This window comes from Megasphaera sp. AM44-1BH, from assembly GCF_003467125.1.
Taxonomy (GTDB): Bacteria; Bacillota; Negativicutes; order Veillonellales; family Megasphaeraceae; genus Megasphaera.
In genome coordinates this window covers 57,672-115,342 of record NZ_QSFA01000001.1, presented here as the reverse complement: position 1 = coordinate 115,342, position 57,671 = coordinate 57,672, and the positions used below count along the sequence as shown (strand labels likewise).

The 57,671-nt window shown below is 50.6% G+C and carries 54 protein-coding genes (2 of these 54 cut by a window edge); 46 read left to right on the top strand and 8 right to left on the bottom strand.

Features of this window, described 5'->3' with window-relative positions:
- From fabZ to DW949_RS00320, 41 genes are all read left to right on the top strand, one after another.
- Positions 1-240, top strand: partial view of a 3-hydroxyacyl-ACP dehydratase FabZ gene (gene fabZ, locus DW949_RS00520; RefSeq protein ID WP_118021333.1) — the 3' portion only. The gene continues 219 nt to the left of window position 1, outside the view; the window shows 240 of its 459 coding nt (coding positions 220-459); the start codon falls outside the window, past its left edge; the stop codon is at positions 238-240.
- 175 nt (positions 241-415) lie between these two features.
- Positions 416-1,228, top strand: coding sequence for an acyl-ACP--UDP-N-acetylglucosamine O-acyltransferase (gene lpxA, locus DW949_RS00515; RefSeq protein WP_118021332.1), 813 nt, complete (start codon positions 416-418; stop codon positions 1,226-1,228).
- A 138-nt stretch (positions 1,229-1,366) separates the two neighbouring features.
- Positions 1,367-2,182: an LpxI family protein gene (locus DW949_RS00510; RefSeq protein ID WP_118021331.1), complete on the top strand. Its 816-nt coding sequence runs from the start codon at positions 1,367-1,369 to the stop codon at positions 2,180-2,182.
- Positions 2,183-2,193: 11 nt separating this feature from the next.
- On the top strand, positions 2,194-3,336 hold the full coding sequence (gene lpxB / locus DW949_RS00505; protein ID WP_118021330.1) for a lipid-A-disaccharide synthase: 1,143 nt from the start codon (positions 2,194-2,196) through the stop codon (positions 3,334-3,336).
- Positions 3,333-5,084: a lipid A export permease/ATP-binding protein MsbA gene (msbA, locus tag DW949_RS00500; protein WP_118021329.1), complete on the top strand. Its 1,752-nt coding sequence runs from the start codon at positions 3,333-3,335 to the stop codon at positions 5,082-5,084. Before lpxB ends, msbA begins: the two co-directional genes overlap by 4 nt.
- Before the next feature lie 32 nt (positions 5,085-5,116).
- Positions 5,117-6,430 carry a 3-deoxy-D-manno-octulosonic acid transferase gene (locus DW949_RS00495; RefSeq protein ID WP_199595683.1) on the top strand — a complete coding sequence of 438 codons (1,314 nt, stop codon included), beginning with the start codon at positions 5,117-5,119 and terminating at the stop codon, positions 6,428-6,430.
- 4 nt (positions 6,431-6,434) lie between these two features.
- The gene (gene lpxK / locus DW949_RS00490; protein ID WP_118021629.1) at positions 6,435-7,580 is read left to right on the top strand and encodes a tetraacyldisaccharide 4'-kinase; all 1,146 of its coding nucleotides are present in this window, start codon (positions 6,435-6,437) and stop codon (positions 7,578-7,580) included.
- On the top strand, positions 7,577-8,317 hold the full coding sequence (gene kdsB / locus DW949_RS00485) for a 3-deoxy-manno-octulosonate cytidylyltransferase (protein WP_118021327.1): 741 nt from the start codon (positions 7,577-7,579) through the stop codon (positions 8,315-8,317). Before lpxK ends, kdsB begins: the two co-directional genes overlap by 4 nt.
- On the top strand, positions 8,314-9,150 hold the full coding sequence (kdsA, locus tag DW949_RS00480; protein ID WP_118021326.1) for a 3-deoxy-8-phosphooctulonate synthase: 837 nt from the start codon (positions 8,314-8,316) through the stop codon (positions 9,148-9,150). The genes kdsB and kdsA overlap by 4 nt, the downstream gene beginning before the upstream one ends.
- Before the next feature lie 16 nt (positions 9,151-9,166).
- Positions 9,167-10,138 (top strand): SIS domain-containing protein, encoded by a 972-nt coding sequence (locus tag DW949_RS00475; protein WP_118021325.1) that lies wholly within the window; start codon positions 9,167-9,169, stop codon positions 10,136-10,138.
- Positions 10,138-10,671, top strand: a complete 534-nt coding sequence (locus DW949_RS00470; protein WP_118021324.1) for an HAD family hydrolase — start codon at positions 10,138-10,140, stop codon at positions 10,669-10,671. Before DW949_RS00475 ends, DW949_RS00470 begins: the two co-directional genes overlap by 1 nt.
- A 19-nt stretch (positions 10,672-10,690) precedes the next feature.
- Positions 10,691-11,632 carry a lysophospholipid acyltransferase family protein gene (locus DW949_RS00465; protein ID WP_118021323.1) on the top strand — a complete coding sequence of 314 codons (942 nt, stop codon included), beginning with the start codon at positions 10,691-10,693 and terminating at the stop codon, positions 11,630-11,632.
- On the top strand, positions 11,601-12,161 hold the full coding sequence (gene lptC, locus DW949_RS00460; RefSeq protein WP_233539442.1) for an LPS export ABC transporter periplasmic protein LptC: 561 nt from the start codon (positions 11,601-11,603) through the stop codon (positions 12,159-12,161). The genes DW949_RS00465 and lptC overlap by 32 nt, the downstream gene beginning before the upstream one ends.
- Positions 12,162-12,164: 3 nt before the next feature.
- On the top strand, positions 12,165-12,899 hold the full coding sequence (locus tag DW949_RS00455; protein WP_233539441.1) for an LptA/OstA family protein: 735 nt from the start codon (positions 12,165-12,167) through the stop codon (positions 12,897-12,899).
- A gap of 8 nt (positions 12,900-12,907) precedes the next feature.
- Positions 12,908-13,627 carry an LPS export ABC transporter ATP-binding protein gene (lptB, locus tag DW949_RS00450; protein WP_118021322.1) on the top strand — a complete coding sequence of 240 codons (720 nt, stop codon included), beginning with the start codon at positions 12,908-12,910 and terminating at the stop codon, positions 13,625-13,627.
- Between the two features lie 12 nt (positions 13,628-13,639).
- Positions 13,640-14,728: an LPS export ABC transporter permease LptG gene (gene lptG, locus DW949_RS00445; RefSeq protein ID WP_118021321.1), complete on the top strand. Its 1,089-nt coding sequence runs from the start codon at positions 13,640-13,642 to the stop codon at positions 14,726-14,728.
- Between the two features lie 137 nt (positions 14,729-14,865).
- The gene (locus DW949_RS00440) at positions 14,866-16,107 is read left to right on the top strand and encodes a DUF3084 domain-containing protein (protein ID WP_118021320.1); all 1,242 of its coding nucleotides are present in this window, start codon (positions 14,866-14,868) and stop codon (positions 16,105-16,107) included.
- A gap of 14 nt (positions 16,108-16,121) precedes the next feature.
- Complete coding sequence (locus DW949_RS00435) at positions 16,122-16,538, top strand: Holliday junction resolvase RuvX (RefSeq protein WP_118021319.1); 417 nt, start codon at positions 16,122-16,124, stop codon at positions 16,536-16,538.
- Complete coding sequence (locus tag DW949_RS00430; protein WP_118021318.1) at positions 16,535-17,374, top strand: YitT family protein; 840 nt, start codon at positions 16,535-16,537, stop codon at positions 17,372-17,374. The genes DW949_RS00435 and DW949_RS00430 overlap by 4 nt, the downstream gene beginning before the upstream one ends.
- A 127-nt stretch (positions 17,375-17,501) precedes the next feature.
- On the top strand, positions 17,502-17,732 hold the full coding sequence (locus DW949_RS00425) for a YdbC family protein (protein ID WP_118021317.1): 231 nt from the start codon (positions 17,502-17,504) through the stop codon (positions 17,730-17,732).
- Positions 17,733-17,881: 149 nt separating this feature from the next.
- Positions 17,882-18,424, top strand: coding sequence for a transcription factor FapR (fapR, locus tag DW949_RS00420; protein ID WP_118021316.1), 543 nt, complete (start codon positions 17,882-17,884; stop codon positions 18,422-18,424).
- 13 nt (positions 18,425-18,437) lie between these two features.
- The gene (gene plsX / locus DW949_RS00415) at positions 18,438-19,463 is read left to right on the top strand and encodes a phosphate acyltransferase PlsX (RefSeq protein WP_118021315.1); all 1,026 of its coding nucleotides are present in this window, start codon (positions 18,438-18,440) and stop codon (positions 19,461-19,463) included.
- Positions 19,447-20,439, top strand: coding sequence for a beta-ketoacyl-ACP synthase III (locus tag DW949_RS00410; protein ID WP_118021314.1), 993 nt, complete (start codon positions 19,447-19,449; stop codon positions 20,437-20,439). The genes plsX and DW949_RS00410 overlap by 17 nt, the downstream gene beginning before the upstream one ends.
- Before the next feature lie 21 nt (positions 20,440-20,460).
- Positions 20,461-21,402 (top strand): ACP S-malonyltransferase, encoded by a 942-nt coding sequence (gene fabD / locus DW949_RS00405; protein WP_118021313.1) that lies wholly within the window; start codon positions 20,461-20,463, stop codon positions 21,400-21,402.
- Between the two features lies 1 nt (position 21,403).
- Entirely contained in the window at positions 21,404-22,147 is a 744-nt protein-coding gene (gene fabG, locus DW949_RS00400; protein ID WP_118021312.1) for a 3-oxoacyl-[acyl-carrier-protein] reductase, read from the top strand.
- A 39-nt stretch (positions 22,148-22,186) separates the two neighbouring features.
- Positions 22,187-22,432 (top strand): acyl carrier protein, encoded by a 246-nt coding sequence (locus DW949_RS00395; protein ID WP_059076793.1) that lies wholly within the window; start codon positions 22,187-22,189, stop codon positions 22,430-22,432.
- Positions 22,433-22,505: 73 nt separating this feature from the next.
- Positions 22,506-23,462, top strand: coding sequence for a nitronate monooxygenase family protein (locus tag DW949_RS00390; protein WP_199595657.1), 957 nt, complete (start codon positions 22,506-22,508; stop codon positions 23,460-23,462).
- Between the two features lie 31 nt (positions 23,463-23,493).
- Positions 23,494-24,747: a beta-ketoacyl-ACP synthase II gene (fabF, locus tag DW949_RS00385; protein ID WP_118021310.1), complete on the top strand. Its 1,254-nt coding sequence runs from the start codon at positions 23,494-23,496 to the stop codon at positions 24,745-24,747.
- Between the two features lie 14 nt (positions 24,748-24,761).
- Positions 24,762-25,475 carry a ribonuclease III gene (gene rnc, locus DW949_RS00380; protein WP_118021309.1) on the top strand — a complete coding sequence of 238 codons (714 nt, stop codon included), beginning with the start codon at positions 24,762-24,764 and terminating at the stop codon, positions 25,473-25,475.
- Positions 25,476-25,518: 43 nt separating this feature from the next.
- Positions 25,519-26,613 (top strand): elongator complex protein 3, encoded by a 1,095-nt coding sequence (locus DW949_RS00375; RefSeq protein ID WP_233539440.1) that lies wholly within the window; start codon positions 25,519-25,521, stop codon positions 26,611-26,613.
- A gap of 277 nt (positions 26,614-26,890) precedes the next feature.
- On the top strand, positions 26,891-28,228 hold the full coding sequence (locus DW949_RS00370) for an MFS transporter (protein ID WP_118021308.1): 1,338 nt from the start codon (positions 26,891-26,893) through the stop codon (positions 28,226-28,228).
- A gap of 506 nt (positions 28,229-28,734) precedes the next feature.
- Positions 28,735-30,069, top strand: coding sequence for an MFS transporter (locus DW949_RS00365; protein ID WP_118021625.1), 1,335 nt, complete (start codon positions 28,735-28,737; stop codon positions 30,067-30,069).
- Positions 30,070-30,174: 105 nt separating this feature from the next.
- Positions 30,175-31,581, top strand: a complete 1,407-nt coding sequence (locus DW949_RS00360; protein ID WP_118021307.1) for an FAD-binding oxidoreductase — start codon at positions 30,175-30,177, stop codon at positions 31,579-31,581.
- A 152-nt stretch (positions 31,582-31,733) separates the two neighbouring features.
- Entirely contained in the window at positions 31,734-32,507 is a 774-nt protein-coding gene (locus DW949_RS00355; RefSeq protein WP_118021306.1) for an IclR family transcriptional regulator, read from the top strand.
- Between the two features lie 188 nt (positions 32,508-32,695).
- Positions 32,696-34,147 (top strand): 4-hydroxyphenylacetate 3-hydroxylase family protein, encoded by a 1,452-nt coding sequence (locus tag DW949_RS00350; protein ID WP_118021305.1) that lies wholly within the window; start codon positions 32,696-32,698, stop codon positions 34,145-34,147.
- Between the two features lie 234 nt (positions 34,148-34,381).
- Positions 34,382-35,683, top strand: coding sequence for an MFS transporter (locus DW949_RS00345; RefSeq protein ID WP_118021304.1), 1,302 nt, complete (start codon positions 34,382-34,384; stop codon positions 35,681-35,683).
- A 222-nt stretch (positions 35,684-35,905) separates the two neighbouring features.
- Positions 35,906-37,582: a glycosyltransferase family 39 protein gene (locus tag DW949_RS00340; protein ID WP_118021303.1), complete on the top strand. Its 1,677-nt coding sequence runs from the start codon at positions 35,906-35,908 to the stop codon at positions 37,580-37,582.
- Complete coding sequence (locus tag DW949_RS00335) at positions 37,579-38,523, top strand: glycosyltransferase family 2 protein (protein ID WP_118021302.1); 945 nt, start codon at positions 37,579-37,581, stop codon at positions 38,521-38,523. Before DW949_RS00340 ends, DW949_RS00335 begins: the two co-directional genes overlap by 4 nt.
- Before the next feature lie 113 nt (positions 38,524-38,636).
- Positions 38,637-41,030 carry an AAA family ATPase gene (locus DW949_RS00330; RefSeq protein ID WP_118021301.1) on the top strand — a complete coding sequence of 798 codons (2,394 nt, stop codon included), beginning with the start codon at positions 38,637-38,639 and terminating at the stop codon, positions 41,028-41,030.
- An 11-nt stretch (positions 41,031-41,041) separates the two neighbouring features.
- Positions 41,042-42,217 (top strand): MFS transporter, encoded by a 1,176-nt coding sequence (locus DW949_RS00325; protein WP_199595655.1) that lies wholly within the window; start codon positions 41,042-41,044, stop codon positions 42,215-42,217.
- 273 nt (positions 42,218-42,490) lie between these two features.
- A complete protein-coding gene (locus DW949_RS00320) occupies positions 42,491-43,975 on the top strand; it encodes an amino acid permease (RefSeq protein ID WP_118021300.1) in 1,485 nt (494 codons plus the stop codon).
- A gap of 102 nt (positions 43,976-44,077) precedes the next feature.
- Here DW949_RS00320 and DW949_RS00315 read toward each other — a convergent pair whose 3' ends face one another.
- Positions 44,078-44,473 (bottom strand): VOC family protein, encoded by a 396-nt coding sequence (locus DW949_RS00315; protein WP_118021299.1) that lies wholly within the window; start codon positions 44,471-44,473, stop codon positions 44,078-44,080.
- Between the two features lie 185 nt (positions 44,474-44,658).
- Here DW949_RS00315 and DW949_RS00310 point away from each other — a divergent pair, with 185 nt between their 5' ends.
- Positions 44,659-45,090, top strand: a complete 432-nt coding sequence (locus DW949_RS00310) for a SoxR reducing system RseC family protein (protein WP_118021298.1) — start codon at positions 44,659-44,661, stop codon at positions 45,088-45,090.
- 77 nt (positions 45,091-45,167) lie between these two features.
- Here the strand turns inward: DW949_RS00310 and DW949_RS00305 are convergent, their stop codons facing one another.
- Positions 45,168-46,022: a fumarylacetoacetate hydrolase family protein gene (locus tag DW949_RS00305; protein WP_118021297.1), complete on the bottom strand. Its 855-nt coding sequence runs from the start codon at positions 46,020-46,022 to the stop codon at positions 45,168-45,170.
- Between the two features lie 89 nt (positions 46,023-46,111).
- Positions 46,112-46,579, bottom strand: coding sequence for a GAF domain-containing protein (locus tag DW949_RS00300; RefSeq protein WP_118021296.1), 468 nt, complete (start codon positions 46,577-46,579; stop codon positions 46,112-46,114).
- A 218-nt stretch (positions 46,580-46,797) separates the two neighbouring features.
- Here DW949_RS00300 and DW949_RS00295 point away from each other — a divergent pair, with 218 nt between their 5' ends.
- From DW949_RS00295 to nrdG, 4 genes are all read left to right on the top strand, one after another.
- Positions 46,798-48,195, top strand: a complete 1,398-nt coding sequence (locus DW949_RS00295) for a metallophosphoesterase family protein (protein WP_118021295.1) — start codon at positions 46,798-46,800, stop codon at positions 48,193-48,195.
- Positions 48,196-48,320: 125 nt separating this feature from the next.
- Positions 48,321-49,154: a hypothetical protein gene (locus DW949_RS00290; protein ID WP_118021294.1), complete on the top strand. Its 834-nt coding sequence runs from the start codon at positions 48,321-48,323 to the stop codon at positions 49,152-49,154.
- A gap of 345 nt (positions 49,155-49,499) precedes the next feature.
- Positions 49,500-51,710, top strand: a complete 2,211-nt coding sequence (gene nrdD, locus DW949_RS00285) for an anaerobic ribonucleoside-triphosphate reductase (RefSeq protein ID WP_118021293.1) — start codon at positions 49,500-49,502, stop codon at positions 51,708-51,710.
- A 74-nt stretch (positions 51,711-51,784) separates the two neighbouring features.
- Positions 51,785-52,339: an anaerobic ribonucleoside-triphosphate reductase activating protein gene (nrdG, locus tag DW949_RS00280; RefSeq protein ID WP_118021292.1), complete on the top strand. Its 555-nt coding sequence runs from the start codon at positions 51,785-51,787 to the stop codon at positions 52,337-52,339.
- Between the two features lie 68 nt (positions 52,340-52,407).
- Here the strand turns inward: nrdG and DW949_RS00275 are convergent, their stop codons facing one another.
- The 5 genes from DW949_RS00275 to DW949_RS00255 form a co-directional block, all read right to left on the bottom strand.
- The gene (locus DW949_RS00275; RefSeq protein WP_118021291.1) at positions 52,408-53,577 is read right to left on the bottom strand and encodes an amidohydrolase; all 1,170 of its coding nucleotides are present in this window, start codon (positions 53,575-53,577) and stop codon (positions 52,408-52,410) included.
- A 150-nt stretch (positions 53,578-53,727) separates the two neighbouring features.
- Positions 53,728-54,936, bottom strand: a complete 1,209-nt coding sequence (locus tag DW949_RS00270; protein WP_118021290.1) for a hypothetical protein — start codon at positions 54,934-54,936, stop codon at positions 53,728-53,730.
- A gap of 308 nt (positions 54,937-55,244) precedes the next feature.
- Positions 55,245-56,453 (bottom strand): hypothetical protein, encoded by a 1,209-nt coding sequence (locus DW949_RS00265; RefSeq protein WP_118021289.1) that lies wholly within the window; start codon positions 56,451-56,453, stop codon positions 55,245-55,247.
- 293 nt (positions 56,454-56,746) lie between these two features.
- Positions 56,747-57,310, bottom strand: coding sequence for a manganese efflux pump MntP family protein (locus DW949_RS00260; protein ID WP_118021288.1), 564 nt, complete (start codon positions 57,308-57,310; stop codon positions 56,747-56,749).
- Positions 57,311-57,532: 222 nt separating this feature from the next.
- On the bottom strand, positions 57,533-57,671 hold the final stretch of the coding sequence (locus tag DW949_RS00255) for a DMT family transporter (RefSeq protein WP_158570609.1). It continues 758 nt past the right edge of the window; only the last 139 of its 897 coding nucleotides appear in the window; the start codon falls outside the window, past its right edge — the gene reads right to left on this strand; its stop codon occupies positions 57,533-57,535.

Genomic DNA, 57,671 nt, shown 5'->3' with positions numbered 1-57,671 from the left:
GGCGTAGCCCTTTTGTATCCGGAAGAAAACCGCGGGCTCATTCCGTTCTTTACGGGAATCGATAAACTCCGCTTCCGTCATCCTGTCCGTCCCGGCGACCAAATCGTCATGCGGGCTGACATCGTGAAAATCAAGGGCCGCATGGGAAAAGTCAAAGCCCAGTCCCACGTAGGGGATATCCTGTGCGCTGAAGGTGAATATCTCTTTGCCCTGATGCCGGGACAGGAACCCAGAAAGTAAGAAATAAGCCGTATTTATGCAAAATAGGGAGAAAAAAAGTGGATATAAGAGATAATATAATGTAATTTCCTCTTTTTCACGGGTATATTTTGCTATATTTTTTCAGACTTTATATTATATTACTATAATAATTTATGCACCTGTCGGTCTGACAGGGTAGCAAGGAGTGACTCTAATGACCGAGGAAAAAGAAAACATGCCGCAGAGCATGATCCATCCAACGGCTATTATAGATCCACAAGCAGAAATCGGTCCTGGTGTAAAAATAGGCCCATACGCTGTTATCGGTCCCCATGTAAAGGTCGGGGCAGGCACAGAAATTATGGCTCATGTCACCATTGACGGCTGGACGACTATCGGCGAGAACTGCCGGTTCTTTCCCAGCTGTTCTATTGGATCAGAACCACAGGATTTGAAATATCATGGTGAAAAGAGCTATCTGATCATCGGAGACCGGTCTGTTTTCCGTGAATTTGTAACGGTCAGCACTGCAACTGGTGAAGGGGAAGAAACGCGCATCGGCAGTGACTGCCTTTTCCAGGCATGTACCCATGTAGCTCATAACTGTGTCGTGGGTAATCACGTCATCATGAGCAACTGTGCCGGTCTGGCCGGTCATGTCACTGTAGAAGACCGGGTCGTCATCGGCGGCATCGCCGGTGTTCACCAGTTTGTCAAAGTGGGGCGCAACAGCATGATCGGCGGCCTGGCGAAAGTCGTGCAGGATATTCCGCCTTTTGTCATTGCCGACGGCCAGCCTGCACGCGTCATCGGGCTCAACAGCGTCGGTCTTTCCCGGGCGGGCATGTCCGACGATGTACGGCGCGAATTAAAAAAAGCTTTCCGCATTCTCTATCGTTCTGGCCTGAATCTGAGACAGGCTATTGCTGAGATGGAACAAGAGCTGGATAGCTGCGAAGAAGTGGAACATCTGCTGCGCTTCCTGCGCAATGCCGAACGGGGCATTATGCGGGGAACCAAGGATTGAACATGTATGAGGGCAGGTAAGGCTCGGCCTTGCCGCCCTTTTTTTATGGTATTTCGGCATCGTGATGACAGGATACGTGGTTTTTTGGTATAATATACTGATGAGTTTTTGATTATACAGAATAAGGATGAGATATACATGGAAAAAGTAGGGTTGCTGGCCGGAATTGGCAATCTGCCTGTAGCTTTTATGCGGGCTGCACAGCAGAGCGGCCATGCCGTAGTCGTCATTGCCGTCGTGCCCGATGTGGCACCGGAACTGGCAGAAGAAGCCGATGTGTACTACGAAATCAATGTAGCCAAACTCAATAAAATCATAAAGACACTGCGCAGTCATGATGTAGATAAAGTAACCATGATAGGCAAAGTAACAAAGGAAATCCTTTTCAAAGGCCTGAAAATGCCCGACCTGCGGGCACTGAAATTACTGGGCCGTCTGCGCAACCGCAAAGATGACACCATTATGCTGGCCATCGTCGATGAACTGGCCAGAGATGGCATTGAAGTCGTCGATCAGACGCAGTACCTGAAGCCCCTCATGCCCGGTACGGGCGTATTGTCCCGGCGGCAGCCGACAGAAGAAGAAGCAGCTGATATCCGCTTTGGCTTCGTTACGGCTAAAGCCATCGGCGGCATGGATATCGGTCAGACGGTGGTGGTAAAGCACAAAGCCGTCATGGCTGTGGAAGCCATCGAAGGGACCGATGCCTGTATACGCCGCGGAGGCGCGCTGGGCAGGGGCAATGCAGTCGTCGTCAAGGTAGCCAAGCCCAATCAGGACCTGCGCTTCGACGTACCGGCCGTTGGCATGACGACACTTAAGAGCATGATAGAAAGTGGCTGTACGGTTCTGGCTATTGAAGCAGGCCGTACACTGTTTGTCGAACAGGAACAAGTCCTGGCAGAAGCAGACCGGCGTGGTATCTGCATCTGTGCTGTTGATAAAACGTATTGACAGGAGTCTCTATGAAGATTATGTTTTCAGCCGGTGAAGCATCGGGCGATATGCATGGTGCCAATCTGGCCCGGGCGCTGAAAGAACTGGATCCGGAAGTGGAACTTCTGGGTATGGGCGGCTCCCGCATGGCCGATGCCGGTGTACGCATTATATATGATATCAAAAACCTGGGATTTATTGGCGTCGGGGAAATCATCCGCAAGATTCCTTTTTTCTTTCGTCTTCGGGATTTTCTCCTCGATACGATGAAAAAAGAAAAGCCTGACGTGCTGGTCTGCATCGATTATCCCGGATTTAACATGCGCCTCATCAAAAAAGCCCGGAAGGCCGGCATCCGCGTCGTCTATTATATCCTGCCGACAATCTGGGCCTGGCACAGGAGCCGGGGAAAAGTCATAGCGGAAAATACGGATCTGGCTATTTCCTTATTTCCTTTTGAAGCGCGGCTGTATGAACAGATCGGTACCCATGTGGCCTATGCCGGTCACCCCCTGATCGATACGGTGCATCCGTCCATGACGAGGGAAGAAGCTGTCCGGACCTTCGGGCTCGATGAGACGAAACGGACCATCCTGCTCATGCCGGGCAGCCGCCTGCAGGAAGTGAAAAGCCTGCTGCCGGTCATGCTCGATGCGGCCGCTATCATTGCAGAGACGGTACCCGATGTCCAGTTCCTGCTGCCCGAGGCTTCGACCATAGACCGGAGCCTTCTGGAAAGCCTGATTCCCCAGGATGGACCGGCTGTCCATATTGCATCAGAAGGCGTGTACGACATGATGCATATCAGCACGGCTGCCGTAGCCGCATCGGGAACGGCAACGCTGGAGACGGCTCTCATGGGCCTTCCGACATTGCTCATCTACCGGGTCGGGAATCTGACCTACTGGCTGTCGAAAGTACTCGTGCATATCAAGAGCATCGGTCTTCCTAATATCATCATGGGACACCGTATCATGCCCGAACTCTGGCAGAATGAAGTGACGCCCGAAGCCATAGCCCGTGATATGATCAGTCTGCTGACGGACGGGACGGCCTGGCAGAAGCGGCATGAGGCCATGCTGGCCGTACGCAGAGAAATGGGAGAGCCCGGGGCTGTCCGCCGTACGGCTGCTACTATTTTACAATTCGTTAAGGAGAATTCTACTGCATGAAGCAATATAATAGCTGGCAAAGCTATAAAAGACTGTTACGTTTCGTACTTCCCTATAAAAAAAGGCTGGTCGTGGCCGTCATCTGTATGGCCTTTTCCGGCTTGAGCAACGTCGTAGTGCCATGGCTGATCAAAGATGTCATCGATAAGGTCCTGGCCAATAAAGATGTATTCACCCTGAACCTCATCGTCATCGGCATCCTGGCCCTGTTTTTCGCCAGAGGATTTTTCTATTTTGGTCAGCGCTACCTCATGAGTTTCGTCGGCCAGAAAATCGTCAACGACATCCGGGAAGCCTTATATCGTCATTTGCAGACCTTGTCCCTTTCCTATTTTGACAAGCGCAAGACTGGCAATATCATGAGCAATCTGACAAATGACGTTACGGCACTGCAGACGGCCATTGCCGGCAACCTCATTTCCTTTGTTCAGGAAGCAGTCATCCTCATAGGTTCCCTCGTTTCCATGCTGTATCTGTATTGGAAGCTGACACTGCTGACACTGGTCATCGTCCCGCTCGTCGTCTTTACCATCCGCTTCTTTGGCGGGCGGCTGCGCCAGGCCGGTCATAAAGTACAGGGGAAGATGGCCGATATCACGGCCCTTCTGGAAGAAGCGATTTCCGGCATCCGTATCATCCGCTCCTTTAACAGGGAAGATTTTGAAATCAAGCGGTTCGTCGTCCAGAATGACAGCAATTTCTGGGCTCTCATGGCGACGACGCGGCTGACGGCCATGCTGACGCCGTTCATCCAGTTCTTTGCCGCCATTGCCGTCACCGGGATCATCTGGTATGGCGGCATGAGCGTCATCAATGGCGAAATGACGGCCGGTGCGCTCATCGCATTCCTGATTTATGCAATCAATCTGGCAAACCCGGTGCGCCGTATCAGTGAAATTTACGGTGATATCCAGAAATCCCTGGCCGCGGCAGACCGCGTCTTTGAAACACTGGATACGGAACCCGAAGTCAAGGAAAAGCCCGATGCCATCGAACTCCCGCGGGTACAGGGGCATGTCTGTTTCCACCACGTGGATTTCGCCTATGACGCAGAACATCCGGCCCTGACGGATTTCAATCTCGAAATCCAGCCCGGTGAAATCGTCGCTCTCGTCGGTCCCAGCGGGGCCGGCAAATCGACGGTAGCCAATCTCCTGCCCCGGTTTTATGATGTGACCGGCGGCTCTCTGACCATCGACGGTACTGATGTACGCGATGTGACCTTCCGGTCTCTGCGGCAGCAGATCGGCCTGGTCCCGCAGGAAACGATGCTGTTCAATGCCAGCGTACGGGAAAATATCCTGTACGGACGTCTCGATGCATCGGAAGATGAAATCGTCCGGGCTGCCAAGGCGGCCAATGCCCACGAATTCATCATACGCCTGCCCGACGGCTACGATACGATCGTCGGCGACCGCGGCAATGCCCTTTCCGGCGGCCAGCGCCAGCGTATCGCCATCGCCCGGGCCATCTTGAAAGATCCCCGCATCCTTATCCTCGATGAAGCGACGTCGGCCCTCGATACGGAATCGGAAAAAATCGTCCAGGCGGCACTGGAACGGCTCATGCAGGGCCGTACGTCCGTTGTCATTGCACACCGCCTGAGTACCATACGCGATGCCAATAAAATCGTCGTCATCGATCATGGACGCATCGTCGAAGAAGGAACGCATGCAGAGTTACTGGCCAGAGGAGGCCTGTACGCTCATTTGTATGCCGTACAGTTTAAAGAAAAAGCGGAAGGTTGAAAGCTATGTTAAATCACCTGCGTGTCAAATCGATGTACTGGCTGTATAACATACTGCTTCTCATGTACTGGGCGTCTCTCATTCCCGTGCTCATCTACCGCCTCATACATGAAGAAGGATTTTATCAGCGTATCAAACAGAGCATCGGTTTTTTGCCAGATGAGCTGAAGAAAAAAATATCCGACCGGCACGCCATCTGGGTCCATGCGGCTTCCGTCGGTGAAATCGTGGCAGCCAGCCCGATTGTACGGGAAATGCGGAAAGAACACCCCCAGGAAGTCATCATCGTGTCCGTCGTCACGGCGACAGGGTTCCGCATGGCTCACCAGATCATAGACGGGGCAGACGGCATCCTGTATTTTCCCCTGGACCTGCCGTATCTGACCGGGCGCATCCTCAATATTGTCAATCCGAAAATCATCGTCCTCGTCGAAACAGAAATCTGGCCGAATTTCCTGCGCATCGCCAACCGCAAGAAAATCCCCATCATGATGATGAACGGCCGTATCAGCCAGCGCAGCGTTTCCCGGTACCGGCTGATTACCTTTTTTACCCGTCACGTCCTGGCATCCATCCGGATTTTCTGTATGCAGAGCCGGATTGATGCCCAGTATATCATCGATATCGGAGCCGATCCCAATAAGGTCATCGTTACGGGCAATACGAAGTATGACCAGACCTATGGCATCGTGACGCCGGAGGAAAAAAAGAAATTTCTGGCCGAACTGGGCTTTGCCGAAACGGATTACCCCATCATGATAGCCGGGAGTACCCACAAGGGGGAGACGGCGTCGGTGTATAAGGCCTTTGTGGCCATCCGCAAAAAACATCCGCGGGCCCGGCTGATTATTGCTCCCCGCTATATTTACCAGTCTGACCTGGTACGGGAAGAAGGCCGTAAATATGGCATCACCATGGCCAAGCGCAGTGAAATGAAGGCCGGTAAGAAAATGGACGGTCCCTATGAAGGCGTCATCCTCGATACGATCGGCGAACTGGGCCGGGTATACAGTCTGGGCGATCTGGTCTTTGTCGGTGGCAGCCTGGCGCATATAGGAGGGCATAATATACTCGAACCGGCGGCGCATGCCAAGCCCATTGTCGTCGGTCCCAACATGTTCAATTTTGTGGAAATTTATGACCTCCTGAGCAGCCGCGGCGCCTGCATCATGGTCAAGAATGAGACGGAATTCATTGAGACCTGTGTGCGCATCGTTGATGACCGGCAGATGGCAGAAAATATGAAGCGCCATTGCATTGAAATCGTGCAGGAAAACCAGGGTGCGACGCGCCGGAATCTGGCAGAACTACAGAAGATACTCGATGACCTTCACGCCTGGAGATGATGTGATGTCTGTCTATAGCAAACTAGCAGCTTATATAGGATATCTCATGGAAGATACGCCTCATACATGGAAAGACGGCCCGGCGCTGGCCCTTCTTTCAGGACTTTCGGTACTGTATGGCTGGGGCGTAGGCCACCGGTACCGGTCGTATCTGGCCCATCCGGAAAAGCAGGTCCATCTGCCAGTCCCTGTCATCAGCCTGGGGAATATCACTGCCGGCGGGACGGGTAAGACCCCCACGGCGTGTTACCTGGCCCGTTGGCTCTGCCATAGGGGATACAAACCGGCCCTTCTGAACCGGGGATACCGCTCCCGGGCTGAAAAGGGAGCGGCGGTCATGTCTGACGGGGAGCATATCCTGCTGGATGCCGGATCCGGCGGCGACGAAGCCCTGCTCATGGCGCGCAGCCTTCCCGGCGTCCCCGTCCTCGTCGGACGGGAACGGGCCCGCACGGGTCAGATGGCAGTCCGCATGCTGGGAGCACAGGTGCTGCTCCTGGACGATGCCTTTCAGCACTGGCAGCTGGCCCGGGATCTGGATATCGTCCTCATCGATGGTACCAATCCCTTTGGAAACGGCCATCTCCTACCCCGGGGCATCCTGCGGGAACCGATGGATCATCTGAAGCGGGCCGGGTTCTTTATCCTGACAAAGTCGGATTTATGCACGCCCGGAGAAAAAGAGCAGATATACGGCACCCTGCGGCAGTATAACCAGACGGCTCCTGTTGCCGAAGCGGTTCACCAGCCGGCCTGGTGCGTTTCCTTTGCCGACTGGTATCAGGGCCGGAAAGACCGGAAGGAATGCAGCCAGCTCCAGGAAGGGACGGCGGCCATAGCCGTATCGGCCCTGGGAAATCCCGCTTCTTTTGAAGCGACGGTCTGCTCATCGGGATACCATCTGGCAGACCGTATCCGCTATGACGACCATCATCCCTATACTGCTGCGGATATACGGATGATGGAAGAAAGAGCCAGGTTACACGGGGCCGTGCTGGTTACGACAGAAAAAGATGCCGTAAAGCTTCCGGCAGCAGATATACTGGAACGGCAGGTACCGCTCTGGGTACTGGGTATAGAAATCGTAATCTGCAGAGGAGAACAAGAACTGCAGCAATGTATTCTGAACCATATAGGAGGAACGACATGAACTTTATCTGCATTATTCCCGCACGATTTGCATCGACGCGTCTGCCGGGCAAACCGTTGGCGGATATTGCTGGCAAACCGTTGATCCAGCGCGTATATGAACAGGCCGCTAAGGCCCGGAAATTATCGTCCGTCGTCGTGGCAGTCGATAATCCCCGCGTATATGATACAGTAGTTACCTTTGGTGGCCATGCCGTCATGACCCGGGAAGACCATACCAACGGGACAGACCGTCTGGCCGAAGCCGTGGGCCATTACCCTGATGCCGATGTCATCGTCAACGTCCAGGGAGATGAGCCGCTCATTACACCGGAAGTCATCGATGCCCTGTGCCAGACTTTTGAAGAGGACGAATCTCTTATGATGGCAACGGTGGCGACGCCCCTCAGAGAAGACGAGTATGACGACCCCAGTGCCGTCAAAGTCGTCATGAACAAACAGCACGAAGCCATGTATTTTTCCCGGTCCCTCATTCCCTATCCCCGTCATCCGTTCCACGATGGAATCCAGCCGTATAAGCATATCGGTATTTATGCATACCGCCGGGGCTTTCTCCTCAAGTATGCCGCCATGGAACAGACGCCGGCAGAAGAAGTAGAATCACTGGAACAGTTGCGCGTTTTGGAAAATGGCTATAAGATAAAGGTTATCACGACGGAGCAACAATTTATCGGCATCGATACGCCGGAAGATCTGGAACATATCCGCGAATATTTTGCAAAGGAGTCCCAATCATGAAAGCTGTACAGGTAGGAAACAGACAGATTGGCGGTGACGGCAGACTGTTCGTCATGGCCGGCCCTTGTGTCATAGAAGACCCGGAACGGGTGCTGCGCATCGGCAGGGAGATGAAAGCCATCTGCGGCCGTCTCGGACTGCCCTATATATTTAAAGCCTCTTTTGATAAAGCCAACCGGTCGAGCTGGAAATCCTTCCGCGGCCCGGGCCTTACGGAAGGGCTGAAAATCCTGAAAGCCGTCAAAGAAGAATTACAGGTCCCTGTCGTCAGCGATATCCATGAGGCCAGCCAGGCAGAACCGGCGGCAGAAGTCCTAGATATCCTGCAGATACCGGCCTTTCTCTGCCGGCAGACCGACCTTTTGCAGGCGGCCGCCCGCACGGGAAAATGCATCAATGTCAAGAAAGGCCAGTTCATGGCACCGTCGGATATGAAAAACGTGGCAGAAAAAATCAGTCATGAAGGCAATGAAAATATCATCCTGACCGAACGGGGCGTATCTCTGGGATATCATAACCTCGTCGTGGATATGCGCAGTTTCCCTATTATGCGCGAGTTTGGTTATCCCGTCGTCTTTGATGCTACCCACAGCGTCCAGCTGCCCGGCGGGGCCGGAACCCATTCTTCGGGACAGCGCCAGTTCATTGGCAACCTGGCCAGGGCGGCGGCCGGTTCCGGCATAGACGGCGTATTTATGGAAGTACATGATAACCCGGAAGAAGCCCTTTGCGACGGGCCCAACATGCTCTATCTGACCCAGGTGGAGGGGCTGCTGCGCGATATGGTGGCCATCAAGGCTATCAGTGATAAGAGCGACTCTACGGCGAAATAATAACGAGGTGAATGACATGGATATATTAGAAGAAGCAAAAGATGTATTGCAGCAGGAAGCCAAAGGCATTGAAAACCTGATTCCCAAACTGGACCAGAATTTCGTCAATGCCGTCCATATGATCATGGAATCCAAGGGCCGTGTCGTCGTGACCGGCATGGGCAAATCAGGACATATTGCCCGCAAGATTTCGGCTACCCTGGCTAGCACGGGCACGCCGGCTATTTTCCTTCATCCCGGCGAAGCCATCCACGGCGATCTGGGGATGGTGACCGGCGACGATGTCGTCCTGGCCATTTCCAAGAGCGGGGAAACGCGGGAAGTTCTGAATATGCTGCCCAGCCTGAAGCGCATCGGTGCCAAAATCATCGCTATCGTCGGCGAACACAATTCGACACTGGCCAAGAATTCCGACGTCATCCTCGATGCTTCTGTAGAAAAAGAAGCCTGCCCACTGGGTCTGGCCCCGACGACGAGTACGACTGTAGCACTGGCCCTGGGCGATGCCCTGGCTGTCGTCCTCCTTTCGTGCCATCACTTTACGAAAGATCAGTTTGCCATTTTCCATCCCGGCGGATCTCTGGGCCGTAAGCTGCTCCTGACGGTAGAAAACGTCATGCATAAAGGCGAAGATAATCCGGTCATCAGCGAAGACAGCACTGTCCAGGATGCCCTGTTCATGATGACGGAAAAAGGCCTCGGTGCTGTATCGGTCGTCGATGAAGACGGCGTCCTCGTCGGCCTCGTGACCGATGGCGACGTACGGCGCGGGCTGGAAACAGGATCCAACTTCCTGCAGTGGCCCGTCGATGCCATGATGACCAAGAGCCCGCGGATCATTACCAATGACAAACTGGCGGCAGAAGCCATGCACATCATGGAAAAAAATCAGCCCCGTCCCATTACGGTACTGCCTGTAGTGGATAAAGACAACAAGGCCGTCGGCATGATCCATCTGACCGATTTGCTGCGGCAGGGAGTGGTCTGATGAAATACCTGACACAGATAAAGCTGCTGGCTCTCGACGTCGATGGCGTCCTGACCGACGGCATCATTTACTACAGTCCCGCCGGAGACGCCATGAAAGGGTTTTCGGCCCGGGACGGCATGGGGATTTCCCTGGCCCGTATGGCTGGCCTCAGGACGGCATTGATTACCGGACGCAGGTCTCCCATGGTAGAACAGCGGGCCAAAGACCTGCATATCGACTATGTCATCCAGGATGCCAAGGATAAACTCCAGGCCCTGCGCCAGCTGTGCCGGGACACGGGCCTTACCATGGAAGAAGTATCCTACATGGGTGATGACCTCAATGATGTGTCCCTTATCCGGAACGTCGGCTTCGGTGCTGCACCGTGTGACGGCTGTGAAGAAGCCTGCAGGGCTGCCGCGTTCGTTTCCAATTTCCGGGGCGGATACGGCGCATTGCGCGAACTGGTAGAATACATTTTAAAGAACCAGGGTGTCTGGGATGATATAGTGAATCATTTTCTGACCGGCACTGCCGAATTTAAACAGTAAGGAAAGGAGCGTCTGCATCGTGTTTTCGGAATGGCAGTACTATGTAATGCGGGGCATCGGCAGGGTGATCCGTCATCTGTCCTACCCGACAGTCATTTCATTAGGACGCAGGTTGGGTCCTTTAGTCAGCCGGATTATGAAGAAACAATACAACAGGGCCATTTTTCAGGCCGTGCGGGGTCTGGAATGCAGTGAAGAAGAAGCCCGTCGTATTGTAGATGAACTGTTTTGCAATCTGGGCCAGTCGGCACTGGAAATTCTCTATACGCCGAACCTGAATCCCGGAAATATATCGGAATACGTTACGCTGGATCACCCGGAACGCCTCGATGAAGCATTGAAAGAAGACAAAGGCGTCATCGTCCTTACGGGCCATATCGGCAACTGGGAATGGCTGGGCGCGCTGGCTATGTATGGCTATCCGGCTTCGACCATCGTCAAGAACCAGGCCAATTCGTCCATCACGCGGCTGCTCAATGAAAACCGGGAAGGTATGGGCCTGGAAGTATTTGCCCGCGGTGGAAATGAAATGATCATTGCTGCCCGGGCGCTGAAACGGAAGAAACTGCTGGGTTTCCTGGCCGACCAGGACGGCGGTTTTCACGGCGTGCCCCAGCCATTCCTGGGGAAAATGAGTTCGACGCCGAAGGGACCGGCCATGTTTGCCCAGAAATTTCATTCCCCCATCGTCCCCGTTTTTACCATCCATGATGAAAACCACCGAACCCATCTGGCAATCGGCGAAATCATGCATTTTGAAGACACGGGGAACAAGGAAGAAGATATTGCCCGCATGACACGCAAGATGGCAATACTGACAGAAAAATTCATTAAAGAACATCCTACGGAATGGCTCTGGTTCCAGCATCGCTGGAGCACGGAACCGGAAGATATCATTGCACTGCAGAAAGAAGGAGCGGTGAAGGACAGTGAACATACGGCAGAAACTGATACAAAATAAAATAGGCATTCTCGTGGCAGCCGTTTTGATCTTGTTTGCCGGCATGTTGTACTGGTTCATGAAGTCGGCGCCGACGCAGGTAGAAGATACGCCACGCAGTGATGATCTGGTCGAATTCCAGGGATCGGAAATCGAAGAAAAAGACGGGGACCGCCTGGTATGGCGGCTGTCGTCGGAAAAGATCCAGGTCGATCCCAAGACGCAGAAAATGTATTTTACCAGTCCGAAAGCCGAAATCTGGGAAAAGGACGGGACGGAACTGACGGTGACAGCGAAACTGGGCATCGTAGACCGGGAAAAGAAAACGATTGAGCTGAAACAGCCTATTGAAGCTTCGACCGATAAAGGAGATACATTGCAGACTGAGGGCAGTGTGTATTATAATATGGATACACGGCTTATCAAAGGCGGCAAAGTGCTGCTGACGCGCCATGACAAAACGGCGGTAAGCGGTGATTCGTTTGAAACCAACGCATCCCTGGACCAGGTAACGGTACAGGGCCATGCGAAGATAACCAAGGGAGAGTAGAGCATGAAACAGAAACTATACATGAAAATCCTGGCAGCCGTCATGACCAGTGCCATGCTCCTGCCGGCTGCCGTTACGATTGCCGCCGATAACCCTTCTGTATCGGTGACGGCAGATAAACTGGAATACAATGGCAAGACACAGATTGCCAAAGCGACGGGCAATGTCGTCATCGTACGCGATCAGGCCACCCTCACAGGGAATGTGGCCACGTATAATCTGAAGACAGCCGAAGCGGACATGGAAGGCAATGTCACGGCCCAGCAGCCGGATATGCACATGACATCGGATAAGCTTCATTCGACGAACCGCAATTACCTCATCGCTACGGGCAATGTCAAAGGCGTGTACGGCGATAAAAAGGTAAATGGCGATCAGGTGGAATATTATCTCGACCAGGATCACGGCATCGTGACGGGCCATGGATATCTGGAAGCACAGGGGTCGCAGATGTGGGCCGACCATATCGAAGGCTGGTTCAAGGAAATCCGGGCCATCGGTACAGGCAATGTCCACATTGAATCGCCGACAGAAGAGCTGACCGCTTACGGCGATAAGGCCGTATATACCCAGACGCCGGGGCAGAATAACGGCGTCATCCATATGACGGGAAATGTATATGCCACCCAGAAGGGCAACCAGCTCAGTGGCAATGATGTAGAAGTACACCTGGCAGACAATTCCGTAGAATCCAATGGCCGTTCTACCGTTGTCTTCATACCGGGCAGTGAAGAATAGGGGAAACGATGTACATCCAGACCAATGATTTAGTAAAAACGTATAAGGAACGCAATGTCGTCAACAAAGTCAGCATTCATGTAGACCAGGGGCAGATCGTCGGCCTCCTGGGGCCGAACGGGGCAGGCAAGACGACGACATTCTATATGATAGTCGGCATCGAACATCCCAGTGACGGGTCGATTTTCATCGATGACCATGACATCACCGGGCTTCCTATCCACAAACGGGCCGCCTATGGCATTGGCTATCTGCCCCAGGAAGCATCGATTTTCCGCAAACTGACTGTAGAAGAGAATCTGCTGGCCATGCTGGAAACGACATCCCTGTCGCGGAAAGAGCAGAAAAAGAAAGCCGAATCGCTCATGGAAGAATTTACCATTACCAAATTGCGCGACCGCCTGGGCATACAGCTGTCCGGCGGGGAACGGCGGCGTGTGGAAATCGCCCGCTGCCTGGTCATGGATCCGGCTTTTATCCTCCTCGATGAACCCTTTGCCGGTATCGACCCGCTGGCCGTCAACGATATCCAGGATATCATCAGCCATCTGAAAGGACGGGGCATCGGCGTTCTCATCACGGACCATAATGTCCGGGAAACACTGAGTATCGTCGATAAGGCATACATTTTGAACGAAGGGCAGATCCTTCTGGAAGGAAGTCCGCAGGTGATTGCCAACGACCCCGTGGCCAAGAAGTTCTATTTAGGCGAAGAATTTACCATGTAACAGGGGGACACGATGAGAATATTAGATAAGTACATATTAAAAGAATTCATCAGCCCGTTCCTGTTCGGGGTCTGTGCCTTTACGGCCGTATTCATTGGGACAGGGACGCTCTATCGGATTGCCAATTTAATCAACAATTACGGGGCTTCGCTATGGGATGCCTTCCGCGTCCTAGTACTGGCCCTCCCCTCGATTATCGTCGTGACCTTTCCCATGTCGGTACTCCTCGGCTCGCTCATGGCTTTCGGACGCCTGTCCAGCAACAGCGAACTGATTGTCATGCGTTCGGGGGGACAGAATTTCGTCCGTCTTGCCATGCCGATTTTCATTGCCGCCCTGATTATTTCTCTGGGGACGACAGCGTTCAATGAATTTGTCGTACCAAAGGCCAATAATGCTTATAATACGATTATTAATCAGGAAATCAAACATCAGGTAGCTCCCAAGACACAGGACCATATCATTCTGAAGGATGTTAAAGGCCACGATATCAACAGTCTGATGTACGCCCGCCAATACGATTCGGATCTGAAGCAGTTCAAGGACATTACGGTCCAGGAATTTGAAAATGATACCCTTATGCGGGTCGAAAAGGCCGATTATGCCGACTGGAATGGCAGTAAATGGGTCATGCATGAAGGCCGGATTTATGATGTCTCTGTCGGGGAAACCGTAACCCGGACCATGACCTTTAAAAATCAGGAACTCCCCATTACCCAGAAACCGAGTAAAGTCAGCGCATCCCAGAAGAAACCTGATGAGATGACTATACGGGAATTGCGGGAACAGATATCGCTTCTGGACCAGAATGCGGTCAATACGAATAAGATGAAAGTAGAAATGTACAACCGCTTTGCCATGCCGCTGGCCAGCCTGGTCTGTGCTATCGTCGGCGCGCCCCTGGGCATGCAGAAACAGCGGGGCAGTTCTTCCATCGGCTTCGGCATCAGTGTCGTCGTCATATTCATTTACTACACCATCATGACACTGGGGAATGCCCTGGGAAATGGCGGTAAAATTCCTCCCTATATAGCAGCTTTTTTACCGGATATCGTCTGTGGCATTGCCGGTATCTGTCTTGTATACCGCAAATCCAAATAATCAGACGGAGTGATTGGTATGCCTTCGGGCATGCTGGTCACTCTGCCTTTTTTTATACGTTTCGATGAAATTGTCATAAAAAGCCATGACAGAAAGGCTGTCATGGTATAATATAAAAACAGGATGGAGGTGTGCCAATGGAATACGGATGGATTATGTTGCTCATTTTAGCCGTCATGGGCGGCGTCATAGCCTATCTGGGCGATAAAATCGGTTCCCGCGTAGGCAAGCGGAAAATAAAATTATTTGGCATGCGGCCGAAGTACTCGTCTATCCTGATTACGATCATTACCGGCGTCAGCATTGCCGCCGTTACCCTGGGCGTCATGTCCGTTCTTTCGAAGAACGTCCGCATCGCACTGTTCGGGATGCATCAGCTGCAGCTTCAGAAAGCCGAACTGGAACAGCAACGGGACCGGCTGCTGGAACAGGCCCGGGCACTGGGACTGGAAATGGAAGAAAAGAACAACCTGCTGGCTGCCAATGAAAACCTGCTGCGTCATCAGGAACAGCAGCTGGCCGATGCCAACGACCGCATACGGGTGACACAGCTGGATCTGCAGCAGACCCAGGCGGCCCGCGATGATGTGAGCCGCCAGCTGACTATCGTACAGGTGGCCCGCGATGAAATGATGGCCCGCAACAATCAGCTCAATACAGAAAATAAAGAACTGGAAGCGACACAGGCCCGCATGAATCACACCATTGGCCTGCTCGATGAACGCATAAAACTGCTGAACGATAAAATGACTGATATCCGGGAAGGACAGGTCCTGTTCCGCGTTGGCGAAGTACTGGCCAGCAAAGTCATTGATGCCAATGCCGACGAAAGCCAGATCCGGTCGTCCCTGGGAGAAATGCTGGCCCAGACCAATACCCGCATCCGGGAACACCTGGGCATCACCAATGAAAATGCCGTCGTACTCTACATTTCGCAGGACGAAATCGACCAGACCGTACAGGCACTGCATGCCGCCAAAGGCAGCAAACTGATCCGTCTTACCGCTGCCGGCAATATCATCCTGGGAGAACCGGCACTGGTCCATCTGGAAACCTTCGATAACCAGCTCATTTATCACAAGAATGAAATCGTTCATGAAGAACATTTCCAGGCTTCTGAAGTAAACGGCAGCGCCGAATACATCGTATTCCGCTTCCTCCACGAAGTCAATCAGCAGGCCGTCAAGAAGGGCATCCTGCCCGACCCGCTCACAGGCAATGTGGGTTCCCTGACGGCGACGGAAATGTTTGATACGATCCAGCGGATCAAATCCAGCGGCGACGGCGACATCATTCTCCGGGCCGTAGCACGCACGGATATCTATACAGCCGGCCCTCTGGATATCGATATAGCCGTCCGGTCCTATGGGACGCCGTGAGAGGAGCAGGTTTCATGATTTTAGCAATCGATCCGGGCTCAGAAAAGACAGGGACAGCGGTTCTCCGCAACGATGGCAGTCTGGTCTGCCGTCAGATCATACCGACAGAGGACCTGTCCGCTCATCTGTCCGAAATGTATAAAAAGTACGCTTTTACGCATATTGTTATGGGAAACGGCACGAACCACCGCCATCTTCAGCCCGTTGCCGAAGAGTGGATACAAAAGGAAGCGCCCGATGTGACCTTTTCCCTCATTGACGAAAAATTCACTACTGTGGAAGGACGGAAGCTGTACTGGCAGTATACGCCCCGTCATGGCTGGCGCCGCCTGGTGCCGCTGTCCCTGCAGTATCCGCCGGAACCAGTCGATGATTTCGTAGCCTGGATTATCGGACAACGGTATATAAAATCCCTGGGAGGTCTTTCATGATCGAATACGTAATGCGCGCTATAGGACTGGCTTTTGGAGCCCTGGTGTACAACTGCGGCCTTCATGTGTTTTTAGTCCCCAATAATGTCATCGATGGCGGCGTCGTCGGGATTGCCCTCATGGCAGCTCATGTGACAGGCATATCCTTCAGTGTATTCATCGTCGCCCTCAACATTCCTTTCTTTGTCATAGGCTATCGCAAGATCGGCCTGCGGTTTACCTTTTTTTCTCTCTATTCCGTCCTTTGTCTCTCGTTGTGGAGCAGCTTCCTGCACCTGGCTCCCATGACGGATGACCCGTTCTTATCGACCATTTTCGGCGGTATGATCATGGGGCTCGGCGTAGGGCTGATCATCCGCTGGGGCGGTTCCCTCGACGGAACGGAAATCATGGCCATCATTGCCGAAAAGATTTCGCCCTTTTCTGTCGGTGAAATCGTCATGTTCTTCAATCTGTTCATCCTGGGATCGGCTATCTTTGTCTTTGGTGTGGACAGCGCCCTCTATTCGCTGGTCGCCTATTTCATTGCCTATAAGATGATCGATGTCGTCGTAAACGGACTGGATGAAATGAAAGGACTGTTCATCGTTTCGGCGAAACACGATGAAGTAGCCCGTGTCATTACCAGGGATATGGGAAGGGCTGTGACTCTCCTTCACGGGGAAGGAGCCTATACGCGGAAAAAGACACTGATTTTATATTGTGTCGTATCCCGTCTGGAAATAACAAAACTGCAGGATACGGTAAAGCGCATAGATCCGCGGGCATTCATTACGACTTTCGATATCCGTGAGACCCAGGGCGGCCTGCTCAAAGGGAAAAAGAACCATGAATAAGACGGCGTCTTGCTGACGGGTTGTTGACGAAATACGGCAGATGCTATATCATATAAAATAATTGCATATAGTTAAATATTTATATAAAGAAGCAGATAGGACAGCTTCTCACACAGGAGGCAGAGAAATGGCACAATTGAATTTTAACATTGAAGATATTTGCGGTACCTTATCGGAGAATAAAGATGGCTGGCACAAACAGCTGACCTACATCAGCTGGAACAACCGGCCGCCAAAATTTGACCTTCGCTCATGGGATCCTGATTACCAGGCCATGACCAAAGGGATTACCCTGACAAAAGACGAATTAATCGAACTTCGGAATATTCTGGATAATATGGATTTTGATAAATACTAAAGGGGTGTAGAGTATGCTTTCTCAGATTCAGTACGGACAATGACGAAAGCATACTTTTTATTTTTGCTTGCAAAAGAAGAAGAAACATTATATAATCTCTGTTGTATGTACTATTAATACTTGGTCATAATTTACATAAAGGTGATGGAATGGTTCGTATAGCCAGAGAAAAAAGACATGCTCTCCTGTCCCGCCGCATTGAGGAAAACCCGTTCATCAATGATGAAGAACTGGCAGAAGAATTTTCTGTCAGCGTGGCGACCATCCGGCTGGACCGGATGGCCCTGGGGATACCAGAGCTGCGCATGCGCATAAAAAAGCGTGCAGAAGCAGCACAGGCCCAGCACCACCGTGCCGATGTCATGGGGGACCTGATTGAATGCAATGTTGGTAAAGACGCTATATCCATCATGACAGCTACAGAAGATATGGTGGATGCGGCACACGTCGTGCAGTCACGGTATTTATACGCTCAGGCTGATTCCTTAACGAAAGCCGTCCTGAATCTGCCGGTCTGCATCATCGCCGTTGCCAACTTGAAATATAAACAGCCCGTAACCGTCGGAGACCGGCTTGTTGCGCGGGCTGAAGTCATCCGTCAGAGAGATCAGAAATATTATGTATGGGTGAAGATACGCAAAAATGCCAAAGAAGTATTCCGGGCAAAGTTTATCGTAGAGTCTTTGGAATAACGGAGATAGAGTAATGAAAATAGCTGTAGACGCTATGGGTGGGGATTATGCACCAGAAGAAATCGTTCTGGGAGCCATCCACGCCGTAAGCGAATATAAATTTGATGTCGTACTCGTCGGTGATGAACAGAAGATACGCAATGTACTCAGGCAGTACGATGCAAAAGAAAGCGACCGCCTGTCCATTGTCCATGCCAGCGAAGTCATCGAAATGGGGGAACATCCCGTCCAGGCTGTCCGTAAGAAGAAGGATGCCTCTATTGTCGTGGCGACACGGCTCGTACGGGATGGCCAGTGTGATGCCGTCGTGGCCCCGGGCAGTACGGGAGCCGCTGTCACGGCCGCCCTTCTGGGATTAGGGAGGATTGCTGGTATTGAACGGCCCTGTATCGCCACGCCGATTCCTTCGAAAAAGGGGATTACAGTGCTACTCGATTCAGGAGCCAATTCCAACAGCAAACCGAAACATCTGGTAGAAGCGGCCATCATGGGTTCTCACTATGCAAAGTATATCCTGGGCATAGATAAGCCGCAGATTGGCCTGCTGAATATCGGCGAAGAAGTGACCAAAGGCAATGAATTATGCCAGCGGACCTATCCGCTGCTGGAAAAACTGAAAACCATTTCTTTCTATGGCAATGTCGAAGGCCGCGATATTCCCAATGGGACCGTAGATGTCGTCGTCTGCGACGGCTTTGTCGGCAATGTTATCCTGAAGTTTGGTGAAAGTATGGCTATGTTTATCTACCGTCTGGTCAAACAGGCCATAAAAAATAGTGGGTTTATTGCAAAACTGGGTGCTCTGGCGATTTATCCTGCACTGAAATCGCTGAAGAAACGCCTTGATTTTACTGAATATGGAGGGGCTCCGCTTCTGGGAGTCAACGGCAGTTTTATTATCTGCCACGGCAGTTCCAAGGCAAAGGCAATTAAAAATGCTATCCGCGTTGCCGGCGAACTGGTAGAGCAGGATGTGACAGGACATATCCGCCATAGTATTGAAGAAGAAGGAGTTCAGGAATATGATAGTGAAAGCTAATCCGGCAGGGATTCTCGGCACTGGTCATTGTGTGCCCGAACAGGTTTGGACGAATACCTATTTAGAAACGTTTCTGGATACATCGGATGAATGGATCCGCAGCCGTACAGGCATCGGAGCCAGACACGTAGCCCCAAAGGGCGTCAATACGTCCGATCTGGCAACGGGAGCGGCTAAAGAAGCTATGGAAATGGCCAAGGTCAGCCCGGAAGATATCGATCTGATCATCGTATGCACGCTGACGCCCGATAAGGCACTGCCGAGCACGGCCTGCATCGTCCAGGCCAATCTGGGAGCCGTCAATGCCGCTGCCTTCGACTTGGAAGCAGCCTGCTCCGGATTTGCCTATGGGTCGATTATCGCATCCCAGATGATTGAAAACGGCATGTATGACCATATCCTGGTCATCGGTGCGGAAGTACTGACCCGGGTCATCAACTGGAAAGACCGTTCTTCCTGCGTTCTCTTTGGTGATGGCGCAGGGGCAGCCGTTATCGGCCGTGTACCTTCAGGCTATGGCATCCTCAGCGGCGCCATGGGAGCCGACGGCACAGGCGGCGATTTCCTGACTATCCGCAGCGGCATTGCCAACCCGGTCACGGATGCGCGCCGCGCTGACGGATCGGCCTATGCCGTCATGGATGGCAAGGAAGTCTATAAATTTGCTGTCAAAGCGATGCCTCACGCAGCCGAACTGGCACTAAAGAGAGCAGAACTTGAAAAAGAAGATATTGATGTCCTCGTACCACACCAGGCCAACATGCGCATCATTGAATCGGCGGCAAAACGCCTCCATGTGCCTATGGAAAAGGTATATGTCAACATCGAAAAATACGCCAATACATCAGGTGCTTCCATCCCTATCGCCCTGGACGAAGCAGTCCGCACGGGGATGGTGAAACGGGGAGACATCGTCTGCCTCGCCGGTTTTGGTGCCGGCCTTACCTGGGCCAGCGTCGTAATGAAATGGTACTAAAGAAGAATAGAGGTGACTTATTTGAAAACAGCATTTGTATTTCCCGGACAAGGTGCCCAGAAAGTGGGCATGGTCAAAGATTTATACGACAACTATCCTGTCGTAAAAGAACTGTTTGAAGAAGCCGATGATGCCCTGCATTTTTCGCTGACGAAGCTGATTTTCGAAGGTCCTGATGAAGAACTGATGAAGACCAGCAACACCCAGCCGGCCATCCTCACGGCCAGCACGGCCTGCTGCCGGGTCCTTCAGCAGGAAGGACTGACGCCGGACATCGCTGCCGGCCACAGCCTTGGGGAATACTCGGCCCTCGTAGCGGCCGGCTCCCTGAGTTTTGCCGATGCCGTCCGTACAGTACGGCTGCGCGGCCAGTTCATGCAGGAAGCCGTTCCCCTCGGAGAAGGAGCTATGGCGGCTATCCTCGGCCTCGATGAAGAAAAGATAAAAGAAATCTGTGCCCAGGTTTCGTCCCAGGGCGGCGTCGTCCAGGCTGTCAATTTCAACTGCCCGGGCCAGACCGTTATTGCAGGTTCTGCCAAAGCTGTCGAAACGGCGGCTGATGCCATGAAGGCTGCCGGAGCCCGCCGTGCCGTCATGCTCCACGTCAGCGCTCCTTTCCACAGCACTCTTATGGAACCAGCAGCCCGTCGCCTGGCGGAAGTCCTCGATACGATTACCATCCAGGACGCGCAGATTCCCGTCGTGGCCAATGTAAACGGCCAGATGGAAACGAAGGCTGCCGATATCAAGGAAGCCCTGGTCAAGCAGGCTGCCAGCCCGGTCCTCTGGATCGACTGCACGCATACGATGCAGCAGTTCGGTGCCGAAACCTTTGTAGAAGTCGGCCCTGGCAAGACCATCTGCGGCTTCAACCGCAAAATTGACCGTAAGATCCATAGTGAAAACGTAGAAGATATTCCGTCTTTGCAGAAAACACTTGAATTTTTCCAGGGGGTCAGATAAAATGCTTTTAACAGGTAAAACTGCGATCGTAACAGGCGGTTCCCGCGGCATCGGCCGCGCCGTATCCCTGCTGCTGGCCCGGGAAGGAGCCAATGTGGCCATCGTCTATGCCGGTAATACGGCAGCTGCCGAAGAAACGAAGCAGCAGGCCGAAGCCCTGGGCGCAGCCGCCGCTGTGTTCCAGTGTGACGTAGCAGACGAACAGGCCGTGACCGATATGGTCAAAGCCGTCAAGACACAGTTTGGTTCCGTGGATATTCTCGTCAATAATGCCGGCATCACCCGTGACGGACTGCTCATGCGCATGAAAGAAGCGGATTGGCAGGCCGTACTGGATACGAATCTGACCGGCGTCTATCATTGCACAAAAGCTGTTTCCAAGCTGATGATGAAACAGCGTCACGGTGCTGTCATCAATCTGTCCTCTGTCGTCGGGGAAACGGGCAATGCCGGACAGGCTAATTACGCCGCTGCCAAAGCAGGTATCATCGGCTTTACCAAAGCCGTCGCCAAAGAACTGGCATCGCGCAATATCCGCGTCAATGCCGTGGCTCCCGGATACGTAGAAACGGATATGACCGCCGGACTTCCCGATTCGGCAAAAGAAGATATGCTCCGCTCCATCCCGCTGGGCCGTCCGGCCACAGCAGATGATGTGGCACAGGCTGTCTTATTCCTTGCATCTGATCAGGCCTGCTACATTACCGGCCAGGTCCTCAACGTGGACGGCGGCATGGTAATGTAATATAATACAATTAGCACACTGAAAGGGGGTGAATCGGAAATGAGCGAAGAAGCTACTTTTGAAAAAGTAAAAAGCATCGTTGTTGAACAGTTAGGCGTTGACGAAAAAGAAGTCAAAATGGACGCTGCGTACATTGATGATTTAGGCGCTGATTCCTTGGACATTGTTGAATTGATCATGGCTTTCGAAGAAGAATTCAATATCGAAATCCCTGATGATGTGGCAGAAAAAATCAAAACTGTCAAAGATACAGTTGATTACATCGAAAAGGAAAAGAAAGCGTAAGTATGCAATAAGAGCCAGATGGGGAAAGGCACAGGTCTTTCCCCGGATGGTATCTTGAATGGAGGAAACCATAGTGAAGCTGCCAGAATTACATATAGGTAAGCTTGTAGCCAAAGTGCCAATCGTCCAGGGCGGCATGGCAATACGTTTGTCTACTGCCCGCTTAGCGGCAGCTGTTGCAAATGAAGGCGGTATTGGCCTGATTGCCATCTCCGGCATGCCATATGATGAAATACGATATGAAATCCGGTTGGCCAGAAAACTTGCGCCAACGGGGATTATTGGTATAAATGCCATGGTTGCGGCCCGTGATTTCAAGGGTATCGTAATGACGGCTATTGAAGAAGGAATCGATCTAGTAGTAGCAGGGGCTGGCTTTTCCCGGGATATGTTCGCCTGGGGCCGCGCTTCGGGTACACCGATTGTGCCAATTGTCTCCTCGGCTAAGCTAGCTAAAATATCCCAGAACCTCGGTGCTGCCGCTGTCGTCGTAGAAGGCGCAGAAGCAGGCGGGCATCTGGGAACGAACCGTTCCAGCCGGCTCATTGTGCCGGAAGTACGCGCTGCCGTAGATATTCCGGTCATCGGTGCCGGCGGCGTTCTCCATGGCAAAGACATAGCGGAAATGCTGCGTCTCGGCGCTAATGGCGTTCAGATGGGCAGCCGTTTTGCTGCCAGCGTCGAATCGAACGGTTCCGATGAATTGAAGAAAGTCTATCTCCGTGCGAATAATCCGGAAGATTTTATCCTCGTGCACAGTCCCGTAGGTCTGCCGGGGCAGGCTATCCGTACGCCATTTTCGGAACGGGTGCTCCTGGGAACGGCTCCCAAGCCGGTTACGTGCGACCACTGTCTCAGGAAGTGCAGTCACAAATACTGTATTATCCGCGCGCTCACACGGGCACAGCAGGGAGATGTCGAAACAGGTCTCGTATTTTCCGGCCGGCGCATGCAGGAAATCCACGAAATCCTGCCGGTCAAGGAAATATTTGCATATCTGAAACGGGAAATGGAAGAAATTCCCGATTAATCACGAACTTTTTATGGATGAGGTGAACACTTTGGAAAAACGTGTAGTAATTACCGGTGTAGGTGTCGTTTCCCCTGTAGGTATCGGCAAAGATGCTTTTTGGGACGCCCTCTTATCCGGCAAGAACGGTATTGGTCCGATTACACATTTTGATGCGACGGAATACGCAGCCCGTATTGCCGGTGAAGTCAAAGATTTTGATCCGGCGGACTACAACATTGACCGCAAAGAAGCACGGCATATGGACATTTCTACACAGTTTGCCGTGGCAGCAGCCAAACTGGCTATCGATGATTCCGGTGTCGATCTGGATAAGGAAGACCGGGACCGCATCGGTACTATTGTCGGTACGGGCATCGGCGGCATGGAAACACTGCATAATCTCTACAAAGGCTTATTTGCCAAGGGCCCGTCCCGGGTCAATCCCTTCGTCGTTCCCAAGATGATCGGCAATATGGCTTCCGGCCAGGTATCCATCGTATTTGGTCTCAAAGGCCACTGTGCCAGTGTCGTTACGGCCTGTGCCACAGGGACGAACTCCATCGGCGCGGCATATCGCATGATCCAGCGCGGCGAACTCGACGCAGCCGTAGCCGGCGGTACGGAAGCAGCTGTATCTCCCGGTGCCGTAGCCGGCTTTGCTGCCATGAAAGCTCTCAGCACCCGCAACGATGATCCGGCCCATGCCTCCCGCCCGTTTGATAAGGATCGCGATGGCTTCGTCATGGGCGAAGGTTCCGGTATCGTATTCCTGGAAGAACTGGAACATGCTAAAAAACGCGGCGCCCATATTTATTGTGAAATCGGCGGCTATGGCAGCAATGCTGATGCCTACCATATCACGGCTCCGGCTCCGGAAGGCATCCAGCAGTCCAAATGCATGGCCCTGGCTGTCAAAGATGCCGGCCTGACACCGGACGATGTCGATTACGTCAATGCCCACGGCACGTCCACCCATCTCAATGACCTCAACGAATCGAAGGCCATTGCCCGTCTCTTTGGCGATCATGCCAAAGACATGCTGGTCAGCTCGACGAAATCCATGACGGGACACCTCCTCGGTGCTGCTGGTGCCGTTGAAGCCATTGCCTGCGCCCTGACCATTGCAACAGGTCACGTACATCCCACTATCAACCTCATCGAACCGGAAGATGAACTGAAAGAACTCGGACTTAACTATGTACCGGGTCAGGCTGTAGATGCCGATGTGAAGGTGGCTATTTCCAATTCCTTCGGATTTGGCGGTCACAATGCTACGCTTCTGTTCAAGAAGTATGCAGAGTAAGAGATGCATTGGTAATGAAACCGGAACGAAAAGCACAACTTGAGAAATGCATTGCCATTCTGGGGCTGCCTGCCTTCCGCAACCTGCAGCTCCTCGATGCCGCATTGACTCATTCTTCCTATGCCAATGAAAATAAGAACCGTCATGTCCATTTTAACGAACGTCTGGAATTTCTCGGAGATGCTATCCTGGACCTGGTCATTGGCGAATATCTGTTCATGCATTATCCTCATATGCCCGAAGGAGAACTTTCCAAAGCCCGGGCCAGTGTAGTCAGTGAAATGCCTCTGGCCTCCGTATTCGGGTCCTATCATATAGGTGACTATATGCTCATGGGACGGGGTGAACAGCTCTCCGGCGGCCGGACGCGGACCAGCATCCTGGCGGATGCCTTCGAAGCCGTCGTCGGAGCCGTGTACATCGATCACTCCTATGGTGCTGCCCGTACGTTTATCCTTCATCACTTGAAAGGCTATCTGGAACTGGTAAAAAACGGCAATTATGGAAAAGATTATAAGACGCTGTTCCAGGAATTCGTCCAGCGCGAAGGCGAGCAGCATATCGCATATGAGCTCTGCCGTGAAGAAGGGCCCGATCACGACAAGACCTTCTACATGGAAGTCACCGTGAACGGAACCGTCCTGGGCGAAGGAAAAGGCAAGACCAAGAAAGATGCCGAACAGCATGCGGCTTATGAAGCGTTGAAAAAATTAGGTGGTATACCGTAAAATGTGGCTTTCGGGCCACATTTTTTTTATAAGGAGTAGAAGGATGGAAAACGAAACGCTGCGCACATCGATTATCCCCATTTTCATTCCCCACATCGGCTGTCCGTACCGCTGTGTCTTTTGCAACCAGTGGCGCATTACCGGCCATGCGGGAATCCCCGATGCCAGTGAAGTCCGGCATCTCATCCATACCTATACACAGGGCGTGGGGAAACGGCACTGGGAAGCCGCATTTTATGGAGGCAGTTTCACCGCTATCCCTGCGTCTTTGCAGGAAAGTTTGCTGGAACCGGCGTATGAAGCCCTTCAGGCAGGACGCATCGACGCCATCCGCTGCTCGACCCGTCCCGACTGCATCACCGGACCCATACTCAGGCGTCTGCAGCGCTATGGCATGACGACCGTCGAGCTGGGCGTACAGTCCATGGATGATAATGTGCTGGAACGGGCCAGACGGGGGCATACGGCCGCGCAGGTAATAGAAGCTACGGCACTGTTGCGCCAGTATGGCTTTACCGTTGGTCATCAGCTCATGCCGGGCCTTCCCGGGGAAGACTGGACGAGCCTTTCCCATACGACCGACGCCATATGCCGCCTGAAACCGGATATAACCCGCATCTATCCCGTAGCCGTCATTGCCGGTACGGAACTGGCAGAGAGCTGGCAGAAAGGGGAGTATCAGGCACTGACTATCCATGAGGGGGTGCGGCGTGCGGCCTATATGAAGCAGTGCTTTCTTTCCCATGGCATCCAGGTCATCCGCACGGGACTGCAGGCGACGGAAAATCTCGATGACCCGTCACAGGTACTGGCCGGGGCCTATACGCCGGCCATGGGGGAAATGGTTGATACACGGCGCTATCAACTGCAGCTCTTTGACGTGCTGGACCGTATCCTGCCTGGCTGTCAGAGGGAAGATGTCGTGATTTCCTATCACCGCCGTGATACGAGCCGGGTCCGGGGCATCCGCAATGTCACGGTCCACCGCTCACGCCTCCGATATGGCCGGGAATTTCTCTGGAACGAAGACGATGCGGTTCCCATGCATCATATCCGTGTGACGGCACGTACGGGAACCTGGCTCATCGATACGGACCGGAATCAGATTTTTCCTGATTTGCCCGATGCGGATAGATGACTGGATAGCAGAAATCCCCATAATTATATGATAAAAAATCAATATAAAAATACGAAAAAATCATTGACATTACAATTTGATAGCGCTAGAATACAAGTATAATCATTCGGTAAACAGAATTCGGTTTCATATATAGAACACAAAAGCTTTGCCCTGGAAAATATACTTAGGCTGTATCTGACTCATGGGTCCGGACCCGTCAGAGTATCAGAGGACATATATCAATTACACAGGTATAGTTGTAGCAGGTAGTTTGTCAAGGAAAGAAGGGGTAATCATGACTACAACGACACTGAACTCAAAAACAGGTCTGCTGAGTACAGAAAAGCCGACGAAAGTACGCTGGTGGGTATTCATTTCATTGTTGATCCTGACGTCGGTAAACTACGTAGACCGGGCCGTTATTTCTGTCCTCATGCCCTATATTCAGGCAGATCTGGGCTTTTCACCGCAGATGGTAGGGGTCATCCTCAGCGCATTCTTCTGGGGATATGTGCTCATGCAGATTCCCTGCGGCTGGCTCTGTGACAAATTCAAACCGGGCAGGATCATCGTCGGTACGGGCATCCTCTGGGGTGCGTTCCAGATTATTACGGGCTTTGTTACCAGCAGTACGCTGTTCATCACTATCCGGGCTCTTTTGGGCGTATCGGAAGCGCCGATTTATCCGGCCGGCGGCAAGATGCAGTCGGTCTGGCTGACTAAGGAAGAACGGGGCAAAGGGGCGGCACTCTTTGATTCCGGTTCGGCTATCGGTAATGCCATCGGAGCTCCTCTTTGTGCCGTATTCGTAGCCTTCCTCGATGGCTGGCGCGGCGCCCTCATGGCAGCCGGGGTCCTGACAATCCTCATCGTCGTAGCCTGCTATCCTATCATTGCCCATTCCCCGGAAGACAGCCCGAAATGCAACGACGCTGAACGGGAATATCTGCGCAAAGCCTTTGAAAAAGAAGATGCTGAATCTATGACGGGGCAGCAGACTGCCGGTGCCAGCAAAGGCAGTGCCATCCGCACGTATGCTTCGTCGCGCAGCTTTTGGGCACTGTGCCTGGGATTTGGTGCCTATGACTCCTTCTGGTACGGCCTCATGACCTGGGGCGCCCTCTATCTTTCGGCAACTCACGGGCTGGATATCAAAGGCCTCGGCGGTGCTATTTTCGTCATCTATGCCGTCGGCGTCGTCGGTGAATTTGCTGGCGGGCTGGTAACGGATAGGCTGCGCAATACTTTTACTAATACGAATAAAGTCATGCGCACGGAACTGGTCATCCTGGCCTTTTGCATTGCCGTCCCCATGTACTTATTATCGTCGGCGACCGATGTCTATGTGGCCGTTGCCCTCATTTCCGTATCCATGTTTTTTGAAAAATTCATCGGCTGTATCTACTGGACCCTGCCGTCTCTGTGTGCAGACCGTCAATACAGCGGTGCTGTCAGCGGCGTCATGAACATGTTCGGCAATGCCGGCGGCGCAATCGTACCGATTGTCGTAGGTATCATCGTCGGTACGACAGGCAATTACTTCTGGGCTCTCATGCTCTTTGTCGGCCTGGCACTGCTCACGGGTTTCCTGCCGGCACTCATCAATTTCAGTAAGAAAATCGGCGTGGAATAATTCAGTATCCCACAGATTCATCCTATTACAGGGCTGCATATACTTCAATGAGTTGTATATGCAGCCCTGCATTTTCATATTGTGAAAAATACGATAAATATTTTGTTATGGCAAAATATAAAAATAGCAAAGAATAACCATATGAAATCTTTATGTATTTAATTCAAAACTATAAATACATAATATCATTAATTTTTATAATAGGCGTGTGCAAATATAAAGGAAATGACTAAACAAAAATTAAAAAATGAATAAATATCATTGACAGGATAACATGTCCGTGCTAGAATACAAGCATAGAAAACGTTCCAAATAAAGAAAGGAGTTCATAAATATGAACTCCTTACAAAATATTCGTAATACAGAATCAAGTTCGAAATAAAGAACATGGCTAGCACTAACGGTGTTCCAGAGTCCGGACACGGGAACCCGTTAGAAAGATAAAGACAGATATGATGAAAGAATCTGTCATGTATAGCAATTTTAACTGTGAAAGGGGTTTTAATATGGCAACGCTTGATTCAAAGACAGGAGTTCTCGTTGAGAAGCCGACGAACGTACGTTGGCAAGTGTTTATTGCAATTTTTATTCTCTGTTCCATCAACTACGTAGACCGCGCCGTTATTTCCGTCCTCATGCCGGCTATCCAGTCGGATCTGGGCTTTTCACCGGAAATGGTCGGCGTCATCCTCAGTGCTTTTTTCTGGGGCTATGTACTTATGCAGATTCCCTGCGGCTGGCTCTGCGATAAAATCCAGCCGGGGAAAGTCATCGTCGGTACCGGTGTTTTATGGGGGATTTTCCAGATTATCACCGGCTTCATCACCAGCAGTTCACTGTTCATCGCTATCCGCGCCCTGCTCGGTATTTCCGAAGCGCCGATTTATCCGGCCGGTGGCAAATTACAGTCTGTATGGCTGACGAAAAATGAACGTGGTAAAGGTTCGGCACTCCTCGATTCCGGTTCTGCCGTAGGCAATGCTATCGGCGCTCCTCTTTGTGCCGTATTCGTAGCCTTCCTCGATGGCTGGCGCGGCGCCCTCATGGCAGCCGGGGTCCTCACCATCCTGGTCGTCCTGGCCTGCAAACCGCTCATGTCCCACACACCGGAAAACAGCCCGCGCTGCAACGAAGCCGAACGGGAATATCTCCGCAAGGCATTTGAAGAAGAAGATGCCGAATCCCTTACAGCTATGCAGGCTGAATCGGGCAACACATCTACAGGCAGCACCCTTGGCAAGTACATGACATCCCGCAGCTTCTGGAGCTTGTGCCTCGGCTTTGGTGCCTATGACTCCTTCTGGTATGGCCTCATGACCTGGGGCGCCCTGTATCTCCATGCAACACACGGCCTCGATATCAAAGGTCTTGGCTGGGCTATCTTCGTTATCTACATGGTCGGCGTCGTCGGCGAAATCGTTGGTGGTACCCTGACAGACAGATGGCGTAAAAACTCGGCAGACAGCAACAAAATCATGCGCCGTCTGTTCCCGGTCCTCGGCATCTGCATCGCCATCCCCATGTATCTCCTCTCGGCAGCAACGGATGTATACATTGCCGTAGCATTCCTTTCCGTAGCCATGTTCTTCGAAAAATGGTGCGGCTGCCTCTACTGGTCCCTGCCGGCACTGTGCACAGACCGCAAACACAGCGGTGCTGTTGGCGGCGCAATGAACATGTTTGGCAACCTCGGCGGCGCTATTGTCCCGATTGTCGTCGGCCTTATCGTCGGTGCAACGGGCAGCTATTACTGGGCACTGATGCTCTTCGTAGCACTGGCTGTCGCTCTCGGCGTCCTGCCGGCTCTCATCAACTACAACAAGAAAATCGGTATGGAATAATCCCGTATACGCAGGTACTATACAGTAAAATCTAATACGAAGAGGCATGCCGCTTTAGACAAGTACATGAAACAGCATGCCTCTTTACCACATAGGAGGACTATCATGGCTCGTTATAACAAAGTTTCGCAGGAATTACTCGATGAATTACTGGCTCTTCTGGGCAAACACAATATGACTACCGATCCGGAAAAGCTCGATGCCTATAAGACCGATGAAGAATCGAATCCCATTTACTTCCACACGCCGGAAGTCGTCGTCTTCCCGGAAACGACCGAACAGGTAGCGGCCATCATGAAGCTGGCCAATAAATACATGGTTCCGGTCACGCCCCGCGGCGGTGGCAGCAGCCTGGCCTGTGGTGCCGTCCCTGTATACCATGGCATCGTGCTCTGCCTGGAAAAGATGAATAAAATCATCGAAGTCAATAAAGATGCCCTGTACATGATTACCGAAGCCGGCGCCATCACGACGGCCGTACAGGCTGCAGCCAAAGAAGCCGGCCTCTATTATGCCGGCGATCCCAGCTCCAAAGCGTCCAGTGAAATCGGTGGCAACATCGCCACCAATGCCGGCGGCAGCCGCGTCGTCAAATACGGCACGACCCGTGACCAGGTATACTGGCTGGAAATCGTCACACCTACCGGTGAAATTACCCGCGTAGGTAAACGGCTCCAGAAGAACACGACCGGCTATGCCCTGGAAAAACTCATCTGCGGAAGTGAAGGAACTCTCGGCATCGTCACGAAAATCTGTCTGAAACTGCGTCCCATCGCACCCTTCCATTTCGACCTGGTAGGCATTTTCAAAGATGTCAACGACGCCCTGGCCGTACCGAATCAGCTGCAGAAAGCAGGCGTGCAGCCGACGGCAATCGAATTCCTCGACACCAACGCCATCCAGAGTGCCGAACGGTTCCTGAAAATGGATCTGCCGTACTCCAAAGAAAACGGCAATTACATCATCGTCACCATTGATTCCTATGATCAGGATGACCTCGATAACCGCGTTGCCACGGCCGATGAAATCTGTCAGAACAATCATGCCGCCGAAACGCTGGTTGCCGACGAACGCATCTGGAATGCCCGTTATTGCAACGGCGAAGCGGCCCGCAATGACAGCCTCGTCTTCCTGGCAGAAGATATCGTCGTACCCGTAGACAAGATTCCCGACCTCATGGCGAAACTGCCGGAAATCGAAAAGCAGTACAACATCGCAACGACGGTCGCGGCCCACATCGGCGACGGCAATATCCACGTCAATGCATTGAAGATGGATATGCCCATAGAAAAATGGAATGAAGTGATTCCCCAGTATCATGATACACTGTACAGCTTCGTCTACAGTCTGGGCGGCTGCCTTTCCGGTGAACACGGCATTGGCCTGCGGAAGTTAGCTGAAATGAAGAAATTTACGGATCCTGTCGAACTGGGCATGATGGAAGCCATCAAGAAAGCACTGGACCCGAATCTCATCCTCAATCCGGCCAAGATTTTCGATTTTGGTGACTAACGATTCCGTTTCCGCCTGTAGTGAGGCCATGTACACCTTTCCTGTTCTGGTTGTATTGCCACTCGTTATTTGACAAGAGAAAGAGAGCAATGATACAATGCCCGTAAAGGGATGTTCAAAATATGGAACATTAGGGAGAAAGAAGGTTATATATGGTTAAATCAGGCAACCGTACTATTGTACGTTCCGCTGCCCGGGCGCTGGATGTACTGGAAATCGTCGTACAGGCTGAAAAGGCCCCGACGTTCACCATGATACAGAAAGCATCGGGAATACCCAAGAGTTCCCTGTCTTATTTGATGCAGGAACTGGTGCAGAAACGCTACGTCCAGTACGATCCGGAAGTGAAAGTGTATTATCCGGGGTTGGCCCTGCTGGCTCTTTCGGCAGAGTGCATGAGTACGACGAATTTCTCCGTCGAACTGACGCGGGGCATCAAGTCGCTGCAGGAAGAGACAGGGGAGACGACCCACGCCGTCATCCGCGAAGGAAGGTTTGCCATATTCATTGGCAAACAGGCATCGGCCAAGGCGGTCAGCTCCGTTCTCAATATCGGCTTCAAACTAGGAGCTCATGCGACAGGATGTGGTCTGGTCATGCTGGCGGCCCTTCCCGATGAAGAGCTGCACCAGCTCCTCGATGGCGTGACGCTGGAACAATACACACCGTACACGATTACCGATAAAAAGCGGCTTTACCGGGAAATCCGCCGGGTACGCCGCTATGGATACGCCTTCGATGATCAGGGCAACATCCTCGGTGGCTGCTGCATTGCTGCTCCCGTGTACAACCGGGAAAAGGAAGTCGTTGCGGCTATCAGCATCAGTATCCTGGCCAGTAAGGCGACTATTTCCTATCTGCGCTTCCTGCGCCGCAAGATAAAAGAAAAAGCACAGGAAATCAGCATGCGTCTGGGGTATTTATAGTAGAAAGACATATGAGATGCAGACAGAGCGGGCTGCTGCACATAGCAGACCGTCTGCCTGCTTCAAAATGTACAAAATATGGAACAAAGTTCTTTATTAAGAATTACGGGCGTATATTCGTACAACGATTGCTTATAATATATGTATCATAAAATTTCATGATTCATTTTGTTAAGGAGGTTACACTCATGGCATTAATGACTGGTGAACAGTATATCGAAAGCATGCGTAAACTCAACCTGCAGGTATACATGTTCGGCAAAAAAATCGACAACGTCGTCGATGATCCCATCCTGCGTCCGTCCCTGAATTCGGTCCGCATGACCTACGACCTGGCCCAGATGCCGGAATACGAAGATCTCATGACTGCTACGTCGTCCCTGACCGGTGAAAAGATCAACCGTTTCACCCACATCCACCAGAGCACCCAGGACCTCATCAACAAAGTCCGGATGCAGCGTCTCCTCGGCCAGAAGACGGCGGCCTGTTTCCAGCGCTGCGTCGGCATGGATGCGTCCAACGCCGTGTTCTCCACAACCTATGAAATCGACCAGAAATACGGCACTCATTACCATGAAAACTTCAAGAAATTCCTCACCCGGGTACAGCAGAACGACTTTACCGTCGATGGCGCCATGACCGACCCGAAAGGCGACCGCGGCAAGGCTCCTCATGCCCAGGATGACCCGGATCTGTATCTCCACGTCGTCGAACGCCGTCCCGATGGTGTCGTCGTACGCGGTGCCAAAGCCCATCAGACAGGCTTCATCAACTCCCACGAAGTCATCGTCATGCCGACCATCGCCATGCGGGAAGCCGATAAGGATTACGCTATTTCCTTCTGCTGTCCGACCGATGCCGAAGGCATTTTCATGATTGTCGGCCGCCAGTCCTGCGATACGCGGAAACTGGAAGGGGCTCCCATGGATACGGGCAACCCTGAATTCGGCGGCACCGAAGCCCTGGTTATCTTCGATAACGTATTCATCCCCAATGACCAGATCTTCCTTAACGGCGAAGTAGAATTTGCCGGCATGATGGTCGAACGCTTTGCCGGGTATCACCGTCAGTCCTATGGCGGCTGCAAAGTCGGCGTAGGCGACGTCCTCATCGGAGCCGCTGCTCTGGCAGCCGATTACAACGGCTGTGCCAAGGCATCGCACATCAAAGACAAGATCATCGAAATGCAGCACCTGAACGAAACACTCTTCGGTTGCGGCATTGCCTGCTCGGCCCTGGGCAAACCGACGAAATCGGGCAACTACCTCATCGACCTGCTGCTGGCCAACGTGTGCAAGCAGAACGTCACCCGGTTCCCCTATGAAATTGTCCGCCTGGCCGAAGATATCGCCGGCGGCCTGGTTGTGACGGCACCGTCGGAAATCGACCTGCGGGATCCGAAAATCGGGCCCTATGTCGATAAATACCTCAAAGGCGTATCGTCCGTATCGACGGAAAACCGCCTGAAAGTCCTGCGCCTCATTGAAAACCTCTGCCTGGGCACGGCAGCCGTCGGCTACCGGACAGAATCCATGCACGGTGCTGGCAGCCCGCAGGCTCAGCGCATCATGATTGCCCGTCAGGGTAACCTGGAAATGAAGAAAGAACTGGCTAAGAAGATTGCCCATATTGAAGAATAATCTCTGAGCCATAGCAATTGCTCCGCATAGGGGTATAAATAAAGAGTCCCATGATAGCTCCGGCTGTCATGGGACTCTCTGTTTATAGGTATTTCAAAATAGCAATACGAATTATACATAACTGGATTGACAATTATAGATAACCGGCTTATAATAAAATCACTAGCATACCAATATATTGGTATATCTCCGATCGGATAAGTGAATAGGGATGAATGAGAGAGGTGAAGTAACATGACTACGTTACAATCAGAGAAGCCGACGAAAGTCCGTTGGATGGTCTTTGGCTCCTTACTGGCATTATGTACGGTAAACTATATCGACCGTGCCGTTATTTCTATTTGTATGCCTTCCATTGAAGCAGATCTTCATTTTGGTCCGGCTCTGGTAGGGGTCATTCTCAGTGCCTTTTTCTGGGGCTATACGCTGATGCAGATTCCTTCCGGCTGGATTGCGGACCGTCTGGGGCCGGGCAAGACTATTCTGGGATCAGGGATTTTGTGGGGTATATTTCAGGTTATTACCGGCTTTTTGAGCAGTAGTTCTGCTTTTATGGCAGTCCGGGCTCTGCTCGGGGCATCGGAAGCGCCGATTTATCCGGCCAGCAGCAAGCTCCAGTCTGTATGGCTGACGAAAAATGAACGTACCCGTGGTGCAGCTATTGTCGATGCCGGATCGGCTCTGGGCACGGCTATTGGCGGACCGCTGATTATTGCCTTCCTTGCCTGGTTTGGCGGCTGGCGTGGTGCTTTGATGGGTGCTGGTGTCTTTACGATGGTAGTAGTTCTCATTTGTTATAAATTCGTTCATACGACGCCGGACACAAATAAGATGATTAACAAGGCTGAACGGGAATACATCGATAATGCTCTGAAAGCCGAATATGAAAGTGAACAGATGGCTAGTGGCGGCCGGACGTCGCTGGGACTGCCCCGGTATCTGCGCAGTGTTACCTTCTGGGGCATGGTCCTGGGATTCGTCTGCTACGACTGCTTCTGGTATGGCCTCATGACCTGGGGCCCCATGTATTTGTCCCAGGTATTTAAAGTCAATTTCATGGCAGTGGGCGGCTCTATTTTCATTATCTTTGGCTGTGGTGTCATCGGGTCCCTGTTCGGCGGTTATATGATTGATACGATGTGCATGAAATATGACCCCAGCAAAGTCGTCAAATACGCGCTGGCAGGGCTGGGCATCATCATGGCAATCGCCATGTATCTGCTCAGTACGGCTACGTCCATGACATTGGCCATCGTATATATGTCGGTTGCCATGTTTTGTGAAAAATGGGTCGGTGCCACGTTCTGGATGATGCCGGCAGCCATTTCCCAGAAAGATGATGTCGGCATCGTGGCCGGTGCCATGAATTTCATGGGCAATATCGGCGGTGCCATTGTACCAATTCTGGTCGGAATGATCGTTACCCTTACCGGGGCGTATTACTGGGCTATCATTCTCTTCATGGCCTTTGCCATCGGACTCTGCATTTTCCCGATTGGCATCAATATGAACAAAAAAGTTGGTTCCGCTTCCTGATTATCCATACTTAGCACTAGTAAAAACCCTCTATTCCATGTATACTGGATAGAGGGTTTTTCTCTGCCGGCTGTCAGGCGGAACCAGCCTGGAAAGGGGTTCCGTTCCAGCTGCTTTTTTTTGGAATCAGGGATATAAAAAATATTACAGGACTGTTTAGGTTTTGTTTAGATAGAAGCTGTATACTGTCACTATAATAGGATACAGTGGGAGGAAATGTATATGAATTGTGCCATACGGCGCCATCAGCGTCTGATTTTTTTTGTTTTATTGTTTGCAGCGGCTTTCTTGTACCTGGCTCATATCGGTTCCTATCATCTGATTGAATTAGATGAAGGACGGTATCACCGGGTAGCCATGGAAATGGCTCTTTCCGGGGATTACATTACGCCTCATTTCGACTATATGCCCTATTTTGAGAAGCCAATATTCCAGTACTGGATAACGGCTTTATCTATGGAGATTTTTGGATTCCGTGAGTTTACGGGACGTATCCTGCCGGCCCTGTCGGGGCTGGGAAATGTCCTGTTGGCATTCTGGCTTGCCAGAGTCATGTACAACCGCCGTACGGGCATCATGGCAGCTGTCATTCTGGCGACGTCGGCATTGCAGCTCATCGTCGCTTCTATTGGTATCCTCGATATGGCACTGACCTTTTTTATTGACGCCTGCCTGGTCACGTTTTATGTATTCGAGAGAACAGAAAACAAGAAATATCTGCTGTTATTTTATGCATTCATGGGATTCGGCATGCTGACCAAAGGGCTGATTGCCATTGTATTCCCCTGCGGGATTATATTCTGGTATGCCCTTTGCACGAAACGGCCCCGCCTGTTCCTGAAATTATTTTATCTGCCGGGAATCATGCTGTTCCTGGTCATCGCCGTGCCCTGGTATTATATGGTATGCCAGAAGAACCCTGACTTTTTCTATTTTTTCTTTATCCGGGAACATTTTCTCCGCTTTGCCACGAAAATGCATGAACGGTTTCATCCCTGGTATTATTTCGTACCGGTCCTGCTGGCAGGGACAATGCCCTGGACGGGGTTTTTGTTGACATTTTTCAGCAAAAAAGGCATCCTGCGGCGTCCCGGGACAGTACGGCACCGGCAGGATATACTATTCCTCGGACTCTGGGCCGGACTGATTTATGTCTTTTATAGTATTTCCGATTCCAAACTGCCGACTTATATCCTTCCCTGCTGGCTGCCCTTGTCTGTCCTCCTGGCAGCATCACTGGAACGGTGCCGGAGGGAAAAAAGCTGGCTCTGTCACAGCTTTTTTGTCAACTCGGTGCTCTGCCTGTTGTTCACGGTTGCAGGAATTGCCTATCTCATGCATACGGATTTCCTGACCATACCGGATTTTTTGAAAAATGGCGGCCTGCTCATCGCGTCTCTCCTTGCCGGTACGGTTGTGGCCTGCTGGTCTTATAAAAAGCGCCGCAGTTTCCTTGCTGTTTTCCTGATTCTCAGCTGTATGGCCTATGGATTTGGTCTTGGCGCCCATCAGGTACAGGGGCAGATCCATGATCATCAGTCGGCCTATCAGGTCAGCCAGGATATCAAGGCTCTCCATCCGTCGGAAGATACACCGATTATTATGTACGGTTCCTTCATTCCCGGTCTGGTATATTATCTGGACCGGCCTGTGGCGGCTGCTAATTTTATGGGTGAACTGGAGTTTGGCATTCACCATACGGAACGGACCGGCATGTATTATGGCAGTCAGGATCTGTATGATATCTGGCACAGCGACCAGCCTGTTATTGTCGTAGTGCAGCCGAAATATCTCGAGGAAGCGCTGAGAGTTATTGATGGCAGTATTTACCAGCGTATCGAAGAAGAAGATTATACCGTACTGATCAACCGGCCATTGAAAGAAGGCGTATCGCCATGAAACGTATAGATATTCTCGTACCCTGCTATAATGAAGAAGCGGTGCTCCGCCAGTTTTATGAACGGACCTGCGCGGTTCTGGAACAGATAAAGAATTATCAATTCACCTTTATCTTTGTCAATGATGGAAGCCGTGATGATACCTTGTCTATCATCCGCGAACTTTACGGAAACGATGACCGCGTTTCTTATATTTCTCTTTCCCGTAATTTTGGAAAAGAAGCGGCCATGCTGGCCGGGATGGACTATGCTGACGGCGATGCTCTGGTCATTATGGACGCCGATCTGCAAGATCCGCCGGAACTTCTGCCGGACATGATTACCTGGTGGGAAAAAGGCTACCGTGATGTTTCGGCACGGCGTCACAGCCGCGAGGGAGAAACGTTTTTTAAAAAATGGTCGAGTCATGTGTATTATAAACTACTGAAAAAACTGACCTCTGTGCCGGTACAGCAGGATGTCGGTGATTTCCGCCTTCTGGACCGGCGTTGTGTCCAGGCCTTGTGCAGTATGAGGGAATGTCAGCGCTATACCAAAGGGCTTTTCAGCTGGATTGGCTTTGAAAAGAAAGAAATCCTGTTTGACCGGCCGCCGCGGGCCGCTGGCAAAACGAAATGGAACTACTGGCAGCTGTTCAATCTTGCTGTAGATGGAATTACCAGCTTTACGACGGCACCACTGCGGATGGCTTCCTTTGCAGGATGCCTGCTGGCCTTTCTGGCTGCCCTGTACATGTGTTTCATCGTGGTACGCACGCTCCTGTGTGGCGGTGACGTCGCCGGATATCCATCTCTTATTTCGGTGATTCTGTTTATCGGCGGCGTGCAGCTCATGTTCATGGGAATTATGGGAGAATATATTGGCCGTATTTATAATGAAAGCAAAGGCCGTCCGCCGTATATAGCCGATGAAACGGGCGTAAAAAAACAAGAGAAACGATAGGGAGAAGAAACCGTCTTATGGGCGGTTTCTTTTATTTTCTCTGGCAAACATGGTACAATACAACTAACATGTATCCATGCCCGCCCGGGCGAAACAGAAAGAAGGAAACCGCCATGATCGATATAGAAAAGTTGCAGGACATTCTGGCCGAGTATAAAAGAGATTTCCCCCAGCGCTGGCCTTTGGAAAAGTATAAGTGGGAAGCCGTGCGCTGTTTTCAGACGGCATGGGACTTCGCAGCCCGGGATTTTGAAGAAATGTTTACAGCGGCTACGGCCCGGACGAAAGATTTGCTCACCTCTGTCAATTATTATCCCCGCGGGGTCATGCGTGGGTTTGCCGCTGTTAACCGGGATGCGACCAAGGCCATGTTTGCCAATCTGTTCGATGAAAAGAAAAATCTGGCTGCCCGTGTAGAACGATTCCGTGAAGATGCTGAACATATACGGCGGGAATATGGCGAAGGCATATGGAAACAGCACTATCAGAAACTGAATGCTATCAGTATTTATTTGTGGCTCCGCTATCCGGACCGCTATTATCTGTACAACTATTCTGACTGTCGTGTCGTAGCAAAAGAACTCCATAGTTCCTTCATGCCTCACCGTGGCGCCCACGCAGGGAATCTCATCGGGGCGTATGAACTGTTCGATGAAATCTGTGATGTCATTAAAAAGGACAGAGAACTGCAGACGGTATACCGGGCACAGCGCCGGGATAACTGCTGGGCTGATACGTCCTGTCATACGCTGACAGTGGACCTTTGCATGTATATCAGCCGTATTTATTCGAAAAAAGGAATAGGCAGTGGCGACCCGGACTGGCTCCCTATCGGTTACAGTCCGGAATTATCTGTGCAGGACTGGATCGCTTTGCTTCAGGATGATTCGGTGTTTACGGAAAGCAGTCTGGAAGTGATGCGCCGGTTCCTCGACTTTGGAGGAATGGCGACGTGCCGGCAGCTGGCAAATAAATATGGAGAACCTAAAAATTTCTATGATTTCTGTTCTGTATCGCTGGCAAAAAGAGTAGCGAAAAAAACGGATTGCAATGTCCTGAATACAGAGGATGAACGTGCCAAATGGTGGCCGATTTTATATGTGGGTAAAATAGATGAAAAAGATGCCGAAGGCGGGTACATATGGAAATTGCGGGATGAGCTGGCAGAAGCACTGCGACAGGTCGATTTATCACGGGTAAACCTATATGCCAATGTATCACTTCCCAAAGGCAGGCATGCTGCCTGGTGGTTCAGCGTCAATCCCGTGTTGTGGAGTTTTTCTTCTATGGGAGTGGGAGAACCCCGCAGCTTTTCTCTGTATAATGAAAACGGCAATAAACGACGTATTTTTGAAAATTTCCTGGAAGTGAAAAGCGGGGATTTCCTTATTTGCTATGAGTCCCTGCCGGTCCGCCAGATTGTTGCCATTGGTAAAATCGTCAAAGAAAGTGACGGTGAAAATATTTATCTGGAAAAAGTAGAAGGTCTGGTGCATCCCATTGGCTACAATGCATTACAGACTGTGCCGGAACTGCGGCAGATGGAGTATTTTGAAAATCCCCAGGGTAATTTATTCAAACTGACTCATAGTGAATACACCTGTATCATGGACCTGATCCGTGACGAAAACCCCGTTGATCATCAGCGGGTGGTCAAGCCCTATACCAGTGATGATTTTATCCGGGAAGTCTATATGAGCCGCGGCCATTTTGCTACACTCATTTCACTCCTGAAGCATAAACAGAATATCATTCTTCAGGGGGCTCCAGGCGTTGGCAAGACCTATACGGCGCGGCGCATTGCCTATGCAATGATGAAAGAACGGGATGACAGCCGCATTGAATTTGTCCATTTTCATGAAAGCTTTGGGTACGATGATTTTGTCGCAGGCTATAAGCCTCAGGATACAGGGTACGTCTTCCGGTACGGCGTTTTTTACCGGTTTTGCCAGCGGGCTGCCAATATGCCCAATAAGCCTTTCTTTTTCATCATCGATGACATCAACCGGGGAAATATCAGTAAAATCTTTGGCGAATTGCTGATGCTCATTGAAAAACCATACCGGGGGACGGCGGTGACTCTTTCCTGCAATGGTATGCCTTTTTCAGTTCCGAAGAATATCTATATCATAGGTATGATGAACATGGCGGACAATGTATCTATCCGCGATTATATCCTGCGCCGCCGGTTTGGCTTTTTTGAGCTGATTCCCGAATTTGATTCCGATGGGTTCCAATCGTATATGAAACGGCTCGACAGTGATACCTTTACGGCACTGATTACCTGCATAAAAAAACTCAACGCGGAAATTGCCGAAGATCCCGGACTGGGCCGGGGCTTTTGCATCGGCCATGGATATTTTTGTGGTCAGACAGAATATACAGAAGAATGGCTCATGGAAATCGTCGATTATGAAATCATGCCACTTCTTTCAGAATACTGGCCGGATAACCCCGATAAAGTACGGCATTGGGGACATGTCCTGCGCAGTGTATTTTATGATTGAGGAGGCGCATTATGAAACGATATTTATACCTGCTTTCGGCGGGGCACCTCTGTACGGATTTAAGTGGGGGAGCCTTGCCGGCTCTGCTGCCTTTTCTCGTCCTGTATTATGATCTCGATTATGCTGCCGTTGGCGGCCTCATGTTTGCCTCTTCCTTTTTGTCATCGGTCATTCAGCCCATATTCGGCTATCTGGCTGATAAGCTGTCCCAGTCGTGGTTTTTAGTAGCCGGAGTCTTTTTATCAGGAGCCTGTTTTGCATTGACGGGATTTGTTTCAGATTACTGGGCTATTTTTACAGTTGTTACACTCATGGGCGTCGGAGGATCCATGTTTCATCCAGAAGCGGCCCGTCTGGTTCATGCTGTTTCCGGAAGAAATGAAGGAAAGGCGATGGGGATTTTTTCCGTCGGCGGCAATGGGGGATTTGGCATAGGCCCGCTTCTGGTCGTCGGAGCCGTTACTTCCTTTGGTATGCCCGGTATGGTTGTATTTGCTGTTATTGCCGTCATGATGTCCCTGCTCCTCATACGGGCTCTTCCCTCTCTCCGCAGGGCCGTACAGGACGTGTCTCCTGCCACACAGCCCCGGGAAACCGTCCGGGATGGTGCCATAGCAGGGAAAAATGACTGGCGTCAGTTTTCCAAGCTCACAATCGTCATCATATTCCGGGCCATTGCTGTCTCATCGCTCTTTAGCTTTTTGCCCCTTTTCTGCATTCATATTCTGGGTGCATCGGAAGCAGCCGGGAGCCTGGTCCTGTCAGTCCTGTCCTTTTCGGGTATCGTCATGACGCTCTGGGGAGGCAGTCTGGCTGACCGGTACGGTTGTGTATGGACGCTCCGGTTGTGTTGTATCCTTTTTGTACCGCTCATGATATTTATCACTATTTCGACGCAAATCTGGATGGTCTATGCCTTGCTGCTGCCGCTCAGTTTCTGTGTGAGCGGTGCCTATTCGGCTTATGTCGTCCTGGGACAGCGCTACCTGGCCCGCAGTATCGGATTTGCATCGGGAGTCACCATGGGGCTGGCTTTCAGCATTGGGGGCATGCTCGTTCCCGTCCTTGGATGGGTTGCCGATATGTATGGCCTGCTGGCGGCGATGGAAGTCATTACGGCCTGCACGATAGGGGCCGCAGCCTGCTCGTTTGTACTGCCGGAACCGGAAATTCATGAAACTGCCTGACAGAAACGATTATCCCGGTTATTGATCTGTAGATGCCTACATGAACGTTGCGTAATAAAAATTAAGATTACATAGCAAAAACATTATTCATTAAAAATATATACATTATTTCAGTTAAATTATTTTTAAACATCTCTTTACAATATTAAAAATAAGCGTATAATGTACCTATCAATAAAGACCGCAATGGCGCGGATACAAAAGTACGGATTAGTGCTTTTGTCTTTGCGCCATTGCGGTCTTTTTGCATTAAAAAATGTGGGAGGGGTACATATGGGAAAGAATATGTTTCGAACAAAGAGTATCAGTGAATTTATTTCAGAGACGAAGCAGGACGGGGGGATGAACCGGGTCCTGGGGACGTTTGGTCTGACCATGCTGGGCATCGGATGCATCATTGGTACGGGGATTTTTGTACTGACAGGTATTGCCGCGGCAAATTATTCGGGTCCGGCTCTTATTATTTCTTTTATCATCGCTGCCCTGGCCTGTGGCTGTGCAGCACTCTGCTATTCCGAATTTGCCGCCATGGTTCCTGTCGCAGGCAGCGCATATACCTACGGTTACGTTGCCCTTGGTGAATTCTGGGCATGGATTATCGGCTGGGACCTGATTCTGGAATATACACTGGCACTCAGTGCCGTTTCCATCGGCTGGTCCGGATATTTCTCCAATATCATGAGTAATCTGGGAATCGTACTGCCGCAGGCACTGGTCACGGCTCCGGAAGAAGGCGGGCTGGTCAATATACCGGCCATGGCCATCATCTGGATTATTTCCCTCATCAATATGAAGGGGATTACACAGAGCTCTTTTGTCAATAATGTCATCGTTATCATAAAATTAGCAGTTGTAGCTCTCTTCATTGCCCTCGGTGTCAGCCACGTAGAAGCGTCCAACTGGACTCCGTTTATGCCCTATGGCTGGGCCGGCGTATTTACCGGTGCTTCCATCATCTTCTTTGCCTACATCGGATTTGATGCCGTATCCACGGCTGCTGAAGAAGTTAAAAATCCGCAGAAAGATCTGCCCCGTGGCATCATTCTTTCACTTATTATCTGCACCATTCTCTATATTGCCGTATCGGCAATCCTGACAGGCATGGTTCCCTATCTGCAGTTCAAGACGACGGCTGCTCCGGTTGCCTTTGCGCTCCAGAGTGTCGGCTATCATTGGGGAGCTGCTGCTGTATCGGTCGGCGCTATCTGCGGCCTTACGTCCGTTCTTCTCGTCATGTGCCTCGGCCAGAGCCGTATCCTCTTTGTCATGTCCCGTGACGGTCTGCTGCCGAAATTCTTTGGCCATATCAATGCCAAAACGAAGACTCCTGTACGCAGCTCTCTTCTGGTTGCCGTTATTTCTTCTATCCTTGCCGGATTCGTGCCTATTGGCATCGTAGCCGAAATGGTCAATATCGGGACACTGGCGGCTTTCATTATCGTATCGGCATCAGTCATTATCCTGCGGAAAAAAGCTCCTGAAAAAGAACGTCCCTTCAAATGCCCCTTCGTTCCGGTGATTCCGGCTCTGTCCATTATTTTCTGCGGCATCCTGGTCATTATGTTGCCGGCTGTAACACAACTCCGTTTCGTCGTCTGGCTGGTCATCGGCCTGGGCATCTATTTTGGATACGGATATCGCCATAGTCTCCTTTCCCGTATGCGCCAGATGAAACGCGGTGAAGGTGCCGTAACTGCAGTTCCTGGTAAAGAAGAAGCTGTTGGTAAAGGCGTATCGACTATGTCTCATCATCATTGATTGGAGATAGTTTCTTATAGATGACATGAAATAAAATATGCAAGACGGGCCTGCTGATTGTTAGCAGGCCCGTTTTGCATGTACGTACGGATAGATCAAAGACTATTTTTCCTGGAAAAATTCGATTTCTTCACCGCAGGGACCGACAGCAAAAGCGATGCGGGCCGGAAGTGGCGGCTGGGACGCAATGGTGATGTCTTTGGGTTCTACGGCAATGGTATAGCCTGCCTTGCGTACGGCTGCGATGCAGGCATCGGTATCATCCGTTGCCAGAGCGAAGTGATTGACCGAACCCGTAGTACGGCCGGCACTTCCACTGGCGAAGATTTCGATGAGCCCGTTACCGGTATCGAACATGATGCCTTCTTTTTCTCCATTTCCCCAGCGGCGCAGAACTGGCAGTCCGAGTACATCCCGGTAAAAGTGGACCGTTTCTTCGAATTTTTTTAAATCAGCACATTTTAATGCTGCATGATGGATTCCTTTGATCAGACTCATAATAAGACCTCCTGATTGACAGTATATATATATTGTATCATAGGAAGGGCCTGATTGTTACTGTCTGCTCAGAGGGAAAATAGAAAATGGTCCTTTCGGGGCATTGCGTTTTACCTTCCTGCATGCTATAATAAACGAAAAGAATAATGATTATTAGTTGATATATAATAAAAGGAGGGATTCCTATGCGTATAGGTGAAGGTACCATTGAAGAAATCAAGGAAGATGGTCTGGCAAAGATAAAAGTAAGCCGGGACTTCCTGTATGTGGCCTGCAGTGCCTGCGCCGGAGCAGAACATGTTATGATTACTGCGTATAATGGCCTGGGAGCCCAGGAAGGAAACCGCGTCCGTTATGAAGTGGATGATTCGCATCTGGCTATGAGTTCGTTTATTTGTTTTATGATGCCCCTTCTCCTGGCGGCTGCCGGTGCGCTGGCCGGATATGGCCTGGGCGCAGAGACTATGTGGGGTACTGCCGGTGCCGTCATCGGCCTGGTATGCGGAGCTGCCGGTGTCAAGTATTATGATAACCGGCTGGGAAAGATGATCGATACGAAAGCTTCCATTACAGCCATCCTCGATGATGAAGAAGACAATGAATCATCAATCGCATAATTGCATACAAAACGGGCTTGTCGTCATGCGGCAGGCCCGTTTTCTGATGCAGAATATAAAATACAAATTCCAAAGTATTATTTTGTCAGGATGTTGGTTAGTTCGCCGATACCGTCAATTTTTACGGTGACTGTGTCGCCGGCTTTCAGCCAGACCTGTTGATCTTCCGGGTATCCGAGGATGACTCCTGACGGAGTGCCCGTAAAAATGACGTCTCCCGGTTTCAGCGTCATATACTGGGAGAGGTAACTGACGATAGTGGCACAGTCGAAAATCAGGTCATTTGTATTGGAATCCTGACGAAGTTCTCCATTGACGAAACTCTGGACATGGAAATGAGCCGGATCTGCTTCTGCTGCGGGTACGATGTATGGTCCCAGAGGAGCGAAGCCGTCAAAGGTTTTGCCAATCAGCCACTGCGGGGTACGCATCTGCAGATCACGGGCAGAAAAATCGTTTCCTATGGTATAGCCAAAGACGTAATCAAGGGCGTCTTCTTTATCTACCATGTGAGCTGTTTTTCCGATGACGATGACCAGTTCGACTTCATAATCGTATTTATAGGCCGTATCGGGCAGGACAATCGGTTCCTTGTGAGCGTTCAATGCGTTATTGAACTTGCTGAATAATGTAGGATAGTCGGGAATAGGCAGCTTGGATTCTTTGGCATGAGCCGCGTAGTTGAGGCCGATGCAGAGAATCTTTTCCGGATTGAGTACGGCCGGGGCAAAGCGTACCGTATCTATATCGACAACCGGGCCATTTTTGGCGGCTGTCCTGATGGCATCCAGTGTGTACGTCCCGTCTATGGTCGTCTGCATCGCAGCCGGGATGGCTGGATATCCTCCGGCAGTAGCGTCGCGGGCCGTGCCGTCTTCGTCAATGATGCCGAGATGGATTTCGTTGTCTTTGTAGAAATTAAACAGTTTCATGAATGAATCCCCTCCTCTGACTTTCTAGAATACTAGTCTATTCCATTATAGCATATTAAACATAAGAAACATAGAAAAGATACAGTTCGTTAGAACGAAATAGATGAGAATTCCGTAATTTCTTCCAATGTCTGGACAAATGCTTCCAAATCTTTCTGGTCATTTTCCGAAAAGCGATTGTAAATAGGACTGTCCATATCGAGAAGGGCTACGACTTTGCCATCGTGATGGATAGGGATGACGAGTTCTGAATTGGAAGCGCTGTCACAGGCGATATGACCAGGGAAAAGATGAACATTGTTAATCCGCTGGGTCGCGTCTTCCGCTACAGCTGTACCGCAGACTCCTTTACCGATGGGGATGCGGATGCAGGCGACTTTGCCCTGGAACGGCCCCAGCAGCAGGCTGCCCTGATTGACGATATAGAAGCCTGCCCAGTTGATGGAAGGAAAGCAGTCCCAGAGCAGGGCAGACGCGTTGGCAAAAACAGGAAGCCAGGAAGCATCGGCTTCTGCCAGCGCCCGCAGTTGTTTATTCATCAGTTCAAAATTTATCATGGTATTGTACTCCCTTATTATAAAAAATTGAGTGAATCGGTTCAGACCTTATTATACTACAGGTCGCAATGATTCTGCATCTCTTTCTGTATAAAGAAACGTACATTTCCTGCTAAGTGCATCGATATATTTCGGCCAGTCCGTGTGATACCTCTTGCCAGTCCTTCTATTCGTGTTAGAATAGGTCATGCAGTATGAGATAAAGAAGGGACATTGTGATGAAATATAATCATATCGTAGCAGGAATACTCTCTGCCTTCTGGTGTGCTTCTCTGGCACCGGTACTGGCGGACACGATTCCTGTCAATAATCTGGTGCAGATAGTGGCTTCCGATTCGGCGACGGCCAAGACGGTGGCCTGGCAGGATAGCAGCGGACGCCGTGACTATACGGTTACGTATCGCCAGAAAGGAAGCAGTGAAACAGCAAGAGCCTTTGTTACCAGCCCCAAGCGTCCGCCCGTATATGATGCGGAATGGGTTCCTCCGTATACGTACGGCGCCTACATGCAGGGCCTTCGTCCCGACACGGAGTATGAATACGAAATTGCTGATGCGGACGGTGAAAGCGGCTGGTTCCCTTTCCATACGACGACGGAACAGCTCAATCGATATGAAGTACTCGTTTTCAGTGATACCCAGTCAACTGATTATAGTGTCTGGGGACAAACGGCACAAGCTGCCTATGAAGCCCATCCCGGAGCCGCCTTTTTTACGGTCGTAGGAGATTTGAGCGATAATGGACAGTCCTGGTATCAATGGAAAGCCTGGTATGAAAATGCCGATATCCTTACGTCCTATATGCCCATTGCCCCGGTTCTTGGGAACCATGAAGCCTATTCTCTGGATTGGAAATTTTGTGAACCTTATACCTATAAAGCATTGTTTCCTGTGCCGTACGGTGCCCCGGAAGGACAGAGCCGTCTGGCCTATTCCTTTGATTATGGTGATGTCCACTATGCGGCACTGAATACGGATTATGAAGAACTGCACGAGTTGTATCCGGACATGATGGAACACGAAGTGACCTGGCTGGATCAGGACCTGGCAGACGCCCGGAAACGGGGAAAGAGGCTGGTTGTGCTCATGCACCGGCCGGCAGTAACGGCTACGTACCGGGCCCTTCCTGATATCAATGGGACTTATTTTATGCCCCTCTTTGATAAATATCATGTACCACTGGTCTTTACGGCCCATGAACATTGTTATGCCCGCACAGAGCCTCTTATAGATGGCAGGCCCGGCGAAGGGGGTACGACGTATATTTCGACAGGCCGTGCCGGTACGGAATCGTATACGGATACGGTGAAACGGTATTGTGATGCGGCTTATTACAATCCTACGGATCAGCCCATGTATCTGACGCTGGCAGTAGAACCGGATACGTTTACTGTGACGGCGTACAAGACGGATGGTACGGTTATCGATACGGCTTCTATTGCGGCTCCGTCTCCTTCCGGAAACGCGATGGCTGCATCTGCCGGGACATCAAAAGGAAAAAAGAAAGGCCGGAAAGTGGTACAGAAACCGGCAGAAAACCGGTCATTGCAGAAAAAACATTCAACTGAAGAACCCGGCTCCTGGCAGAAAGAGAAACCAGACCGTATACAGAAATGACAATCCGGTTCCCGTAACAATCAACATGTAGGATTCTTTTGCCGGAGACACATTGCTGAATAACACAAGGGGCTGTTATACAATCGTGACACTGGTATAGTATAATAGGGAACAGGAGGTAGATAATGATGAAAAATAAAACATGTAAATTCTTGGCTGCCGCTGCGGTACTGGCACTGGGATTTGCCAATACTGCCTTCGTTTCCCAGGCTGCTGGTACGGCATCCGGTGATTGGGACCGCCAGCTGGTACGCCAGATGGATCAATTAGAACAGCGTATGGATGCGATGGAACGGCGCATGGACCGGGATATGGCCGTGCAACGCCAGTTTTTCAATGACTGGATGGACCATTCTATGATTATGCCAGACCCCTTTGCCCATATCTGGCAGGATCAGTCCCGAAGCCTGGAAAATATGCAGACCATGCTTTCCCAGGATGGGAAAGGCAATGGTTCTTCCTCTCAGTTGCAGCTTACCGGCAGGAATGGCAATCTGATGCAGGTCAGTACCTGGGGCAGCGGGACTCCGGCTGACACGGATATCAGCTATGCCGTATCCAATCAGATGATTGCCGGTGATGTCACGGCAGACGGGAACAGTTCGCTGAAACTGGCACTGCGGGATAAGACCTATTTTAAAGGGGCCCTGAATAAAGATAAGAAGGCCCGGGCTGTATCGCTTTCCCTCGATAAAGATGCTGTGTGGGAAGTAACGGGTACGTCCTATGTGACCGCCTTTACCGATGAAGACACGACGCTGGCGAACGTTCACAGCAACGGATATACGATTTATTATCAGGCCGATAACCGGGATAATGCCTGGTTGAAAGGGACTGCACGGGATCTGCCCGGAGGTGGCAGACTGCTTCCGGAAGTACAGAAACCGGAAGCGCAGCAGGCAGCTTCTGACGGCAGGGCAGGAAAAGCGCCAAAGGCAGATACAGGCCATACGAGATAACGGGGCGCGGGCAGAATTTTATGTCTGTCATAAAAAACACTATATATTGTATAACCGGAAGGCATTCACTTCTTATAGGCCTTCCGGTTTTTCTGTGTACTCCTGCAGGGGGGAGAAACGGCAAAATAAAACAGATGATAAATTGATACTGGACAAGGTGTCCTTATATTGTTTTCACAAAAGCCTGCGAAATACCAATTCTTCTATTGGCTTTTCTCTTATTTTGTAGTATCATAATACACGGTATTAACGACACTATATATAGTATTCTCAAAACATTTATCAACAATATTTTGTATACAGAAGAGACATACCTCGTATGTTTGAGACACAAGGAGATGTAGTATGGAACAGGTACAGCAAACAGAAAGCATCAATGTCAGGACCCATGTTATCAAGCGCAATGGCCAGGAAGTGGGCTTTGATATTTCCAAAATCATCAATGCAATCAGCAAGGCCAACCAGGAAGTCAGCGGGATTCATCAGATGAACCGTTATCAGATCCGGGCTGTAGCGGATACCATTGCCAAGAATATTGCCAGTCAGCCCCATGCCGTCAATGTCGAAGATATACAAGATATGGTAGAAAAAGGCATTATGGAAATGCGCGGCTATGAAGTGGCCCAGAAGTATGTACGGTACCGGTATAAACGCGAAATATCCCGGAAAACAAATACGACAGATGATAGCATTCTGGCTCTCATCGAACAGATGAATGAAGAAGTCAAGCAGGAAAATTCCAATAAAAACCCGGTCATCAATTCGACACAGCGGGACTATATGGCCGGAGAAGTCAGCAAGGATCTGACGAAACGCGTCTTATTGCCGGAAGATATTGTCCGGGCCCACGAACAGGGAATCATTCATTTCCATGATATGGACTATTATGCCCAGAAAGAACATAACTGTGACCTCATCAATCTGGAAGATATGCTGCAGAACGGCACTGTCATCAGTGAAACACTGATTGAAAAACCGCACAGTTTCTTTACGGCCTGTAACGTCACGACCCAGATTGTTGCCCAGGTAGCCAGCAATCAGTACGGTGGCCAGTCCTTCACACTGGCACATCTGGCTCCGTTCGTCGATATCAGCCGCCGCAAAATCCGCCGTCAGGTCGAAGAAGAACGGAAGGTATGCGGAGAAAGTCTCAATCCGGCCATTATAGATAAAATCGTTGCCTGCCGGCTGCGGGAAGAAGTAAAGAGCGGAATCCAGACGATACAGTATCAGCTCATTACGCTTATGACCTGCAATGGACAGGCACCGTTTGTGACGATGTTCATGTATCTCGATGAAGTACCGGAAGGCCAGACCCGGGATGACCTGGCCATGATTATTGAAGAAGTGCTGCACCAGCGCATGCAGGGCGTCAAGAATGAAAAAGGCGTCTGGATTACACCGGCATTCCCGAAATTGATTTACGTACTCGATGAAGATAATATCAGTGAAGACGCTCCCTACTGGTACCTGACGGAACTCGCTGCGGAATGTACAGCCAAACGGATGGTGCCGGACTACATTTCTGCAAAAATCATGAAACAGCTGAAACAGGGCAATGTCTATACCTGCATGGGCTGCCGGTCTTTCCTCACCGTCGAAGATTCCCAGCGCAATCCCGATGGCAGTCACAAATTTTATGGCCGCTTCAATCAGGGCGTCGTAACTATCAATCTCGTCGATGTGGCCTGTTCGTCTGATGGCGACATGGACAAGTTCTGGAAAATTCTGGATGAACGCCTGGAACTCTGTCACCGTGCCCTGCGCTGCCGTCATGAACGTCTCTGTGGCACCGTATCGGACGTAGCTCCCATTCTCTGGCAGTATGGCGCTCTGGCACGGCTGAAGAAAGGGGAAACGATTGACAAGCTTCTGTATAATGGCTATTCGACGATTTCCCTCGGATATGCGGGCATCTATGAAATGTGTATGCGCATGCTCGGTAAATCCCATACGACACCGGAAGGCCGTGAGTTTGCCCTGTCTGTCATGCAGCGTCTCAATGACAAATGCAAGGAATGGCGGCAGGCTGAAAATATCAGTTATTCTGTATATGGCACGCCCATGGAATCGACGACATACCGCTTTGCCAAATGCCTTCAGAAACGGTTTGGCATCATTAAAGGCGTAACGGATAAAAATTATATCACCAATAGTTACCACGTCCATGTGACGGAACCGATTGATGCGTTCCATAAATTGAAATTCGAAGCCGATTTCCAGCGCCTTTCTCCCGGCGGTGCCATCAGCTACGTTGAAGTGCCGAATATGCAGAATAATATTCCGGCCGTCCTGACAGTCATGAAATACATATATAACAATATTATGTATGCAGAACTCAATACGAAGAGCGATTACTGTGAAGTCTGTGGATATGACGGTGAAATCAAAATCGTAGAAGATGACAGCGGAAAATTGGTCTGGGAATGCCCGAACTGTGGCAACCGGGACCAGAGCAAGATGTCCGTTGCACGCCGGACCTGCGGATACATCGGTACCCAGTTCTGGAACCAGGGACGTACCCAGGAAATCAAAGACCGGGTGCTTCATTTGTAAGAATAGAAAAATGTTTGACCATAGAGGAGTTGTCTGCCTGAGACAGCTCCTCCTTTCATCGCGGAGGCAGAATCATGAATTATGCAGAAATAAAAGAATACGACATAGCCAATGGTCCGGGCGTGCGGCTGAGTGTATTCGTATCCGGTTGTACACACCATTGCAATGGATGTTTTAATCCCATGACCTGGGACTTTTCTTATGGAAAACCATATACACAGGAAACAGAAGACAAGATTATCACCTTACTGGGGGAAGAGTGCTATCAGGGACTGACTCTTCTGGGAGGAGAACCCATGGAACCAGTCAATCAGAAGGGCTTGCTTCCTCTGTTGCGGCGGGTCCGGCAGACCTATCCTCATAAGGATGTATGGTGCTTTACGGGATACCTTTTTGACCGGGATCTGCTGGGGCATATGGTATCCAGTGTACCGGAAACGAAAGAGCTGTTGTCCTATATTGACGTTCTCGTCGATGGAGAATTTGTACTGGAGAAAAAAGACGTTACCCTTCTTTTCAAGGGATCCAGCAACCAGCGTACAATCAACGTTCCGGAGTCACTCCGGACGGGACATATTGTTTCCTGGGAACCGGGGCATGTATCCATGTCCAAGATGGCAAAAGTATAATGATGATTTGAACGTAATAAAAAGACCTGCTGCATGTGCGGCAGGTCTTTTTGCGGGATGAGGACAGATTATTTTTCAGCATTGAAATCCAGTGCTGTCTGGGCATAGAGCATAGCACCGCCCAGGAGAGCGCTTTCGTCTACTGTATAGTAGCAGGAATGCTGCGGATAAATAGCTTTGCAGGCTTCGTTGCGGATACCGAGCTGGCAGACGCAGCCAGGTACTTTGTCCATGAAGAATGCGAAATCTTCGCCGCCCATCGTAGCCGGTACTGTTGCCGGTGCATCGGGGGCAATGACTTTGCGGGATGCATTCTTGACGACGTCAGCCATGTGTTCATCATTGATGACCGGCGGGCAGAGAACCGTGTTTTTGGTAACGGCCGTTGCACGGTAAGCAGCTGCCGTTTCGCTGGCAATACGGTCGATGACTTTCGGCAGAGCTGTGAAAATTTCTTTGCTGAAGCAGCGGGACGTGCCACCGAGATGAGCGCTTTCGGCGATGACATTCCAGCGGTAACCGGCTTTTACTTCACCAACGGTAACGACGACTGGTTCCATCGGGGAGAATTCACGGCTGACCATGGATTGCAGGTTGTTGATGATAGCGGCCTGTACGACGACGGCATCGGTGCAGTTGTGCGGTGTTGCACCATGGCCGCCTTTACCGGTGACATCAATGGTGAACATGTTGGCGGCGCCCATGCGGGGGCCGGCATCACAGGAAATATGGCCGGCATCGACATCGAACCAGACATGAATGGCAAAGCAGCCGTCTACGCCTTCCAGTGCCCCGTCTTTGATCATGGCAGGAGCGCCGGTGGCTACTTCTTCAGCCGGCTGGAAAGCCAGTTTGACTGTACCGCAGAGGTCTTCCTTCATATCGTTCAGGATATGAGCGGCGGTCAGCATCATGGAAATATGGCAGTCATGGCCGCAGGCATGCATGACACCGGGATTTTTACTGGTAAAAGGAAGGCCTGTTTTTTCTGTTACCGTCAAGGCATCCATATCGCCGCGGAGGAGAATGGTTTTGCCAGGCTTGCTGCCTTTAATCGTAGCGAGTACGCCCGTTTCCAGTCCGCAGGGAACCCAGGGTACGCCGATTTTATCGAGTTCTTCTTTGACTACTTTACTGGTATTGAATTCTTTTTCGCTGAGTTCCGGATTTTCATGAAAATACCGTCTCATGTTGATCTGGTAATCAGCGTATTTTTTTGCAACTTCTTTGATATCCATTATAAAAGACCCCTCTTCTTTTAAATAAAAATAATGTACACTTAGAATATTAAACCTATGTCCTATCCCTGTCAAACGGACAGAACGGAAAATATGGCGTTCAGACTTGCCGATTTCGTCTTGTTATCATACCCAATGCTCATTGTGATATCAGAGCAGGGTAGCAAAATACCCGGCAATCAGAACCGATGTAATGGTGACGGATGTAAAACCGCCGACAATCATGCTGGGGAAGATATGGCTCATGAGGTAGCCCCGTTCTACCATATTATCTGCCAAGGAATCACAGGTCATTTCCGTAATCAGGGCATCGGCGGGAAAGCCATAAAGCGCAGTCAGGCCGTTGGCAAATGCCAGTGGGAAGGAAATGTGCATGATTTTGGAAATAACAAAGGCAAATAAGCCCATGCCGGCAGTACCGACGAGAATCAGGATGACCATAGGGCCGATGAGAGACATGAGCATGTCCGGAGTACAGTTCTTGAGGCCGTCAAAGACGAACATCATCAATGCGAACATGATGATCCAGAACGATCCGGCACGGGTCAGGGAATTCTGGTCCAGAAAGCCGATATAGGTGAAAAATACGCCTAGTACCAGAGCCCAGATAGCGCCGTTTACCGGCGTAACCTGACCGAGCAGGATAGCGAACCAGGCAACAAGGCCGAGCTTGGTCATCATGAAAACCGGCGTATTGAATTTTTCCGGCATTTTGGGGAGCAGTGTCTTGCGCTGTGTATCATTGGATACAGCAGTGAGGCCGACGTGGGAATTGCGTTCGATTTCTTCCGGTGAGAGTACGACTTCGCCTGTACGAAGCTGCTTCAAAAGACGTTTGCCTTCAGCCTGAAGGCAGACAGCTGTGAGCGGATAACCGGCAAAACCCTGGATGCAATACATGGCAATAGCAAAGACGGAAGCACTCATGAGGCCGGCTTTTGTTGCGGCCTGTTGCATAATCGTCGTGGCAACGATACCGCCGGTAAGCGGAGGCAGACCAACAATGACCAGTGTACGGTCCATGAGCAGTGATCCAAGATAATAGCCGATAATACACATGCCCAGGAGGCCGAACAGGCAGATGACGACAGTACGCCATTGACGGATGAGCTGTTGTACGCTGATAATCGTACCGATGTGTACAATCAGAAGGAAAATAGCAATCGTATTGCCAAAAGGCATGAGTCCTGAATTAGTGACCATTTCTTTTGGAAAAATCGTCCAGTAGCCGAACAGCATGAGGCAGGCTGTGACGAAAACCGATGGAATCCAGGCTTTGGATAATTTGGAAACGTATTCGCCGATGACGAATACGACGCCGCAGGCAAAAAAGGCCAGGGCAAAGTTATACAATACCATAATACAAAAAACCCCTCTCATAAAAGCTATAACTAAATCCCCTCGTTCTGAGGTGGTGACTCATATACTAGTACTGTCAGAATGGTTTGTCAATAAAAAATTAGTTTTAATAAGGTTGAATATTAAATTAAACGTTTTACTGATATATAAAAGATAAAAATACAACAAATGCAATGTAATATATTAATATTCGGTTTCTATAATCAGTATAGAGAAGAGGGATTTCTTGATATAAAAAAAACAGGCGTTATCCATAAAGAATAACGCCCGTGTGATTTGTACCGATACGTACTAAGACCGTTGTCTGATCAGAGCAGTGTAGCGAAGTAACCAGCAATCAGTACCGATGTGATTGTAACGGAAGTAAAGCCGCCGACAATCATGCTCGGAAACATGTGGCTCATGAGATAGCCCCGTTCTACCATATCATCGGCCAGAGAATCACAGGTCATTTCTGTAATGATGGCATCGCAGGGGAATCCATAGAGTGCCGTCAGGCCGTTGGCAAAGGCCAGCGGGAAAGAAATCTTGAGGATTTTGGCAATGACAAAGGAGAAAATGCACATGCCTAACGTCCCGGTGACGATGAGGATGACCATAGGCCCGATGATGGAAATAAGCATATCCGGAGTGCAGTTTTTGAGGCCGTCGAATACGAACATCATCAATGCGAACATGACAATCCAATAGGAACCGGCACGGCTCAGTGTGTTCTGTTCGAGGAAGCCGATATACGTAAAGACAACGCCCAGGACGAGTGCCCAGATAGCACCGTTGACCGGGGTCAGCTGACCGAGAATAATGGCAAACCAAGCGACGAGACCGAGTTTGGTCAGCATGAAAACAGGTGTATTAAATTTCTGCGGCATTTTCGGGATCAGCGTTTTCCGTTTGCTGTCATCAGCAATGGCCGTCATGCCGACGTGGGAATTGCGTTCAATTTCTTCCGGTGTGAGGACGACTTCCCCGCTGCGGAGCTGTTTGAGCAGGCGGCGGCCTTCAGCCTGAAGGCAGATAGCGGTAAGCGGATAGCCGGCAAAACCCTGGATGCAGTACATGGTGATGGCAAAGACGGATGCCGTCATGAGGCCGGCTTTGGAAGCGGCCATCTGCATGATCGTAGCAGCAACGATACCACCAGTAAGAGGCGGCAGCCCAGCGATGATAAGAGTACGGTCCATAAAGAGTGAACCGACATAATAGCCGATGACACACATCCCTAAGAGGCCGAATAAGCAAATGACGACGGTTTTCCACTGCCGGATCAGCTGCTGGATACTGATAATGGTACCGATATGAACGATAAGAAGAAAAATAGCAATCGTATTAGCGAATGGCATAAGACCGGCATTGGTAATCATTTCCTTCGGAAAGATTGTCCAGTAACCGACGAGCATGATGCATGCCGTGACAAAAACGGACGGAATCCACGCTTTTGTAATAGTGGATACATATTCACCGATTACGTATGCGCAGCCGCAGGCAAAAAATGCTAAAGCAAAATTGTAAAGGACCATAATACCTGATACTCCCCTCTAAAAACGTAATATATGCATACGTCAGGCATAACGCATACATATTCTTTACCCTGTCAGTATAGATGTCCTGACAGACTGCCGTCTTGTCTCCCCAGACAGATTGGGCAGTAGAACGTTTTTCTATCCCCCTTTATTCAATTTTGTTCTCATCCTAGCACAAAATATTCGCCTCGTCAATAAAAAATAAATAAAATACCGAAAAATATTAAAGTTAAGAAGAATCTTAAAAATATTAAGAAAAGTATTTAATACATTCTATGCAAAATTGAGAACTATAGTATGCCAAGTCCCTGCAGGAGGATTTTCAGGCCAATCAGGATGAGTACGATACCGCCAAGGCGTTCGGAGCTTTTCTGATACCGCAGGCCAAAGAGACTGCCGGCTTTTACTCCGATGGCAGAACAGACAAAGGTCGTACAGCCAATGCAGAGCGCAGAGTAGAGAATGGATACGCCCATGAACGCAAAGGTAACACCTACTGCCAGGGCATCGATGCTGGTGGCGATGGCCAGTATGAGCATAGTCCGGGTATCGAGAGCGGCGCCACCGTCATTTTCCTGTTCACTGCTGCCCGATTCGCGGATCATATTGCCACCGATGAGAACGAGGAGGAGACAGGAAATCCAGTAGTTGTACTGCACGATATAGGTAGAAAAGAAACTGCCCAGGAGATAGCCCAGCGTCGGCATCAGGGCCTGAAAGCCGCCGAACCAGGCACCGGCAATCAGCATATGGCGCAGGCGGATATGTCCCAGGGAAAGACCTTTACAGACCGATACGGCAAAGGCATCCATGGAAAGACCCAGGGCCAGTAAGAATAATTCAATAGTATTCATGAGGGATGGCTCCTTTTCTGTATAAAAAATTATAAAAAAAAGAGACGTAAAGACAGAAAAACTGTCTTCAAGTCTCATCATTTCAAATAGTACCGGGTGCGGGCACCAGTATGTCGATACTACTATACATATCCCTATGTACTGATTACTCCCTTGAGGTAATGTACACATTATATAGTATTTATACATTCATGTCAATAAAATTGAGAAAATAGTTGAGAATCATGTTCGGCTTTTCATGGTAATCAGATAGACGGTGGCAATAATACAGGCAAATCCGACAAAATCGGTGAACGAAAATGGTGTACCCAGAAATAATAACGAAGAAAGGGTAGCGGAAACGGGTTCAAGAGTGCCGATA

Coding starts and splice junctions, on each gene's coding strand:
- lpxA (WP_118021332.1), top strand. CDS start 416: ATGACCGAGGAAAAAGAAAACATGCCGCAGAGCATGATCCATCCAACG.
- DW949_RS00510 (WP_118021331.1), top strand. CDS start 1,367: ATGGAAAAAGTAGGGTTGCTGGCCGGAATTGGCAATCTGCCTGTAGCT.
- lpxB (WP_118021330.1), top strand. CDS start 2,194: ATGAAGATTATGTTTTCAGCCGGTGAAGCATCGGGCGATATGCATGGT.
- msbA (WP_118021329.1), top strand. CDS start 3,333: ATGAAGCAATATAATAGCTGGCAAAGCTATAAAAGACTGTTACGTTTC.
- DW949_RS00495 (WP_199595683.1), top strand. CDS start 5,117: ATGTACTGGCTGTATAACATACTGCTTCTCATGTACTGGGCGTCTCTC.
- lpxK (WP_118021629.1), top strand. CDS start 6,435: ATGTCTGTCTATAGCAAACTAGCAGCTTATATAGGATATCTCATGGAA.
- kdsB (WP_118021327.1), top strand. CDS start 7,577: ATGAACTTTATCTGCATTATTCCCGCACGATTTGCATCGACGCGTCTG.
- kdsA (WP_118021326.1), top strand. CDS start 8,314: ATGAAAGCTGTACAGGTAGGAAACAGACAGATTGGCGGTGACGGCAGA.
- DW949_RS00475 (WP_118021325.1), top strand. CDS start 9,167: ATGGATATATTAGAAGAAGCAAAAGATGTATTGCAGCAGGAAGCCAAA.
- DW949_RS00470 (WP_118021324.1), top strand. CDS start 10,138: ATGAAATACCTGACACAGATAAAGCTGCTGGCTCTCGACGTCGATGGC.
- DW949_RS00455 (WP_233539441.1), top strand. CDS start 12,165: ATGAAACAGAAACTATACATGAAAATCCTGGCAGCCGTCATGACCAGT.
- lptB (WP_118021322.1), top strand. CDS start 12,908: ATGTACATCCAGACCAATGATTTAGTAAAAACGTATAAGGAACGCAAT.
- lptG (WP_118021321.1), top strand. CDS start 13,640: ATGAGAATATTAGATAAGTACATATTAAAAGAATTCATCAGCCCGTTC.
- DW949_RS00440 (WP_118021320.1), top strand. CDS start 14,866: ATGGAATACGGATGGATTATGTTGCTCATTTTAGCCGTCATGGGCGGC.
- DW949_RS00435 (WP_118021319.1), top strand. CDS start 16,122: ATGATTTTAGCAATCGATCCGGGCTCAGAAAAGACAGGGACAGCGGTT.
- DW949_RS00430 (WP_118021318.1), top strand. CDS start 16,535: ATGATCGAATACGTAATGCGCGCTATAGGACTGGCTTTTGGAGCCCTG.
- DW949_RS00425 (WP_118021317.1), top strand. CDS start 17,502: ATGGCACAATTGAATTTTAACATTGAAGATATTTGCGGTACCTTATCG.
- fapR (WP_118021316.1), top strand. CDS start 17,882: ATGGTTCGTATAGCCAGAGAAAAAAGACATGCTCTCCTGTCCCGCCGC.
- plsX (WP_118021315.1), top strand. CDS start 18,438: ATGAAAATAGCTGTAGACGCTATGGGTGGGGATTATGCACCAGAAGAA.
- DW949_RS00410 (WP_118021314.1), top strand. CDS start 19,447: ATGATAGTGAAAGCTAATCCGGCAGGGATTCTCGGCACTGGTCATTGT.
- fabG (WP_118021312.1), top strand. CDS start 21,404: ATGCTTTTAACAGGTAAAACTGCGATCGTAACAGGCGGTTCCCGCGGC.
- DW949_RS00395 (WP_059076793.1), top strand. CDS start 22,187: ATGAGCGAAGAAGCTACTTTTGAAAAAGTAAAAAGCATCGTTGTTGAA.
- rnc (WP_118021309.1), top strand. CDS start 24,762: ATGAAACCGGAACGAAAAGCACAACTTGAGAAATGCATTGCCATTCTG.
- DW949_RS00375 (WP_233539440.1), top strand. CDS start 25,519: ATGGAAAACGAAACGCTGCGCACATCGATTATCCCCATTTTCATTCCC.
- DW949_RS00370 (WP_118021308.1), top strand. CDS start 26,891: ATGACTACAACGACACTGAACTCAAAAACAGGTCTGCTGAGTACAGAA.
- DW949_RS00365 (WP_118021625.1), top strand. CDS start 28,735: ATGGCAACGCTTGATTCAAAGACAGGAGTTCTCGTTGAGAAGCCGACG.
- DW949_RS00360 (WP_118021307.1), top strand. CDS start 30,175: ATGGCTCGTTATAACAAAGTTTCGCAGGAATTACTCGATGAATTACTG.
- DW949_RS00355 (WP_118021306.1), top strand. CDS start 31,734: ATGGTTAAATCAGGCAACCGTACTATTGTACGTTCCGCTGCCCGGGCG.
- DW949_RS00350 (WP_118021305.1), top strand. CDS start 32,696: ATGGCATTAATGACTGGTGAACAGTATATCGAAAGCATGCGTAAACTC.
- DW949_RS00345 (WP_118021304.1), top strand. CDS start 34,382: ATGACTACGTTACAATCAGAGAAGCCGACGAAAGTCCGTTGGATGGTC.
- DW949_RS00340 (WP_118021303.1), top strand. CDS start 35,906: ATGAATTGTGCCATACGGCGCCATCAGCGTCTGATTTTTTTTGTTTTA.
- DW949_RS00335 (WP_118021302.1), top strand. CDS start 37,579: ATGAAACGTATAGATATTCTCGTACCCTGCTATAATGAAGAAGCGGTG.
- DW949_RS00330 (WP_118021301.1), top strand. CDS start 38,637: ATGATCGATATAGAAAAGTTGCAGGACATTCTGGCCGAGTATAAAAGA.
- DW949_RS00325 (WP_199595655.1), top strand. CDS start 41,042: ATGAAACGATATTTATACCTGCTTTCGGCGGGGCACCTCTGTACGGAT.
- DW949_RS00320 (WP_118021300.1), top strand. CDS start 42,491: ATGGGAAAGAATATGTTTCGAACAAAGAGTATCAGTGAATTTATTTCA.
- DW949_RS00315 (WP_118021299.1), bottom strand. CDS start 44,473: ATGAGTCTGATCAAAGGAATCCATCATGCAGCATTAAAATGTGCTGAT.
- DW949_RS00310 (WP_118021298.1), top strand. CDS start 44,659: ATGCGTATAGGTGAAGGTACCATTGAAGAAATCAAGGAAGATGGTCTG.
- DW949_RS00305 (WP_118021297.1), bottom strand. CDS start 46,022: ATGAAACTGTTTAATTTCTACAAAGACAACGAAATCCATCTCGGCATC.
- DW949_RS00300 (WP_118021296.1), bottom strand. CDS start 46,579: ATGATAAATTTTGAACTGATGAATAAACAACTGCGGGCGCTGGCAGAA.
- DW949_RS00295 (WP_118021295.1), top strand. CDS start 46,798: ATGAAATATAATCATATCGTAGCAGGAATACTCTCTGCCTTCTGGTGT.
- DW949_RS00290 (WP_118021294.1), top strand. CDS start 48,321: ATGATGAAAAATAAAACATGTAAATTCTTGGCTGCCGCTGCGGTACTG.
- nrdD (WP_118021293.1), top strand. CDS start 49,500: ATGGAACAGGTACAGCAAACAGAAAGCATCAATGTCAGGACCCATGTT.
- nrdG (WP_118021292.1), top strand. CDS start 51,785: ATGAATTATGCAGAAATAAAAGAATACGACATAGCCAATGGTCCGGGC.
- DW949_RS00275 (WP_118021291.1), bottom strand. CDS start 53,577: ATGGATATCAAAGAAGTTGCAAAAAAATACGCTGATTACCAGATCAAC.
- DW949_RS00270 (WP_118021290.1), bottom strand. CDS start 54,936: ATGGTATTGTATAACTTTGCCCTGGCCTTTTTTGCCTGCGGCGTCGTA.
- DW949_RS00265 (WP_118021289.1), bottom strand. CDS start 56,453: ATGGTCCTTTACAATTTTGCTTTAGCATTTTTTGCCTGCGGCTGCGCA.
- DW949_RS00260 (WP_118021288.1), bottom strand. CDS start 57,310: ATGAATACTATTGAATTATTCTTACTGGCCCTGGGTCTTTCCATGGAT.